Raw genomic sequence first — 54,892 nt, forward strand, 5'->3', positions numbered from 1 at the left:
CTGGGTCAGCGACACCACGGCGAACAGGTGCCGGTAGCCACCGGCCGCCGGCTGGCTCAGCGGGGTGTAGTCGGAAATGCGGTAGCCGTCGTAGGCCTCGCTCAGGTATTCCTTGCCCCAGGCGTGGTCGTCCTGGGGGATGTAGGAGCCTTGCAGCACGGTGGAGGTGGTGGTGTCCTCCACCCGGTAGCCGCCGTAGAGCACCTTGCGCAGGGCGTCCATGCGCGAGGTGGCCAGGTAGTTGAGGAAGTCGCCGCTCCAGTGCCCCGGGCACTTCTTGTTGGTGGTGGCGCTGACCGGGCTGAAGCGGCCGTCGCTATAGTCGTAGCAGGCGAACGAGTTGAAGTAGCCGTAGTAGTCGATGCCGCCGTGGTCCTTGTCCAGGTGCCCCTTGTAGCCCACGTCGAGAATGCCGTCGCCATTGAGGTCGGAGGCGTCGTTGTAGGCCTCGTAATACAGCTTGTGGTCACGGCCCATGACCAGCATGTTCAGCGGTGGCACCGAGTCGTTGACGAAGACCGGGGTGCGCGAGATGTCGATGTCTGCCCAGGCGCTGGCGCACGGAAGCAGGAGGGCGCAGAGCAGGCTGGCGCTGGCGTTGATCGCGGTTTGGCGGAGAGTCTTCATGTCAGTGCCTGGGGGTCAGTTGTTGTATACCCGGGCCACCACGGAGCGCAGTGGGGCCTCGCGGTTGTTGCTGGAGGCGCGGCTGTTCACTTCATAGAAGAAGGTGCCGTTGCCCAGCATCATCGAGCCGTACTCGGGGTTGATCGACTGGCCGCCGACATTGCCGCTGGGAGCGGCGATCATGTAGCGACTGACACTGGTGGTCTGCGAGGAGGGGGTAACGCCGTTGCCGGTGTAGCCCATGGCGTCGGAGAAGTCCTGGGCATAATCGTTGGCGGTCTTGTTCCAGATGCAGGGCAGGTCATCGGTTGTGGCGTCCGCCGGGCAACGATCGGGCGGCAGCAGCGACTCGCTGAGGGTCTCCTCGGTGTTGCGTAGCGCCGATTCGGCGCTGTTGAACAGGCGCTTCTCCTCGGCCACGCTGCCGGTGATGCGGGCCTCCAGGGCCGACTGGCGGACGCTGGAGATGGCCAGCACGGAGATGACCAGCAGGATGATCAGCGAGACGAACAGGATCGCGCCCTGCTGCGAATGGCGGGATGCATTCATGGCATGAGGTTCCTGAGGGTGATCGAGCCTTGGGCGATCTGGTAGAGCTGCCCGTTGTCGGTGCCGATGCCGGAGTCGGGGTAGCGGGTCTTCCATTGCGTCAGGGTGGCGCTGTCCATGCCCTGGCGGGCATTGACCGAACTCACCATCAGGGCGGCATAGCGCACGGCCCGGATCGGCAGGGTGCCCGGGGAGGTCGTGTAGGTGTTGACCTGGCGTTCATCGGTCTGCGGGCCGACTCCGTATTCGAACTGAATGTCGGCGACGCCTCTTAGGATGGCTTCTGGCTCATCTTCACCCGCTGCACACTTGAGTTCGTTGTCTTCGATGAAGAACTTTTCCATCACAGTCAGCGTGCTGGTGGTGTAGGGCTCGTCGGGAACGGTTGCGTCGGCGGGCTTCGCCCCCAGGCAATTGCGCTCGTCGGGGTCGCGGGGTTCATAGCGGATGCAGATGCCGCTGTCGCTGGCCAGCGTGACAGTCTGGCCCTTGGCGAATGCGCATCCATCCGGGGCTCCGCTGCTTGAGTCTGCCGCCGGGAAACTGGTATCGAACCCGCGGTCGGGCTGGCGCCGGTAGCCGGTCTTGCTCAGTTCCTGGTCGAGCAGCAGGAAGGTGTAGCGGCTGTTTCCCTGATTCTCCGTCTGGGCCTGCTGGAAGACGAAGGTGTTCTTGTTGTCGATGAATATCTGCACTATCCCGATGATCAGGAAACTGCTGACGGTCAGGGCGACCATCAGCTCGATCAGGGACAGGCCTTGCTGGCGCTTCTGCATGCTGGTCCGCCTCAGATTTCCGCTCTTACCCGATAGCGGCAAATGGTCTTGTCGTCGCCGCTGTCCGCCGCATCCATGCACTCGCCGTTCTTCACCCGCCAGGCCACCTGGATTTCGATGGCGCGGCCCGCGCTGCCACAAGTGCCGGCGCTGCTCCCCGCGCGGCAGACGTGCACCTCGGCTGCCAGACCGCTGGCGCCGGGCAGTGTCTCCTGCACGCGGGTCAGCCAGCAGTTGAGCTGCTCGGCGGGGTTGGCGTTGGCGGGGAGCGGCTGGCAGCTTCCCTCCTCGGGAGCCTCCGGGTAGCCGTCGCTACCGGTGAAATACGCCGAGTTCGGGTTGAGGTTGCCGCTGGCGGTATAGACCTGGTCGCGGTTGCTGCGCATGGTCTCCAACATCTCGTTGGCCAGCATGGCGGCGGTGCTGCGCTGCACGGAGTCCTGGGTGTACTGCACTGTGCGTCCTTGCATGGCGACCATGCCCAGCACGCCGATGCAGATCAGCAGCAGGGCGACCAGCACCTCGATCAGGCTGAAGCCGGAGGATTGCCTGCGAACGTCATTCATGATCCGCAACTCCCGAGTGCTTCACCTGCGTCCGACGTGCCGCGAGGCCACAGTCTCACCTGTCCGGCCACGCTGACGGTCAATTGATAGCCGGTGGCGGCATCACCGTCGTTGCAGATGTAGATGTTGGTATTGGCGGAGGCGGTGCCGTTCGGATAGAAGGTCACCGAGGCAGTGGCCGGCAGGATGCTGAGGGTGCTTTGCTGGCTATCCAGTTGGCGAAGGACGGTATTGCCCTGGCTGACTGTCCAGGCTCCGTTGCTGGCTGCTGCGGTGATATCGACATTGCGCGTCACCGCTTCGGCGCGGGCGTATTGCAGCAGGGAGGCGAGTTCGCTGGCGGCGCTCTGAGTCCGGTTGGTCTTGATCAGGTAGCTGAAACTGGGTAGCGCGATGCTGACGAATATCACCAGCAGCGCTACGACGATCATCAACTCGATCAACGTGAACCCCGCCATTTCCTTGGGGCGCGACATGGCGCATTCCTCCAGTTTGTCTTGAAGGAAATGCTGCCAATTTGTGTGGGAAATGTCCCTTTTTGTTGGATGGCCGATACAAATCGCGCGATGTCCGGTCATGTCCGCTGGTCTTCTGTGACCTCGGTCGCAGAGCGGTTGTGCGCTGCTCAGCGTGGGCAGAGGCTGGCGCTGGGGGCGCTTTCGTTGCGGATGCGGCCGCTGCGGTTGATCACGATCCGGTGGGCTGTGGCGTGCTGGGTACAGATCCTGAAATGGCCGGCGTGGAAGGCTCCGTTGGGGCGGATGGCCTGGCCCTGGGGGCGGTAGTGGATGTAGCTGCGGGAGGTTTCGTCCGGGTATATCTGCACGCCTTCCAGGGGTGGGTGGAGGCGCAGCCGGGGTTCGCCGGATTGCTGCTGGCCGTCGTTGTTGTCGTCGTGGAACAGCGCCCAGCCTTTGGCCCAATCGCCTTCGTGGGCCACGACGCTGACCGGGCGGCCGGTCAGTACCGCGGTTTGCCGGGCATGGCTCAGGGCGCCATGCAGGCTGTGCAGGGCGACAAGGGCGCGATTTGACTGGAGCAGGTTGTTGAAGGCCGGTATGGCCAGGCTGGCGAGCAGCGAGAGCAGGAGAATCGAGAGCAATGCTTCCAGCAGGCTGAATCCGCGATTCTTGGGCATGAGGAGCCGTCCCTGGCTTTGCCTTGCTGCCGCAGTATCTTTCTTCTGGTCCGTTATCTGGGCCTTGGGTGTTGTGCGTCGATTCTGTCGAGAGTGTAGGGCGATTCGCTTCGGTGGGGTTGGTATAGTGGCGCGCCGGATGACCGTCCGGTTTCCTGTCGGTTCGAGGTGCAGCGGTATGTCGGATGTTCTGCTTGTCGGTGGTGGCGTTGTTGGGCTGTTGAGCGCCTGGACCCTGGGGCGCGAGGGGCTGCGGGTGACTCTGGTCGAACGTGGCGAGACCGGGCGCGAGGCCTCCTGGGCCGGCGGCGGCATCGTTTCCCCGCTCTACCCCTGGCGCTATAGCCGGGCGGTGGCGAACCTGGCGCACTGGTCGCAGGACTTCTATCCGGCGCTGGGCCAGCAACTGCTGGAGGACACCGGCGTAGACCCCGAGGTGCACGTCACCGGTCTCTACTGGCTGGACCTGGACGACCAGGCCGAGGCGCTGGCCTGGGCCCGCGCCAACGGCCGCCCGCTACAGGAAGTAGACATTTCGGCGGCCCATGATGCCGTCCCCGCGCTGGGGGCCGGTTTCCAGAAAGCGGTCCACATGCCGGGCGTGGCCAATGTGCGCAACCCGCGCCTGGCGCGTTCGCTGCGCGAGGCGCTGCGGCGTATGCCGAACGTCGAGGTGCTTGAGGGTTGCGAGGTCAGCGGTTTCATCCAGGAGCAGGGCTCCATTCGCGGCGTGCGCTGCGCCGCCGGCGAGCTGCGGGCCGATGCGACCGTGCTGGCGGCCGGCGCCTGGAGCGGCGAGTTGCTGGCCAGCCTGGGCCTGGAGCTGCCGGTCGCGCCGGTGAAGGGGCAGATGATTCTCTACAAGTGCGCGGTGGATTTCCTGTCCAGCATGGTGCTGGCCAAGGGGCGCTACGCCATTCCGCGGCGCGACGGCCATATCCTGGTAGGCAGCACCCTGGAGCATGCCGGCTTCGACAAGACGCCCACGGACGAGGCCCTGGCCAGCCTGCGCGCATCCGCCGAGGAATTGCTGCCGGCGCTCGCCGGGCAGGCGCCGGTGGGGCATTGGGCAGGGCTGCGGCCGGGTTCGCCCGAGGGTATTCCCTTCATCGGCCAGGTGTTGGGCTACGAAGGGCTTTGGCTGAACACCGGGCACTACCGCAACGGCCTGGTGTTGGCGCCGGCGTCCTGCCGGTTGCTGGCGGACCTGATGTTGAAGCGCGAGCCGATCATCGAGGCGCAACCCTATGCGCCGGAAGGGCGGTTGGTGGCGACGCCGTTGGCGTAGAGCGTGTGGGGCTGGTTGTTTAAGTGAGGTGTGTTGGTTTGGTCGCGGAGTATCGGCGAAGTCCGTTGCCCTCACCCCAGCCCTCTCCCGGAGGGAGAGGGGGCTGTTTGGAGTGGGTGGGGAGTCCGGAGTCATCCTGAAATGCCTAACCCCACCCCGTCATTTCCGCGAACGCGGGAACCCAGTGACTGCGGGGTTCGCGAGCAAGCTCGCTCCTACGAAGAGCAAAAGCAAAAGCGCGTTTGCTCTTGGACTTCCAGAGAGACGTCCGAGCGCACCGAAACGCCCCTTCAGAAGGCCGAGCGAAACCCGCGCTCAGGAGGTCATGCGACATGGATGTCGCGAGAGCCCCGCGGGCTACAGGGATGTACCCTCGGGGCGGGCCTCCGTGGCGGGGGAGTTCGCGAGGGTAGCCCGGCTTCATCGGGCCCGTATGTTGGGGCAAGCCTTCTTGGTTACTTCTTTGGCGTTTGAAAGAAGTGACTCGCCCGAGGGGGCGAAACAAGAGACATCCGAACACTCGGAGCGGCGCGTCACACCAAGCCCCTAAGCCTCTGGGTTCCCGCGTTCGCGGGAATGACGGGGTTAAGGGTGGAGCGGAGGACAGGATTCGCGCGCGAAGCCCTAGCCCCACCCCATATGAAAAATGCCGTTTCTCTCATGGAGAGAAACGGCATTCGCTCTTCATTAATTAAATAGCATTACGACCATGCCACGGGGCTCAAGCCCCCATGATCAATCGATACCCAGCTTCTTCAAGCGATAGCGCATCGAACGGAACGTCAGACCCAATCGCTGGGCCGCGGCCGTGCGGTTCCAGCGGGTTTCCTCCAGCGCCTGCATGATCAGCTTGCGCTCGATCTCTTCGAGGTAATCCTCGAGATTGTCGATCTGCGCCAGGCTGGCCTCGCCGCTTTCGCCGCCGCCGGTGGCCTCGGCGAAACGCAGGTCCTGGGGCTGGATGACATCGTCCTCGCACAGGGTGTAGGCGCGCTCGAGCATGTTCTCCAGCTCGCGCACGTTGCCCGGGAAACGGTAGCTCTTGAGCTTCTCCAGGGCTTCGGGGCTGACCTGTGCCGCGGCCAGGCCGCTGTCGCTGGCCAGGCGCTTGAGCACGCGCTCGGTGAGCAACGGGATGTCCTCGCGGCGCTCGCGCAGCGGCGGCACGCGCAGTTCGATGACGTTCAGGCGGTAGTAGAGGTCCTGGCGGAAGCGGCCGGCGGCGACTTCCGCGGCCAGGTCCTTGTGGGTGGCGCAGAGCACGCGCACGTCCACCGCCACTTCCTGCTGGCCGCCCACTGCGCGCACGGCCTTTTCCTGGATGGCGCGCAGCAGTTTCACCTGCATCGGCAACGGTAGGTCGGCCACCTCGTCGAGGAACAGAGTGCCGCCGTTGGCGGCCTGGAACAGGCCCTGCTTGTCTTCCACGGCGCCGGTGAAGCTGCCTTTCTTGTGCCCGAAGAATTCGCTTTCCATCAGCTCGGACGGAATGGCGCCGCAGTTCACCGGGACGAAGGCCACTTCGCTGCGCGGGCCCTGTTCGTGGATCAGCCGGGCCACCAGCTCCTTGCCGCTGCCGGATTCGCCGCTGATGTAGACCGGCGCCTGGCTGCGCGCCAGCTTGGCGATCTGGTTGCGCATCTGCCGCATGGGCGGCGAGTCGCCCAGCAGGCGGTTGTCCACCGGCGCGTCTTCCGCACCCGGCGAGCGCAGGCGCAGGGCCGTGGCCACCAGTTCGCGCAGGCGGCCGAGGTCCACCGGCTTGGTGAGGAAGTCGAAGGCGCCAGCCTTGAGCGCGTTGACCGCGGTGTCCAGGCTGCCGAAGGCGGTGATCATGGCCACCGGCACCTGCGGGTGGCGCTGCTGGATGTGCTGCACCAGGTCCATGCCGGTGCCGTCGGGCAGGCGCATGTCGGTCAGGCACAGGTCGAAGGGCTCGCGGGCCAGGTATTCCTTGGCCTCCTTGACGTTGCGGGCGCTGCGGGTGTCCAGCTTCATGCGGCCGAGGGTGATCTCCAGCAGCTCGCGGATATCCGGTTCGTCGTCGACGATCAGGGCTTTTTGCCGGCTCATGCTCTTTTCTGTCAGCTCTGCTTGCGCGGGTGGGCGAAGGTGATGCGGAAGCTGCCACCGCCTTCGTCGCGGTTCTTGAAGTCGATGCGGGCCTGGTTGCTTTCGCACAGCTCGCGGGAAATGTACAGGCCCAGCCCGGTGCCCTTGCTCTCGGTGGTGAAGAAGGGTTCGAACAGCTTGCCCAGCTGCTCCGGGGCGATGCCGGGGCCGTCGTCGAGCACCTCCAGCACCGGCAGGTCGCTGTCCCGGTCGCGGAACAGGTTCAACCACACCTGGCCGCTGCCGTTCTGCCGGGCACTGTACCGTAACCCATTCTGCACCAGGTTACCCAGCACCTGGGTGAGTTGGCTGGGGTCCATGCGCGTCTGGATCTCGCCGCTGCCCAGTTGCAGGTGGATCTGCTGGTCGCCGCGCAGGCCTTCGCGCTGCTCGTCGGTGAAGCGCTGCAGCCACTCCTTGAGGTCCAGCTGTTGCGGCTCGGCCTGGCGCCGCCGCGACAATTGCAGGACGTTCTCGATCACCAGGTTCATGCGCCGCGACTGGTCCTGGATGATCTGCGTCAGGCGCCGGTCGGGGGCGTCGAGCGCTTCGGACTCCTGCAGCAGCTGCGCGGCGTGGCTGATGGCGCCCAGCGGGTTGCGGATCTCGTGGGCGATGCCGGCGGTCAGCCGGCCCAGGGCCGCCAGCTTGAGCTGCTGGGCCTGCTGGGCGATCTGTGAGATGTCCTCGAGGAATACCAGGGTGTGCTGTTCCTCGCCGCGGCGCAGCGGGATGAAGCTCGGCTGCAGCATGGGGCCGCCTTCGGGCGCCTGCAGGCTGGGCGGGCGCAGCGAGGGGTTGCGTTCCCACTGCTGCAGGCTGTCGAGCAGCTCCGGGCAATGCTCGGTGGCGAGCTTGCCCGCCAGTTCCGGCTGGGCCAGCAGGCCCAGGGCGCTCTGGTTGGCCAGCAGCACTCGGTGCCGGCTGTCCAGCACCAGGATGCCGGTGCGCATGCGCTGCAGGATGAGGGCGTTGAGTTCTTCGAGGTTGGCCACGGTGGTGGCGCGTTCCTCGGCCAGGTGCTCGGTGAGTTGCTGGCGCCGCGCCAGGCCCTGCAGCAGCAGCGCGGCGGCGAAGCTCAGGGCGCCGAGGCTGCCGGCCTGGACGTAGTGGTTGATCGCCGTGGGCTGGCTGAGGCTGAGGTAGAAGGTCAGGTAGATCATGCCGATCGCGGCGACGGCGGCGATCAGCAGGCCGATGCGCCCGCGCAGCAGGATGTTGGCGATGCCCACCGCCACCACCAGCAGGTTGCCGATGCCGCTGGGCACGCCGCCGGCGGCGTAGAACAGGCCGCACAGCGCGAGGATGTCGAACAGCGCCAGGAGGAAGATCGGCAGCAACTGGCGCGGCGTCGGCATCAGCACGGCGATCAGGATGTTGACGATCAGGTAGCTCCAGCAACTGGCATGGAACAGCGCCGACTGGCCGACGTTGAGCACCCGGTCGTCGAGGTCGCTGGAAATCAGCAGCACCAGCAGCAGGCCGATGCTCAGGCGGTACAGGTGGTACAGGCGGAGGATGCGCTGCCCCTGCTGGCCGCTGATGGGGATGGCCTTAGCCATGCCGCTGGCTGTCCTGCTGCAGATGGGCCTGGCTGCAGTACCAGCGCTGCTCGTGCTGCAGCGCGTTGGCGCGCGGCACGTGCACGCCGCACTGGGCGCAGCGGACCATGGGCTCGGCCGGGTCGTCCGGCGGCGCCTGGGGCGGGCGTTGCGGGCGGGTAGCCTTGCGCCACAGCCACCAGATCAGGGCGATGAGGAGGATCCAGAACAGCAGGCGGACCATGGCGTTCCCTTTTTTCTCGAAGAGCCGCAGTTTATCCGAGCCACCACGGCGTACAAGTCGCGCTGTCCGCTACTGTGCGGAAGATTCGCGCGGGCATGAAAAAGGGAGGCCGGAGCCTCCCTCTGCATGGCGGGTCGATCAGTCGACCAGGCCGAAGGTCAGGTAGTGCCACCAGGAGTGGCTCTTCTTGCCGCTGGTGTCGGGCTTCTCGGTTTCCTCGTCCTGGTGCTCCGGCTGCAGCTCGCGCGGGATCTGCTGGCGCGCGTCCTCGTACTGGCGCATCACGTCCTTGCTCGCCTGGGTTTCCATCTGCGGCGGCGCGGTGTTGGAGTCGATCAAGCCGAGGGTGGCCTTGGCCAGCCAGGAGCGGCTGCTGTCGTCGTCCTCGCGGGGTACGAACTGGCCGTCCTTCAGGCTGGGGTTGTCCGGGTAGTTGAGCTTGAGGGTCTGCAGGCTGCTGTCGGCCAGGTCGTTCAGGCCCAGGCGCTGGTAGGCCTCGGTCATGATCGCCAGGCCATCGCCGACGGCCGGGGTCTCCTGGAAGTTCTCCACCACGTAGCGGCCACGGTTGGCGGCGGCCACGTAGGCCTTGCGCTTGAGGTAGTAGTGGCCGACGTGCACTTCGTAGGCCGCCAGCAGGTTGCGCAGGTAGACCATGCGCGCCTTGGCGTCCGGGGCGTAGCGGCTGTTGGGGAAGCGGCTGGTGAGCTGGGCGAACTCGTTGAAGGAGTCGCGCGCCGCGCCCGGGTCGCGCTTGGTCAGGTCCAGCGGCAGGAAGCGCGCCATCAGGCCGCGGTCCTGGTCGAAGGAGGCCAGACCCTTCATGTAGTAGGCGTAGTCGACGTTCGGGTGCTGCGGGTGCAGGCGGATGAAGCGCTCTGCCGCCGAACGCGCGGCTTCCGGCTCGGCGTTCTTGTAGTTGGCGTAGATCAGCTCCAGCTGCGCCTGCTCGGCGTAGCGGCCGAACGGGTAGCGGGACTCCAGCGCCTTCAGCTTGTTGATGGCGTTGGTGTAGCTGTTGTTGCCGAGGTCTTCCTGCGCCTGCTGGTACAGCTGGCTCTCGCTCAGGTTCTCGTCGACCTTGTCGCCCTTGGACGAGCAGGCGGAGACCAAGACGAGGGTGGCGATCAGCAGCAGGTGTTTCACTTGCATGGCGGCTTGCGTCCCTGGACGGTCGGCTGTCGCGGCCGCATCCGTCTGTTATGATTGGCGCCCCAGGCGAACCCCTGGGACAAAGGCCCCGTATTTAACCACAGCGTGCCGCCCACCAAAAGGTGGCGCGCCCACTGCGTCCCATCATGTCCGATCTCATCCAACTGGCGGCAGAAGTGCCGTTCGACCTGGGAGGCCAACGCCTCGACCAGGTCGCCGCACAACTCTTCCCCGAACACTCCCGCTCGCGCCTGGCCGGCTGGATCAAGGACGGCCACCTGACCGTCGACGGCGCCGTGCTGCGCCCGAAGGACGTCGTCCACGCCGGCTCGCGCCTGGCGCTGGAGGTGCAACTGGAGGCCCAGGGCGAGTGGAAGGCCCAGGACATCGAGCTGGACATCGTCTACGAAGACGAGCACATCCTGGTGATCGACAAGCCCGCGGGGCTGGTGGTCCACCCGGCCGCCGGGCACCAGGACGGCACCCTGCTCAACGCCCTGCTGCACCACGTGCCGCACCTGGCCAACGTGCCGCGTGCCGGCATCGTGCACCGCCTGGACAAGGACACCACCGGCCTGATGGTGGTGGCCAAGACCCTCGAAGCTCACACCAATCTGGTTGCCCAACTGCAGGCGCGCTCGGTGAGCCGTATCTACGAGGCCATCGTGGTCGGAGTGATAGTCGCCGGCGGCAAGGTCGATGCGCCCATCAGCCGCCACGGCGTGATGCGCCAGAAGATGGCGGTGGTGCCCACCGGCAAGCAGGCGATCAGCCATTACCGGGTGCTGGAGCGTTTCCGCTCGCACACCCACACCCGGGTGAAGCTGGAGACCGGCCGCACCCACCAGATCCGCGTACATATGTCGCACATCGGCTTCCCGCTGGTGGGCGACCCGGTCTACGGCGGGCGCTTCCGCATTCCGCCGGGAGCCAGCCCGACCCTGGTCGAGTCGCTACGCGACTTCCCGCGCCAGGCGCTGCACGCGCGCTTCCTCGAACTGGACCACCCGGCCACCGGCGTGCGCATGAAGTGGGAGTCGCCGCTGCCTGACGACTTCACCTGGCTGCTCAGCCTGCTGCGCCAGGACAACGAGTCCTTCGTATGACCTCGCCCTGGCTCATCCCCGACTGGCCGGCGCCGGCCAACGTGCGCGCCTGCGTCAGCACCCGCGCCGGCGGGGTGAGCCAGGCGCCGTTCGACAGCTTCAACCTCGGCGACCACGTCGGCGACGATCCGGCCGCGGTGGCCGAGAACCGCCGCCGCCTGGAGCAGGCGCAGGGCTGTCGGCCGGCCTGGCTGAGCCAGGTGCACGGCATCGAGGTGGTGGAAGCCGACCCGTCCCGCGTCGCTACTGCCGACGCCAACTGGAGCGCCACGCCGGGCATCGCCTGCGCGGTGCTCACCGCCGATTGCCTGCCGGCGCTGTTCTGCGACCGCGCCGGCACCCGCGTTGCGGCGGCCCACGCCGGCTGGCGCGGGCTGGCCGGCGGCGTGCTGGAAGCCACGTTGGACAAGCTGGCGGTGCCAGCCGATGAAGTGCTGGTCTGGCTCGGCCCGGCCATCGGCCCGCAGGCCTTCGAGGTCGGCCCGGAAGTCCGTGAAGCCTTCCTCGCCGACCACGCCGAGGCCGAGGCGGCCTTCGTGCCCAGCATGAATGCCGGCCGCTACATGGCCGACATCTACCAGCTCGCACGTATCCGCCTGGCCGCGCGGGGTGTGACCGCCGTCTACGGTGGGGGGCTGTGCACCTTCAGCGACACCGAGCGTTTCTATTCCTACCGCCGCAACCCGCGCACCGGGCGCCAGGCCAGCCTGGTCTGGTTGGCCTGACTCTGTAGCTCCCGATCTTCGTAGGAGCGAGCTTGCTCGCGAACAGGTTCCGCAGCCCCGTAGGATGGGTTGAGCCTGCGAAACCCATGCGGTCGTGGTGATGGGTATCGCTTCGCTCAACCCATCCTACGAAGAGCGCCTCGGCGCAGTCGGCAATACCCTTCCCCTGCATTCGGATGCCTATGCCGTGGTGGCCTTGCGCCGGCACGAACTGACCGGTGTCATGGCGAATTGGCTTGAAGCGGCCAAAATCGTCCCTATCTAACTGGCATCCCGGCGGGTTGTTTCTTCATCAGGGGCAGGTATCGCCCCGACCCGCTATCTAGAAGGAAGGACGAACTCCATGCGAATCGACCGTTTGACCAGCAAGCTGCAACTGGCGCTGTCCGATGCCCAGTCCCTGGCCGTTGGCCACGATCACCCGGCCATCGAGCCGGTGCACCTGCTTTGCGCCCTGATCGACCAGCAGGGCGGCTCCATCAAGCCCCTGTTGATGCAGGTCGGCTTCGATATCCCGGCCCTGCGCACTGCCCTGAATAAAGAGCTGGACGCGCTGCCGAAGATCCAGAATCCCACCGGCGACGTGAACCTCTCGCAGGACCTGGCGCGCCTGCTCAACCAGGCCGACCGCCTGGCCCAGCAGAAGGGCGACCAGTTCATTTCCAGCGAACTGGTGCTGCTCGCCGCCCTGGACGACAACGCCAAGCTCGGCAAGCTGCTGCTCGGCCAGGGCGTGAGCAAGAAGGCCCTGGAGAACGCGGTGAACAACCTGCGCGGCGGCGAGGCGGTCAACGACCCCAATGCCGAGGAGTCGCGCCAGGCCCTGGACAAGTACACCGTGGACATGACCAAGCGCGCCGAGGACGGCAAGCTCGACCCGGTGATTGGCCGTGACGACGAGATCCGCCGCACCATCCAGGTCCTGCAGCGGCGCACCAAGAACAACCCGGTGCTGATCGGCGAGCCTGGTGTGGGCAAGACTGCCATCGTCGAAGGCCTGGCCCAGCGCATCGTCAACGGCGAAGTACCCGACGGCCTCAAGGACAAGCGCCTGCTGGCCCTGGACATGGGCGCGCTGATCGCCGGCGCCAAGTTCCGCGGCGAGTTCGAGGAGCGCCTGAAGGCGGTGCTCAACGAGCTGTCCAAGCAGGAAGGGCGGATCATCCTGTTCATCGACGAACTGCACACCATGGTCGGCGCCGGCAAGGCCGAGGGCGCGATGGACGCCGGCAACATGCTCAAGCCGGCCCTGGCCCGCGGCGAGCTGCACTGCGTCGGCGCCACCACCCTGGACGAATACCGCCAGTACATCGAGAAGGACGCGGCCCTGGAGCGGCGCTTCCAGAAGGTGCTGGTGGACGAGCCCAGCGAGGAAGACACCATCGCCATCCTGCGTGGCCTCAAGGAGCGCTACGAGGTGCACCACGGGGTGACCATCACCGACGGCGCCATCATCGCCGCGGCCAAGTTGTCGCACCGCTACATCACCGACCGCCAGTTGCCGGACAAGGCCATCGACCTGATCGACGAGGCCGCCAGCCGCATCCGCATGGAGATCGACTCCAAGCCGGAGGAGCTGGACCGCCTGGACCGCCGGCTGATCCAGTTGAAGATCGAGCGCGAGGCGCTGAAGAAGGAAGACGACGAGGCCACCAAGAAGCGCCTGGCCAAGCTGGAAGAAGACATCGCCAAGCTCGAACGCGAATACGCCGACCTGGAAGAGATCTGGAAGTCGGAGAAGGCCGAGGTGCAAGGCTCGGCGCAGATCCAGCAGAAGATCGAGCAGGCCAGGACCGAGCTGGAACTGGCCCGCCGCAAGGGCGATCTGAACCGCATGGCCGAGCTGCAGTACGGGGTTATCCCGGACCTTGAGCGCAGCCTGCAGATGGTCGACCAGCACGGCAAGGCGGAGAACCAGCTGCTGCGCAACAAGGTGACCGACGAGGAGATCGCCGAGGTCGTGTCCAAGTGGACCGGCATCCCGGTGTCGAAGATGCTCGAAGGCGAGCGCGAGAAGCTGCTGCGCATGGAAGACGAGCTGCACAAGCGCGTCATCGGCCAGCACGAAGCGGTGGTGGCCGTGGCCAACGCCGTGCGCCGCTCCCGCGCCGGCCTGGCCGATCCGAACCGGCCCAGCGGTTCCTTCCTGTTCCTCGGCCCGACCGGGGTGGGCAAGACCGAGCTGTGCAAGGCCCTGGCCGAATTCCTCTTCGACACCGAAGAGGCGCTGGTGCGCATCGACATGTCGGAGTTCATGGAAAAACACTCGGTGGCCCGCCTGATCGGCGCCCCGCCGGGCTACGTCGGCTATGAGGAAGGCGGCTACCTGACCGAAGCCGTGCGCCGCAAGCCGTACTCGGTGGTGCTGCTGGACGAGGTGGAGAAAGCCCACCCGGACGTCTTCAACATCCTCCTGCAGGTGCTCGAAGACGGTCGCCTGACCGACAGCCATGGCCGCACCGTGGACTTCCGCAACACTGTGGTGGTGATGACCTCCAACCTCGGTTCGGCGCAGATCCAGGAACTGGTCGGCGACCAGGAGGCCCAGCGCGCGGCGGTGATGGACGCGGTGAACGCGCACTTCCGTCCGGAGTTCATCAACCGTATCGACGAGGTGGTGGTGTTCGAACCGCTGGCCCGCGAGCAGATCGCCGGCATCGCCGAGATCCAGATGGGCCGCCTGCGCAAGCGCCTGGCCGAACGCGAGCTGAGCCTGGAACTGAGCACGGAGGCGATGGACAAGCTGATCGCCGTCGGCTTCGACCCGGTGTACGGCGCGCGGCCGCTGAAGCGGGCGATCCAGCGCTGGATCGAGAACCCGCTGGCGCAGCTGATCCTGGCCGGCAAGTTCCTTCCCGGGGCGAAGATCCATGCCAAGGTGGAGGGCGACGAGATCGTGTTTGCCTGATCTTGGTGCCTATAGAAAAGCCCCGCGTTGCGGGGCTTTTTCTTTTTTGCTTTTGTTTTTTGCTTTTGTAGGAGCGAGCTTGCTCGCGAACAGCGTTCTGCTGGTCAGGTTCGGTGCATATCCTGAAGAACGCCCTCTCCCTAACCCTCTCCCTGAAGGGAGAGGGGACCGTTGGGCAGGGTTCGGTGCTGTGGCGTTAGCCGGCTATCACGGCAATACCCGACTGAAACCATTCCTTCTCTCGGCACGGACAAGCCCCCTCTCCCTTTAGGGAGAGGGCTGGGGAGAGGGAGCGGGGCCACTCCAAGGCACCTGTGCTGCCGGTAAGCACCATTCGCGAGCAAGCTCGCTCCTACGAGGAACGCGGCAAATGATGGGATATCGGAGGATGGTTCGCGTAGCGCGAAGCCCCCTCAAAGATGCGCAATCAACTCCTCCAGCGCCTTCGCCTGGTCGTCCGCCAGGTCGATGATGTGGAAGCCCGCCCAGCCCAGCTGACCCTCGCCGCCACTGCGGCTCCACAGGCAGTCGGCGCCCAGGGTGATCTCGCCCACCTCGTGCAGCGGCGGCAGGGGCACCAGGCGGCATTCCAGCACCGAATCCGCTGCCGGCACGTCGACGCCGCAGAGCATGAAGCCTTCGACGGAGAGGTCGGCCAGGCGGCCGAGGCTGCGTCCGGTGTGGCGGTCGAAGACCTCGACCTTCAGGTCCGTGCTGTGCCGGTTGTGCTGGCGGCGTTCGTCCATCGCTTACTCCTCGGATGGGCTGTTGGGGCGCCCGGCAAAGCGCTGCAGCATGCGGTAGATGGCGCCGAGCGCGCGGTCGACCAGGGGCTGGGCCCCGGCTCCGGCCAGGCGCACCTTGCCCTGTTCCATCTCCAGCGCCAACTGGCCGATGGGTTTGACGGCGACGCGCTGCCCCAGGTGATCGACGAACATATAGTTGCGCGTGGTGGGGCTGAACCAGGACAGCTTCAGGCGCCGTGGCGGCGTGCTGTCGGTGAACTCGAACCAGGTGCCGAATTCGATGCGGCGCAGTTCCTCCATGATCGCCCGGGCGCGGATGGACAGGCTTTCCTCGGTCTGCCGCTCGGCCACGCTTTCGCCGTCGAGCATCGCCCCCAGCGGGCTTTCCGGCAGTTCGGGGTGCAGCCTGGCGGCGATTTCCGGCTGCTGCGCCTGGATCGCGTGCTGGCAGGCGACCAGGTCCTGCAGCAGGCGGCGGATGCCTTCCTCGTGGTAGCCGCCGAGCACTTCCAGGCCCTTGCGCAGGTCTTCCAGCAGCGCCGGGCGCATGGCTTGCAGGCGCTCGCGGCCGGCGCTGTCCTGCGGCGTGACGCTCCAGGCCAGTTGCTCGGCGATCTCGCAGGCGCGGCGCCATTCATCGCTGTCCTCGCCGTTGCGCAGGATGATGAAGGTCAGGGCATCGGCCCAGCTGAGGTCGAGAAAATTGCGCACCAGTTGCGGTAGTTCGCGTTCGGCGCAGGCGTTGCGGATGACCTCGATCGCCTGTTCGCGCGCGCCCAGCAGCCGGTCGCGGCCGCGGGCCGCCTCGGTGGCGCGGCGTTCGCGCAGTTCGGCCTTCTGGCGGATGTTGCCGATGTATTCGTTGAAGTCGCCGAGCAGCTCGTCGAACAGGCGCAGGTCGCCGGCGAAGTCCTGGATCACCCGCTCGACCACCCAGTGCATCTTCGCCAGCAGCCCGCGCTCCTCGCCGTCGCCGCCGTACAGCGAGCCGGCCTGGGCCATGGCGTTGAGCAGGCGGCGGGCCGGGTGGTGGTGCTGGGTGAACAGCGCCTTGTCCTGCAGGGCCACCTTGAGGAAGGGCGTGTGCAGGTGGGAGAGGGTGGTCTTGCAGCTGTCCGGCAGGCTTTCGTCGTCGAGGATGAAGTCGAAGACCATGCCGACCAGGTCGATGACGTCGGCTTCCTGGTCGGTCAGCTTGTTCTGCCCGGGGCGGTCGCTGCCGGCTTCCAGTTGCTGGTGCAGGTCCTCCTTGAACTGCTGGACCGCCTGGGGCTGGCGGATGCGCCGGGCGAGGTCCTGGGCGGAGATACGCTGCAGGCGATTGAGCGCGTCGAGCAGTTCCCCGGCGCTGTAGGTGCGGGTCGCCCCGCGTGGCGTCAGGCGGGCGATGCTGTCGCTATGGCCGAAGTTCTCCAGGCCGCGCCGCCGGTGTTCGGCGAGCAGGGCGTTGAGGCCGCCGTAGAGCGCCTGCTGGTCGCTGGGCGGGTAGGGCGGCAGCTCGCTGAAGTCCAGCGGCGGCGCTTCGGTGCTGGCGGATGCGCCCGGGGCGCCGGGAGGCACCGCGGCGTTGCTGCCTCCGCTGCCAGTATCGGCCGGCGCCGCTGGCGTGGCTTGCCCGGGGGCCGCTGCACTCGGGCGTGGTGCCGGGCGAGAGCCCTGCTGGGCGCGGTAGCGCAGGTTGGGCAGGATGCCGGCTTCGGTCAGGCGTCGGTTCAGTTGTTCATATAGAGGTGGCAGGTTGCGCATCACCTGCTGGTCGAACAAGACATAGAGCACGGTCTTGATGCGCAGGGCGAAGCGGCTTTCCGCGAGCATCTCGCGGAAGCACTGGGCGATCGCCTGGGGGCCGAAGGGGTTGCTGTCCTCGGCCAGCTTGCTGCCGTTGTTGAGCAGGGCCAGGCGCTGGTCCAGGGCGAACAGGGATTGCGCGCACTGCGCCTTGACCTGGTTCACCATGTTGGTGATGAGCAGGGTTTCCTCGTATTCCTCGTTGCCGACCAGGGACAACTGCTCGACGTCCAGCTCCTCCAGGTGCGCCCGGGAGGGCAGGGTGCCCTGCATGAAGTCGCCAAGGCCCTTGGCGAAGCGCTGGTGATAAAGGCGCTCAAGGGTGGGGCGCTGGCGGCGGATCTCGCGCATGCTGTCGAAGAACAGCGCCTGCACCTGGTTGTTCTCGGCCTTCTCTGCGCATTCGAAGAGGGTGTCGTCGACCTGGGCGAAGACCGCTCCCAGGAGTTCCGCCAGGTGGTTCATCGCCAACTGCCGGCAGCCCTGTACCAGCTCGCCGAAGCGTGGCTGGATGGCCCGGCTGGCGACGTTGGAAGACGGCGGGGTGTCCTTCGAACTCATGGGCGATCCTGTCCGTGATCTCAGTGCCTGCAGGCGAGGGCAACTTTGTTTTATGCAGATATAGCAATCTGCCTGCCGGCCTGCAAAGAAAAAGAAGAAAAACTTTTTGGATCAGAGGGTTGACAGTCCGTTCGAGACCCGTAAAATGGCGCGCCTCTGATACGGGAAACGGCAACGCCGAAACGTAGAAGGGATTGGAAGGCTCGTCGTTCCGCGATAGCTCAGTCGGTAGAGCAAGTGACTGTTAATCACTGGGTCCCTGGTTCGAGTCCAGGTCGCGGAGCCAACTTCCAAGCGGGGTATAGCGCAGTCCGGTAGCGCGCCTGCTTTGGGAGCAGGATGTCGGGAGTTCGAATCTCTCTACCCCGACCATATCGAGGGTCGTTAGCTCAGTCGGTAGAGCAGTTGGCTTTTAACCAATTGGTCGTAGGTTCGAATCCTACACGACCCACCATCTTCCAGCCGGTCGCCCAGGTGAGCGGCAATCGAAAAGCCCGCGGTCTCGTTGAGATTGCGGGCTTTTTCGTTTTTCGGCATGGGGTTTGCCGGTGCTGGGATTTGTAGGAGCGAGCTTGCTCGCGAACCGGCCGGTGACTTCTGCGCTCGGGTTCAACTCCGTCCCCTCTCCCTGAAGGGAGAGGGGACTGTTCGGAGTGCGTGGGTATTCCTGAGTTAGCCGGCAGCGCCGAAGGTTTCCAGCTGAAACCATTCCTCCTCTCGACACGGACAAGCCCCCTCTCCCTTCAGGGAGAGGGCTGGGGAGAGGGGCTCTTGAGGATGTACACCAAGTCATCCGGCATCCTCCATTCGCGAGCAAGCTCGCTCCTACGAAGAGCCGAACCATCCCTTTAGCGTCAGCTGGTACGACTGAAACCTCGCTGAAATACAAACCCAATCACGCTGTCATTTCGCCGAGCTAATGTTTTTCACCGTTTGTACCCTTCGCGAAATCAGTCATATCCGGCCGGGTTTTGCCCAGTCAAAAACGGCCAGCCAGTCAGAATCTGAAACGCTTTTCCCACCCGAATCGCTTACTGCGGCGATGTGTCGCACTCTGCGCAGGGCGTTTGCGACGGCGTTTCCAGCTCTCTTGATCGAGATCATTTTCAACCTCGCGGCGCTGTTATAAAGCGCCTCGCCAAGGCGCCTTCCGATGCGGCTGGATGCCGCGCCAGCCGTAGTATCCAGGCCTTTCAGCGATGACTGCAGGAAGGCTCCGAAAGGCACTTTTCCAACCTTGCATTTCCTGTGGGAATTGCTCGTTTTTCGAGCAGTGGCGGCGGTCACTCTTAACCCTGGCGAGATAATGTCTTGTTAAAAATGAGACCATCAGGCCTTGCCAGTGGTTTCTGAAATGTCTTGTAATATCGCCCGCCCATTCCTGACCCCATAGCGCCTCGGTTCCAGCGTCGCAGAACCTTGGCAGGCACCCGCCGCAGGCGGTGCTGGAATAACAACGAGGGGCTGACTGTGGTGGGTTTCTGCTCAACAACGAGTAGGGCAATCCGCTCGTGAACAGGTGTCGGCCAGGCAGGCTTCCGAGGAAGCGGCAGGGCAGGCGCCAACACGCTGAATAACACGGAACGAATCAGCACACGGATCGGTTTCGCTACGCGAAAGCCGGGCTGGGTTCCTTTTGCCTTGTTTTCTTGCAGCGCCGATTCGCTACCCCATGGATCCACTAAGACGTCTCGCCTTGGAAGGCGCGGCGGGCAGTTCGTCGAGCATGAACCCTGCGTGGGTAAATCTCATGGGCGGTGTAGCTATGTTCATCCATTAAGGCCGCAAGATGAAAATAGACCAGTACTCTGGATACCTGAAGAGATTGTCCGTGCTGCTCCCCCTGCTCTCGCTGGGTGGTTGCAACATGGTCCTGTTCGACCCCAAGGGGCAGATCGGCGTCGACGAGAAGTCGCTGATCATCACCTGCACCCTGCTGATGCTGCTCGTGGTGGTGCCGGTCATCGTCATGACCCTGGCATTCGCCTGGAAATACCGCGCTTCCAACACCAAGGCCACCTACATGCCCGACTGGGCGCACTCCACCCGCATTGAGGTGGTGGTGTGGCTGGTGCCTTGCATCATCATCGCCATCCTCGGCTGGCTGACCTGGGAATCCACCCACAAGCTGGACCCCTATCGCCCGCTGGATTCCGACGTCAAGCCGATCACCATCCAGGCCGTCTCGCTGGACTGGAAATGGCTGTTCATCTATCCGGAACAGGGCATCGCGACCGTCAACGAGATCGCTTTCCCGAAAGACACCCCGGTGAACTTCCAGATCACCTCGGACACCGTGATGAACTCCTTCTTCATCCCGCAACTGGGTAGCCAGATCTACTCGATGACCGGGATGCTGACCAAGCTGCACCTGATCGCCAACGAAGAAGGCGTGTTCGACGGCATCTCCGCGAACTACAGCGGCAGCGGCTTCTCCGGCATGAAGTTCAAGGCCATCGCCACTTCCGAGCAGGGCTTCCAGGACTGGGTCGCCAAGGTCAAGTCCGCCCAGGCCGGCCTCACCGAGGAAGGTTTCCCCGAGCTGGCCAAGCCGAGCGAGAACGTTCCGGCTACCTACTTCTCCTCGGTCACCCCGGACCTGTTCCAGCACATCCTGACCAAGCACGAGCGTGCTGGCCTGGCGATGGGCAAGGGCAAGGCTGAACACGCCGAAGGCGAAGCAGAATCGCAATCCAATCCGAGTATCCAGGAGTAACCGCGCAGATGTTCGGGAAACTGACTCTGTCGGCCGTGCCCTACCACGAGCCGATCATCATGATCACGCTGGCGGTCGTTGCCCTGTTGGGCATCGGCGTCTTCGGCGCGATCACCTACTACCGCAAATGGACCTACCTGTGGACCGAATGGCTGACCTCCATCGACCACAAGAAGATCGGCGTGATGTACATCATCGTCGCCCTGATCATGCTGCTGCGCGGCTTCGCCGACGCCATCATGATGCGCGGCCAGCTGGCCCTGGCCGAAGGCGCCAACCACGGCTTCCTGCCGCCTGAGCACTACGACCAGATCTTCACCGCGCACGGCATGATCATGATCATCTTCATGGCCATGCCCTTCATGACCGGCCTGATGAACCTGGCCGTGCCGCTGCAGATCGGCGCCCGCGACGTGGCCTTCCCGTTCCTGAACTCCCTCAGCTTCTGGCTGCTGGTGGTCAGTGCGATGCTGGTCAACGTGTCCCTGGGCCTGGGCGAATTCGCCCGTACCGGCTGGGTGGCCTACCCGCCGCTGTCCGAGCTGGCCTACAGCCCGGGCGTGGGTGTGGACTATTACATCTGGGCCTTGCAGATATCCGGCATGGGTACGCTGCTGACCGGTATCAACTTCCTGGTCACCGTGTTCAAGATGCGCACCCCGGGCATGAAGCTGATGCAGATGCCGATCTTCACCTGGACCTGCACCTTCGCCAACATCCTGATCGTCGCGTCCTTCCCGATCCTGACCGCGGCCCTGGGCCTGCTGTCGCTGGACCGCTACCTGGACATGCACTTCTTCACCAACGAGCTCGGCGGCAACGCCATGATGTACATCAACCTCTTCTGGGCCTGGGGCCATCCTGAGGTGTACATCCTGATCCTGCCGGCCTTCGGTATCTTCTCCGAAGTCACCGCCACCTTCGCCGGCAAGCGCATGTTCGGCTACACCTCGATGGTGTGGGCGAGCGCCGCGATCACCTTCCTCGGCTTCACCGTGTGGCTGCACCACTTCTTCACCATGGGTTCGGGCGGCGACGTCAACGGCTTCTTCGGCGTTGCGACCATGCTGATCTCCATCCCCACCGGGGTGAAGCTGTTCAACTGGCTGTTCACCATCTACCGTGGCCGCCTGCGCTTCGACACCCCGATCCTGTGGACCCTGGGCTTCATGATCACCTTCACCATCGGTGGCATGACCGGCGTTCTGCTGGCTATTCCGGGTGCTGACTTCCTGCTGCACAACAGCCTGTTCCTGATCGCTCACTTCCACAACACCATCATCGGTGGTGCGGTGTTCGGCTACCTGGCCGGCTTCGTCTTCTGGTTCCCGAAAGCCTTCGGCTTCAAGCTGGACGAGAAGTGGGGCAAGCGTTCCTTCTGGTGCTGGCTGGTCGGCTTCTACATGGCCTTCATGCCGCTGTACATCCTCGGCTTCATGGGCATGACCCGTCGCCTGAACCACTACGACAACCCGCTGTGGAAGCCGTACCTGGTGGTGGCGTTCTTCGGCGCCGTGCTGATCCTGTTCGGCATCCTCAGCCAGCTGATCCAGCTGTTCGTCTCCATCAAGAACCGCAAGCAACTGGCCGACGTGACCGGCGACCCGTGGGGCGGCCGTACCCTGGAATGGTCCACTTCCTCGCCGCCGCCGTACTACAACTTCGCCGAGCTGCCGGTGGTGCGTGATGTCGACGCCTTCCACGAAATGAAGCAGAACGGTCGCGCCTACCAGGCCCCGGCCTCGTACAAGCCGATCCACATGCCGAAGAACACCGCCGCTGGCTTCTCCATCGCGCTGTTCGCCTTCATCTTCGGCTTCGCTGCGATCTGGCACATCTGGTGGCTCGCGGGCATCGGCTTCGTCGGCATGATCGCCTCCGTCATCGTGCGCAGCTACGTCACCGACCTGGACTACTACGTCCAGCCGGACGAGATCGAGCGCATCGAGAACCGCCACTTCCAGCAACTCGCCAAACAGGTCTGATCCATGTCTACGGCAGTATTGAGCAAACACTCGGTCGCCCACGAAGCGGGGCATGACCACGATCACGAACACCACGACGCGGGTGGCATGACGGTCTTCGGCTTCTGGCTGTACCTGATGACCGACTGCATCCTGTTCGCCAGTGTCTTCGCCACCTACGCTGTGCTCGTCGGCCATACGGCCGGCGGCCCCAGCGGCAAGGACATCTTCGAACTGCCCTACGTGGCCGTCGAAACCGCGATCCTGCTGATCTCCAGTTGCACCTACGGCCTGGCCATGCTGGCCGCGCACAAGGGCGCCAAGGCCAAGGCCATCGCCTGGCTGGGCGTGACCTTCCTCTGCGGCGCCGCGTTCATCGCGATGGAAGTCAACGAGTTCCATCACCTGATCGTCGAAGGCTTCGGCCCGAGCCGCAGCGCGTTCCTGTCGTCCTTCTTCACCCTGGTCGGCATGCACGGCCTGCACGTGACCGCCGGCCTGCTGTGGATGCTGGTGCTGATGGCGCAGATCGGCAGCCGTGGCCTGACCGCGCAGACCAACACCCGCATGATGTGCCTGAGCCTGTTCTGGCACTTCCTGGACATCGTCTGGATCTGCGTATTCACAGTCGTCTACCTGATGGGGGCCGTGTAATGAGCGCCGCTGCACACGACAACCACGGCGCCGGCCACGGCAGCCTGGGTTCCTACGCAATCGGTTTCGTGCTGTCGATCATCCTCACCGCGATTCCGTTCTACATGGTCATGGACGGTGGTTTCACCCGCCACGCGACCATCCTCACCATGGTCATCCTTGGCCTGGTGCAGGTGGTGGTGCACCTGGTGTGCTTCCTGCACATGAACATGTCCTCGGAAGGCCGCTGGAACGTGATGGCGTTCATCTTCACGGTGATCGTCATCCTGCTGGTGGTGGGCCTGTCGCTGTGGATCATCTTCAGCGCCGATGGCCTGATGATGCCGATGGTGAACTGAGGCTGACGACGTGAAGCTGAAGCGTTATCTCCTGGTGACCAAGCCGGGCATCATCTTCGGCAACCTGATCGCCGTGGCGGGGGGCTTCTTCCTCGCCGCGCGCGGCAGTGTCGACCCGATGCTGCTGCTGGCGACGGTGATCGGGCTGTCGCTGGTGGTGGCCAGCGGGTGCGTGCTGAACAACTGCATCGACCGCGACATCGACCGCCACATGGAGCGGACCCGCGGCCGCGTGACCGTGACCGGGCAGATCTCGCTGAAGGCCGCCCTGGCCCACGGTGTGGTGCTCGGCCTGGCCGGCTTCGGCCTGCTGCTGTGGAAGACCAACCTGCAGGCGACCCTGATGGCGGCGTTCGGCTTCGTGGTCTACGTCGGCTTCTACAGCCTGTGGCTCAAGCGCACCTCGATCTACGGCACCCTGGTGGGCAGCCTCTCCGGGGCCATGCCGCCGGTAGTGGGCTACTGCGCCGCGGCCGGTCACTTCGACATGGGCGCCGCGGTGCTGCTGCTGATCTTCTGCCTGTGGCAGATGCCGCACTCCTACGCCATCGCCATCTTCCGCCTGAACGACTACAAGGCGGCGGGTATCCCGGTGTGGCCGGTGGCGCGTGGCATCGAAGCGACCAAGCGGCAGATCCTCTACTACGTGCTGGCCTTCGGCGCCGCCACCCTGCTGCTGACCGTGACCGGCTTCGCCGGCTACGGTTACCTGGTGGTGGCCCTGGCGGTCAGCGCCTGGTGGCTGTTCATCGCCGTGTCGGGCTTCCGCGCCGAAGACGATCGCCTGTGGGCACGCAAGCTGTTCGCGTTCTCCATCATCGCCATCAGCGTGCTGAGCCTGATGATGTCGATCGACTTCCAGGGCCTCCCGGCCCCGGCGCTGGTCGCCGCGCTCTAAGGCAAACCAGTGGTACGAAAAAGCCGCCCCGAGGGGCGGCTTTTTCATGCCTGGAAAAACATCGCGGACGATACGGTGCGGACGGGCACGGCTTTTCGTAGGAGCGAGCTTGCTCGCGAACAATAGACCCACCGCCGAACCCTCCTGTAGGAGCGCGCCCTGCGCGCGAATCGCGGGCAGGGCCCGCTCCTACAGGGAGCACGGGGCGGATCGCGGATGAATCCGCTCCTACAGGCGTACGGGCCCCCTGGCGTAGGATGGGTTGAGCGAAGCGATACCCATCACTGCGACCGCATGGGTTTCGTAAACTCAACCCATCCTACGAAAGGCGCCTCGGCGTAGGGCGCATAACCGTTCGCGGTTATCCGCCGTTTCCCGGCGCGTCAATGCAACTTCAACCGCGGCTCGGTGCTGCGCCCGATGCGGTCGCCGATCATCATCAGCGCCGTGCGCGTCACGCCGTACAGCGCCATCTGGTGCATGCGGTACAGCGAGATGTAGAACATCCGCGCCAGCCAGCCTTCCAGCTTCACGCTGCCCATCAGGTTGCCCATGAGGTTGCCCACGGCGCTGAAACGCGACAGCGAGATCAGCGAGCCGTAGTCGGTGTAGTGGTACTCCAGCAGCGGCTTGCCGTCCAGGCGCGCCACCAGCGACTTGGCCAGCAGCGAGGCCTGCTGGTGCGCGGCCTGGGCGCGGGGCGGCACGTTGCGTTCGCTGCCGTCGCCGAGCGGGCAAGCCGCGCAGTCGCCGAAGGCGAAGATGTTCTCGTCGCGGGTGGTCTGCAGGGTCGAACGCACCACCAACTGGTTGATGCGGTTGCTCTCCAGGCCATCCAGGTCCTTCAGTAGGCTGGAGGCACGGATACCGGCGGCCCAGACCTTGAGGCTGGCGGGGATGAACTCGCCGCTGGCGGTCTTCAGGCCCTCGGCGGTCACCTCGCTGACCGGCGAGCCGACCATCACCCGCACGCCGAGCTTCTCCAGGGTGCTGTGCACCGGCTGGCTGATGCGCTCGGGCAGCGCCGGCAGCACCCGCGGGCCGGCCTCGATCAGGGTGATGCGCATGTTCTCCGGCTGGATGCCGGTCAGCCCGTAGGCGGCCAGTTCCTGCGCGGCATGGTGCAGCTCGGCCGACAGCTCGACGCCGGTGGCGCCGGCGCCGACGATGGCCACGCTGATCTGGTCGTCCTCGCCCTGGCGCGCATGGGCGCGCAGGTAGTGGGTGAGCAGCTGTTTGTGGAAGCGCTCGGCCTGCTCGCGGGTGTCCAGGAAGATGCAGTGCTGCGCGGCCCCGGCGGTGCCGAAGTCGTTGGTGGTACTGCCGATGGCCAGGACCAGGGTGTCGTAGTTCAGGGTGCGCGCCGGCAGCAGCTCGCGGCCGTCCTCATCGAGGGTGGCGGCCAGCTGGATGCGTTTGGTCGCGCGGTCCAGCCCGCTCATCCGGCCGAGCTGGAACTGGAAGTGGTTCCATTTCGCCTGGGCGACGTAGTTCAGCTCATCCTCCGAGGAGTTGAGCGAGCCGGCGGCCACTTCGTGCAGCAGGGGTTTCCAGATGTGGGTGAGGTTGGCGTCGACCAGGGTGACCTGGGCGCGGCCCTTCTTACCCAGGGTGCGGCCGAGACGGGTCGCGAGCTCCAGCCCGCCGGCGCCGCCGCCGACGATCACGATACGATGGGACATGGGACGTACTCATAGCTAGGGAATCCTGTGCGGGCCGGCGGCGCTGCTAATGCGCGAGGTAGGCCAGGAGGCGGCTGAGCAGTCCCAGGACGATGACCACGAGGGTGAGCCCGGCCATCATCAGCCAGGGCTTGAAAGGTGCACGCTCGACTTGGTGAACGGGCGAGCTGAGGTACTGCTCGACCTTCTGCTGGTCTTCGGGGCTCAAGCGACTGGGCATGGGCGGCCTCCGTTTCTAATGCCGAGCATTCTAGTCGGCTGTTGGCTCGCGCTCAATCCGACCCGGCGGTCAGAGCCCGACACCGTTGTCCAGCAGCACCACGCGGCCGAGCTGGTCGCGCAGGAAGTCCGGGGCGTCGTCGTGGGCGAAGATCACCCGGGCGAAGTTCGGCCCCACCAGCGACAGCGAACGCCAGCCCTGGCGCAGGAACTCGGTGGGCGGCGGAAAAGGGGTGTTGAAGTCCGGCGTTTCGCGCTTGAGGCTGACGAAGGCGAGCAGGTCCAGCTCGCCCGGGTCGATGCCGCGCTCGCTGTAGTTGTGCGCCTTCTTGCGCAGGGTCGGCGCCAGGCGCCGCTGCAGTTCGGCGCAGTTGATCCGCCTGGGCTTCTGTTCGCGGCGGATCAACTGGCGCAGGCTCTGAGCCAGGCGCCGGCGCTGCAGCTCGTCGCGCCATTCCTCGTTGAGCCGGCGGCCCTCGTCGAGGACGAAGAACACCTCGACACAGGCATCGCGGAACAGCACGTCCGGCGGCTGCTGTTCCGGCGCGATGAACTCGTCCTGGCGAAAGGGCACCTTGAGCGTCTGCAGCAGGCGCTCGCAGGCCCAGCACTCCCGGTCCCACTTGCGCGCGTTGGAGAGGAACTCATTGGCCAGTTCCGCCTGGCGCCGGAGCAGGTGCAGGTAATCGGTTTCATTCATATCAACAGCTTAGCCGCTGCTGGCGCTTCGGTCCCGCTGCGACATGACGCCTCACCCCACGGCTGGGCAAAAGCGGTGGAATCGGCGGCGCCCTGTGTACACTGTGGCGATCCTTCCCCGGAGCCCTTCAGCATGTTCCTGCGCAGCGCCTCGACCGCCGATCACCCGCGGCTCATCGCCCTCTGGGAACGCACGCCGGGCATCCAACTACGCAGCGATGACGAATTCGAACCCTTCGCCGCCTACCTCGCGCGCAACCCCGACCTCAGCCTGGTGCTGGAGGCCGAGGGTGCGCTGATCGGCAGCCTGCTGGTCGGCCATGACGGCCGCCGCGGCTACCTGCAGCACCTGGTGGTGGACGCGCCCTACCGCGGCCGTGGGCTGGCCCGGCGGATGCTCGACGAGGCCCTGGCACGCCTGGCGCGGCTGGGCATCGGCAAGTCCCATGTCTTCGTCCTGCGCGACGCCCCCGAAGCGCTGGCCTTCTGGGAGGGCCAGGCCGACTGGGGGCGGCGCGACGACATCCTGATCTATTCCGCCGGAGTCTGAGTAATGAGAAGAGTCTGCGTCGCACTGTTGCTGTCCCTGGTCCCGCTGTTGGCCGTGGCCGCCGGCGAGGCGGGTGCCCCGGCGGGCTGGACGCTGCTCGACCAGTACGACAAGTCCTACACCCAGAACGATGACCTGAAGGTCCTGCTGGTGGCGCGCGACATGGCCGGCGGCAAGCTGGTGAAGGCCGCATTGGAGGGCCGCCCGCAGGGTTACCTGGAGCAACGCCACGCGGTCTTCGTCGCCGACATCAGCCGCATGCCCTCGCTGATCTCCAAGATGTTCGCCGTGCCGGCCATGCGCGACTACAACTACCGCGTGCTGCTCGACCGCGAACCGCGGGTGGCCAGCCACTTCCAGGTGCCGGAAGACAGCGTGCTGTGGATAAGCCTGCAGCAGGGCAGGGTGGTCGCCAGCCAGGCCTATACCTCGGCGCCCGCGTTGCGTGAGGCGCTGGAGCAGGCCGGCCCGTGATAGCTGCACAGTTGCTCTCGGAAGAGAGCCTGGCCCTGGGCTGGGCGATCTACCTGCCCGCTCTGGCGCTCGCTGCGTGGCGCGCACCCTGGGTGGAAATGGTCAGCGACTTCCGCCGCCAACACCTGGTGTTCGGCACCATGCTGGCGTTGTTCCTGCTGTGGCTGGTGCGCCGGGACTTCGCCTCGGGCCTGTCCTTCCACTTCATCGGCATGACTGCGGTGACCCTGCTGCTGGACTGGCCGCTGGCGCTGCTCGTTGGCCTGGTGGCGCAGCTCGGCCTGTGCCTGCTGGGGCGCCAGGACTGGGTGGCGATCGGCGTCAACGGCGTGCTTCTGGTGCTGGTGCCGGTGTTCATCACCGAAATGGCCGCGCTGTTCGTCGAGCGCCGCCAGCCACGCAACCTGTTCGTCTACATCTTCTGCTCGGGCTTCTTCCCCGCGGCGCTGGCGGCCCTGTGCTGCATGCTGCTGGGCCTGGGCCTGCTGTGGGCCGACGGCATCTTCCCGATGCCGCCCTGGCTGGACGACTTCATCGGTTACCTGTGGCTGATCATGTTCCCCGAGGCCTTCATCAACGGCACCGTGGTTACCGGCCTGGTGGTGTTCTACCCGGACTGGCTGGAAACCTTCAACCGCACCCGCTACCTGCAGGCGCCCTGGAAGGAAGAGAAGAAGGAAGAGGGCAAGAACGACGAGGATGACCCGCATTGATGACAGCCAATTCGCCGCTGTCATCCCTTTCCTCGGATTGATCCAGGTCAGTTCGCCACAACCGCTACGCCGGGACACTCTGCTGCCCCACAGCAATGGAGAACGGCATGAGTATTCACAGTTGGGCCGAACAACGTCTTCACGAACTGCTGCTGGAAGCCGAAGCGGCAGGCATGGACACGCACCTGGTACTGCGCGCCCTGCTCAGCTCGGTGGTGCGGGCCAACGCCCAGGTCCGCACGCAAGAAGACCTGGCGCACGAACTGCACTTCCTCGCCGACAACCTCGACGAGGATCGGGACTACGCGTTCATGCGGCCGTGAAGACGATCAGGGATATTCCTGGCGCGAATGCAGGACGCTGATGACCTCGATGCATTCAGCGTCGATCCGGTAGACCAGGATGTAGTTGGGATGGACCACGACTTCTCGTGTGCCGGGTACTCGTCCATGACGGTAAAGGTAGGGATGCTGGGCCAATGGCAGCACGGCAGACTCCACTCGTTCCTTGAGGCGCCTCGCTGCTTGGGGATCTTCGTTGGCTATATAGACGAGAATGGTCGCGAGGTCATCACTGGCGCTCCTGCGCCAGATGATCGATAGCACTAGTCGTTGCCCTGGTGCCTGGCTTCGGCCTGGGCAATGATGCTGTCCATGTCGGCCATTACCTCATCATGGGGGCGCCCCGGTTGGTTGTCCGTGAGGGACTTCTGCACCTTCTGGCGGACCCAGCGATCATGGCTGGCTGCCTGCTCCGGGGTTTCGAACTCGGAGACGATGGGGGAAAGTCGGGCGCTCATGATCCGGGCCTCTGCTGCGATTCTTGTCAGTTTACACCCCGGTGTGGACCAGGGCGCAACCGTGAAATCTCTGGTTGGTTCGTAGGAGCAACAGTTTTACCGACTGCGCCGAGATGCTCTTTGTAGGATGGGTTGAGCTTGCGAAACCCATGCGGCCGGGGTGATGGGTGTCGCTTCGCTCAACACCATCCTACGGGGTGTTTTGCCGGAAGGTGTAGGAGCGGATTCATCCGCGATGCCGGCCAACAGGCCGGCCCATCCCACCTCGCGAACCCTCAATGCCCCCGCAGTGGTGGGGCATCCAACTCCCCGGAGAACACATCGTCCTCCAGGTCATTGCCGGGAATCGCATGCTCCTCGGCGGCCCAGGCGCCCAGGTCGATGAGCTTGCAGCGCTCGGAACAGAAGGGGCGGTAGAGGCTCTTGGCACTCCACTCCACCGGGGCGCCGCAGGTCGGGCATTCAACGGTCAGGGGCTGGCTCATGGGCGTCCTCCGCGCAGGCTGAGATAAAAGTCGTGCAGGCGCTCCACTTCGCGCTGCAGGTGGCCGAGATCGCGGTCGTTCAGCAGTATGTCATCGGCATGCTTGAGGCGGTCGTCGCGCTGCGCCTGCGCCTGCAGAATGGCGCGCACCTGTTCCTCGGAAACGTTGTCCCGGCGCACGGTGCGCTCCAGCTGCAGGTGTTCGGGCGTATCCACCACCAGTACCCGCTGGGACATGCGGTGCTGCCCGGATTCCACCAGCAACGGCGAAACCAGGATGGCATAGGGCGACTCGGCCTGCGCCAGGTTGCTGGCGATCTCCTGGCCGATCAGCGGGTGCAGCAACTGCTCCAGCCAACGGCGCTCCTCCGCGGACTGGAAGATGCGCTCGCGCAGGGCGGCGCGGTTCAAGGTGCCGTCGGGCTGCAGCATGGCTTCGCCGAAGCGCTCCACGATGCTCGCCAGCGCCGGCCGGCCGGGCTCGACGACCCAGCGCGCGGCATGGTCGGCATCCACCATGTGCACGCCGAGGTTGGCGAAGTGGGCGGCGGCGGCGCTCTTGCCGCTGCCGATGCCGCCGGTGAGGCCAAGAATCCAGGATTTCATCGTACTCCTCGCGCCAGGCTCCCCGTCGCCCCGCGAACGTAGGGGCACAGGCGAGCCAGCGTTCGAGCAGGAGCTACCGGAAACCGGCGAACTGCAGATAGGTAGTGGTTATTTGATCACCCCAGAGCAGCGCAATCCAGCCGGCGATGGCCAGATAGGGCCCGAAGGGGATCGGCGTGCTGGTCTCGGCATTGCGCAGGCGCAGCAGAATGACGCCCAGCACGGCCCCGACCAGGGACGAGAACAGAATGGTCAGCGGCAACACCTGCCAGCCACCCCAGGCACCGAGCATGGCCAGCAGCTTGAAGTCGCCATAACCCATGCCTTCCTTGCCGGTCAGCAGCTTGAACAACCAGTACACCGACCACAGGCTCAGGTAACCGAACACCGCGCCCCAGAGCGCATCGCCCAGGCTGGCAAAAAGCCCGAAGTAATTGACGATCAACCCCAGCCAGAGCAGCGGCAGCACCAGCGCATCCGGCAACAACTGGTGGTCGACGTCGATCATGCTCATGGCCAACAGCCCCCAGGTCAGCAACAGCATGGCCCCGGCCTGCCAGGTAAAGCCGAAGTGCCAGGCAACGAAACCGGAGAGCAGGGCGGTGGCCAGCTCGACCAGCGGATAACGCGCACTGATCGGCGCCTTGCAGGCCGAGCACTTGCCGCGTAGGGCCAGGTAGCTGACTACGGGGATGTTCTCCCAGGCATGGATCTCATGGCCGCAATGAGGGCACTGGGAGTTGGGCAGGACCAGGTTGTAGGTGGCCTTTTGCTCAGGCTGGGGCAGGGAAAGCGCATCACGCGCCTGCTGTTGCCATTCCAGCTCCATCATCTTCGGCAGGCGGTGAATGACCACGTTGAGGAAGCTGCCGATCAACAGACCGAGCAGGGCAGCGCATAAAACAAAGGCCAGCGCGTGGCTGGCCAGGAAGTCGAGTACAGGCATGCTTAGACGACGTTGCCGAGTTGGAAGATGGGAAGGTACATGGCAATCACCAAGCCGCCGACCAACACACCAAGAACGGCCATGATCATAGGCTCCATCAGGGTGGTGAGGTTATCAACGGCATTGTCGACTTCTTCTTCGTAGTAGTTGGCTACTTTGTCCAGCATGGCGTCCAGCGAGCCCGATTCTTCGCCGATAGCAGCCATCTGTACCGCCATCGAAGGAAAGACTCCGGTGGTACGCATGGAGAAGTTGAGCTGGGTGCCTGAAGAAACGTCTTGCTTGATCTTGTTTACCGCATTGCGGAAGACGACGTTGCCAGTGGCGCCGGACACCGAGTCTAGGGCTTCCACCAGAGGAACACCGGCGGCAAAGGTAGTAGATAGTGTGCGTGCGTAGCGTGCGACAGCGGATTTGTAAATGATTCCACCAACGATCGGTAGTTTTAGAATGCCGCGATCAACGGAGTCACGAAAACTCTCTGATCGCTTATGGGCTTCTTTGAGTGCGAATGCAACTACAAATAGCCCAATCAGAACGATAAACCACCACTCTTGCAATACTTCGGATAGACCGATAACCATTCGAGTGAAAGCTGGTAGTTCTGCACCAAAGCTGGAAAAAACGGTTTGGAATTGAGGGACAACTTTAATCAGCAGGATTGCAGAGACAACGATTGCGACAACTATTACTGCGATGGGGTAGGTCATCGCCTTTTTGATTTTGGCTTTGAGGGATTCGGTCTTTTCCTTGTACGTCGCTACTCGGTCCAGCAGTGTTTCCAATGCACCGGACTGCTCGCCCGCGTCCACCAGATTGCAGTAAAGGTCGTCGAAGTACTGAGGCTTCTTACGCAACGAGTTAGCTAGGCTGTTGCCGGAGGCCACTTCTTGTTTGATGTCCTCGACCAGTTTCCTCATGTTGGGGTTGTCGAAGCCCTCGGCAATGATGTCGAAGGATTGCAGGAGCGGAACCCCCGAACCCATCATGGTTGCCATCTGCCGAGTAAAGAGGGCGATGTCCATGGGCTTGATTCGCTTGCCCTTGCCTAGCAGCGAAATGCCTTTCTTGCGCACCTTGGTAGGGTTGATGCCCTGCTTGCGCAGTTGCGCCTTGACTAGCGCGGTGTTGGTGCCGGAAAGCTCCCCTTTTACCTTCCCACCCTTGCGATCCGTACCCTCCCAGGTAAAGACGCTCATTTTCAGTGCTTTTTCCGCCATGGATTAATCCTTGGTCACGCGGTTGACTTCCTCGAGGCTGGTAATGCCTTGCATGGCCTTGAGCAGGCCCGAGGTGCGCAGGTCATTGAAGCCTTCTTTGCGGGCTTGCTCCGCGATCTGAATGGAGTTGCCTTCCTCCATGATAATCCGCTGCAGCGCCGGCGTGATTTTAACCACTTCATAAATACCCACGCGGCCCTTGTAGCCGTTCTTGCAATTTTCACACCCCACGGGGGAGTACAGCTTGAAGCTGCCGATCTTGTCCTCGGGGAAGCCTTCGTGGAGCAGGGTTTCACGGGGAATGTCGTGTTCCTTCTTGCAATGTGCGCAGAGCTTGCGTGCTAGACGCTGGGCGATGATCAGGTTGGTGGACGTGGCCAGGTTGAAGGAGGCCACCCCCATGTTCAGCAGACGCGTCAGGGTTTCCGCAGCACTGTTGGTGTGCAAAGTGGACATCACCATGTGGCCGGTCTGTGCGGCCTTGATGGCGATCTCGGCAGTCTCCAAGTCACGGATCTCACCGACCATGATTACGTCCGGGTCCTGGCGCAGGAAGGCGCGCAACGCCTGGGCGAAGTCCATGCCCTGGCGAGGATTGACGTTGACCTGATTGATGCCTTCCAAGTTGATCTCCACCGGGTCTTCGGCGGTGGAAATATTGATATCCGGGGTATTGAGGATATTCAGGCCGGTATACAGGGATACGGTCTTGCCGGAGCCAGTTGGGCCGGTCACCAGGATCATGCCCTGAGGTTGCTTGAGCGCTTCCAGGTAGAGTTCTTTCTGATCCTCGTCGTAACCGAGCGAATCGATACCCATCTGCGCGCTGGCGGAGTCGAGGATCCGCATCACGATCTTTTCGCCCCACAGGGTAGGCAGGGTGTTGACGCGGAAGTCGATGGACTTGCTCTTGGATACACGCATCTTGATGCGGCCGTCCTGAGGCTTACGCCTTTCGGAAATATCCAGGCCGGCCATTACTTTCAGGCGCGCTGAAATACGGCTAGCCAGCTGGATAGGAGGCTTGGCCACCTCGTGCAGCATGCCATCGGTACGGAAGCGTACGCGGTAGATCTTCTCGTAGGGCTCGAAATGCAGGTCCGATGAGCCTCCCTTGATGGCGTCCAGTAGCATCTTGTTGACGAAGCGAACTACCGGAGCGTCGTCAGCATCGCCTCCAATGCTTTCTTCCTTGCGATCTGCGTCACCACTTTCAATATCCAGCCCATCCAGATCGACGTCGGCCAGATCATCCAGGCCGCCGGTGGCGCTCTCGAAGAGTTTTTCGATGGTGTCGCCGAGCTTGTCGTCCTCGACCAGAATCGCCTCGGTGGTCAGGCCGGTACTGAACTGAACATCGGTGATGGCTTGATGATTCGTGGGATCAGATATACCTACGAATAGCTTGTTGCCGCGCCGCCAGAGCGGAATGACGCGATGCTGACGCACCAGCTTCTCGCTGATCAATTCCTTTGGAATGCCATCTTTATCGATGGCTGCCAGGTCGCAAAAGGCGACACCGAACTGATCGGCGGCCAGTTCCGTCAGGGGGCGGCTCTTCACCAGTCTGTTCTGCACCAGATAAGTCACCAGCGAGAGCTTGTTGCGTTGAGCTTGCTGCTGGGCCTGCTGGGCGCTTCTTTCGTCCAGTAACTCGGCGATGACCAACTGGCGGGCGAGGCCGGATAGCACGACTTGATCGTTCATGGGGAGGCATTGTTCGAACTGAGGTGGAAGGTCTTATAACGCACCGTCTCGACCCTGCCAAATGCGGCACCAGTGAAGTGTCATTTTTTGTCAGATCTTGCCCGCCAGTGTTTCCTTTGTCTGTAGGTTTTGGCCTAATCCGTAGGATTTTGGCTGTGGGAATTTGGCACGGCGTGTGCTTGGCTTCTGACAGGTCGATAGACCTCTACCCATCTCAAGGAGAGTTTCATGAAGGCTCAAAAAGGTTTCACCCTGATCGAGTTGATGATCGTAGTAGCGATCATCGGTATCCTGGCTGCGATTGCGCTGCCTGCGTATCAGGACTACACCGTCCGCTCCCAAGCCGCTGCCGCCCTTGCTGAAATCACCCCCGGTAAAACTGCTTTTGAAGCGGCGGTGAACGAAGGGAAAACTCCTTCCGTTACTACTACTGCCGATGGTTACATCGGTGTTCCGGCGTCTACCACTTATTGCACCGTGGCTGTTACTGGAACTACTAAAATCCAGTGCACCACCAAGGGTGGTAATGCTGATAAGTTCAACGGTAAGACCATCTCTTGGGATCGTAGCACTGAGGGCGTTTGGACCTGCTCCACCAACCTCGACGCTAAATATCGTCCGGGTAGCTGTGGTGCTGCAACCGGTAGCTGATTTCGGTTGACTCGGAATATAAAAGCCCTGCATGTGCGGGGCTTTTTTTTGGGAGCTGAAATGTTTGATCTGTTGCCAAAGATTCTTGGTGGAGCGATATGCCTTGTGCTCTTTGTCTTGCCTTTGGTTAGTGTTTCTCCTGATTTGTCATGGCATGACCAGCAACGAATTGGGCAAGTCGTTATTTTCTTGTTTTCAGTAATTTTATTTTGGGTGTTTCGGTGCAGGCGTGGGGATTTTTATTCTAGAGCTTTTCTCTTGAGTATATTCTTTCTCTCGATTGTTTCATGCTTGCATTCTAGTCAGGTATTCTGGTCTTTTGTCGAGTTGTCTGTTTTCTTTTGTTGCTATATTGTCGTGTGTTGTGTTTGTGAGTGGAGGATTCGTTGTGGGGAAATTGTTGACAATGCTGTATGGTGGTTGTTGACTTTTGTTATAGTTGGATTGCTTTCTAAGTTCTTTTTTTCTTATTTTTTCGCTGTGGTGGCTCGCGAGAAAATAATCGTGTGGTTTCTCTTCGATGGCTTCAGTTGGCCACGTTTTCTTGGGCAGTTTCAGACTTTGTCACTGCCGCTTCTAACTGTCCCAATGTTGGCAAATTGGCGGCGGCGGTATTGGTTCTTTCTTCTGTGTTCTCTATGGTGGTTCTCGACTATAAGCGTAGGCACCCGTGCCAGTTGGCTGGGTATGGCCTGTGCGATCCTGTTGCTGCCGATATTTATCAAACGTGGGTGGTTGTTTTCCCTATATCAAGGGGGAACGCTAGTAGCTGGTTTGGGGTTCTACGTTGTTTTCTTCAAGTTAATACCAGGATTTTGTGGGTTACAAGTTTCAGGGCTCGCCGAGGAGCGCCTGAATATGTCACTTTCTGGTCGAGAGTACCTGTGGGAGCAGGCATGGAAAATGACGATGGAGCATCCATGGTTGGGCGCTGGGCCGATGCAGTATGCTGCGTTGGCCAATTTATATGGGGCTCATCCGCATCAGGCAATACTCCAGTGGACGTCGGAGTGGGGGAGTATTTCAGCAGTTCTAGTGGCACTTCTTCTACTTCGGTTGCTCTGGTTGTTGTATTTGAGGTCAACGGGTTGGCTTGAAGAGCGAGGCTCAACGGGAGCTATCAAGATCTGCCTGCTGGCAAGCTTCATTGCTTCACTTGCTCATGCAATGTTTGATGGGTCTTTGGTCATGCCCTACACACAGGTCTGGTTGTCTGTTCTGGTTGGTTGGGCCTGGGGGTTAGTGGCGAAGAAGGACGCCATATTACCAATTTCTCGGGCAGCTCTGAGTGCTAGGAGGTTTTTCTCGATGGCCTTCTGCTCTGTCTTGGTCTTCGTAATTTTCAGGGATGTCCCTGGGATTATCGAGCGCAATAAAAGTGGTGTGGTTTCGCAGACTTGCTGGGTTGAGCGCCCCAGGTTCTGGTCGGCCGGCATTATCAAGAAGCTTCCTGAGTCGGAATGCGCGTCCAGCTCTGGGAGGCGTTCTGATTAGATAGTAGATTTGGGGGGTTGAAGTTCTTTTTACCGAAATGCTAGATTCGCCTCCCGCCCGCCGGTGTAGCTCAGTCGGTAGAGCAGCTCATTCGTAAGTAGAGGGTCATCCCACGGGAACCCCAGCGGATAGTGGCTCTTCTGGGTGACTCAGAACGGCTAAGAAGGTTATAGTAAGGTTTCGCCGGCATAGCTCAGTTGGTAGAGCAGCGCATTCGTAATGCGAAGGTCGGGGGTTCGACTCCTCTTGCCGGCACCAGTAAGCACAAGGCCCTCCACTCGGAGGGCCTTTTTGCTTCTAGGAAGGTTTCCGCCTTCTTAGCCGCAACCACTCAGCCGCTCCCGCTTGTACTTCCCGCCCCGTCCATAGTGCCCGCCTGATCCTGGCATGGAGGTGCACGCGCGCCCTGATTTTAACCCTTACACCACAGTGTGAGGCCCTTCTTGCAGGGGGCTTTGGGTTGTGTCACAATCGACCTTACACCACAGTGTAAGGTAAACTCTAATGACGGCCAACCCTCAGCTCTTCTGCCCTATCCGCGGCGCTCTCAAGGCAAAGCTCAAAGCCAGTGATGGTTTGACCTTTACCGAGGAGAAGCGTCGAATCGACTGCATCAACTTCTTGTTGAGCAAGGGCTACCCCAAGGATCGGATTGAAGCAGAGACGGTTGTGCTTAGGTTCGGACACAAAGGGAAGAACTCCCTGCGTGCCGATATTGTGGTGTACGACCGGCCTGTAGCAGACGTAAAGCTCCAGCCGGAGGAAAAGCGGCGCGAGTTCATGAAACTGGTAGCGGAAATTAAGCGCGACTCGGCAGATGCTGAATCTGCCAAAGACAACCAGCTCAAGCCTGCTCTTGAGCTGGCCTCGCCCAAGGATGCCCTCGGTGTCTACTGGGATGATGTCGAGCAGTCCATCCTCTTCAAGGAGGACAAGGGAACTCACCAAGAAATTAAGGATGCCTCCATCGCGATGCTGCCAGCGTTTGGCTCGGCATTCGGTTCCAAAGACATCCATTACAACGACCTTAAGCCTGCATTTGATCTTGTCACGCGGTTTGCGCGTCTCGATGACGTATTGCATCAGGCGGGACACTCTAAAGACGACCGTTATCAGGTTCTCTTCCAAATTTTGCTTGTTAAGATTTTCGATGAGCAGAGCCAAAGAGCATCAAATGGACGCATGCTTCTGCAGGACTTCAGTGTACAGAAGCACTCTGACGCAGATGTAGTGGGTATCTTCGAAGGCGGTCTGTCGCAGTCGCTCGGCATTTATGGGCCGCTGTTGCCTAAGAAGCCCTCAAAGAAGATCGCCTGCACGGGTGCGACGCTGAAGGATGTGGCAAAAATTCTGTGCCCAATTAATATCCTCGGCTCATCGCCACAAGTTCTGCAAGATTTCTTCATGTACTTTGGCCGCTTTCTCTACAAAGTGGATCTTGGGCAGTACTTCACCCCATACGAGGTTATTGATCTCGTTGTGCGCATCGTTAATCCTAAGTTCGGGGACCGAATCAAAGACCCCGCATGCGGCACCTCTGATTTTTTGGTGGGTGCAAAGAGGGTTGCTTCAGAGCGGCACATGGCAGATGTATCCGCTCAGCTCTTCGGCGTTGATATCGCGGATATGGCCGTCAACCTTTCCGTTTTCAACATGATTCTTAACGGCGATGGCCGCTCGAACATTACGAGTGGCGATAGCCTAAAAGAAATCAAAAAGCATGAAGAGCAGTATTCGGTGGCGCTTTGTAATCCGCCCTTCGGTACACGCATTGTTGAAAAGCGAAAGGATGTTCTTGCCGCTTATGAGCTAGGTACCGAAGAAAAAGGTGGCAAGCGCGTTCCGCTGGCGTCCCAGGAAACTGGGGTGCTGTTCGTCGAGGTTTGCTTGCGGTCGGTTGTGCCCGGTGGGCGTGTCGGTATCATTCTTCCAAACGGATACCTGGGGAATCGCAGCCCCCGCTACACCGAGTTCAGAAAATGGCTGCTGCGGCAGGCACGAGTAGCTGCGGTAATCGGTTTCCCTCGGTTCACCTTCAAGAAATCGGGGGCTGATGTCTCGGCATCTGTGGTCGTGCTCGAAAAACGAGAGGAACCGCTTGCTGATGTGAAAGACAGCGCTGACTTCCCAATTCACTTTAACCTCGTGGAGAAGGTGGGCTGGGATTTGCAAAGTAAGCGTTCTGGCCGTATTTACAAGCGTGACCCAAAAGATGGATCGTTGGTCTTGGACGCGGAAAACCAGCCTGTACTTGATGCTGATTTCAGTCGGGTTCTTGGAGACCTGTATTCATCCACGGTTGTGGATGCGTTTCCCTGGTTGAGCGCAGGTGTGCCCGAGGCGAACTCCTCCGGCGGCTGGGTTGTTCAGGCGGCAGACGTTCTTGCACGTGATGACCTCAGCTTGGACCCAAAATTCTGGAGTCCAAAACACATGAACGTGTGCAAGGCAGTAAGTAGTGGCGCACACTTCAAGATCGGTGATGTCCTTCGGTCGGTGAATCGCAGGACGAAGCGATCCTCCGGCTCAATTTATCGTTACGTAGAAATCGAGAAAATCTACGAGAATTTCGGTGCCTACATCGCTGAAGATTATTATGGTTGGGCTCTGCCGGATCGGGCGAAACTTGTAGCCAATCCTGGTGACATTTTCATCGCCAATATCTGGTCAAGCGCGGGCAAGTGGATGATCGCTGGCGACGAGGCGGCAGATGGCAAATTGCTCGTTACGACAGGGTGCACTCAATTTGAGGTTATTCCTGAACAGCAGGCTCTGTTGCCCGATCTTGTTTTTGGTCTTTGCTCCGAAGCCTTCAAGGTTCAAATGCGCGCCCGTGCTACTGGCTCTGATGGGTTGTCCTCAGTAGCGGCAGAGGATATCTGTTCCATCGTATTGCCAAAAATCACCTCTGATGCTGTTCGCACTTCTATCGAGGAGCGTATTCAAGAAGTGAAGGCGGGGCAGATGGTGCTGTCGCGAGTGGTTCGCCAAGAGCTGGAGGCACATCACCCCGAGGCGAATATTCCTCCGCGCTCTGCCCATGTGGTTCAGGTCTAACAGTACGGCCCGTCATACGGAAGGCGAAGCCTCTTTCAAGTGGCTGAGGCTTCGGCTTCTGTTATTGCTTGCTGCGACAGCGCCAGCGACAGGTTCGTGATGCCGTCCGCCTTGCCGCGGACAAACTCGCGGTCTGCCGCAACGGCGGACTTGTAGGCGAGCTGGACACCTTCGAGCTTCGCCGTCATGCGCTTCCAGACCTCGCCCACGACACGCTCCGCGAAGGCCTGCACGGCGAACGGGCGGCGATCTTTCGGGCGGCGGTCGATCACGGTGGCGATGGCAGCGCCCAGCACGAGGTCGCCGGTCATGATCGCGGTCCGGGCGGCGGTTTCCATTTCAACCGGCCCAGCCCCTTCGAGCTGGAGCTGATATTGGGTGCGCTTCGGATCGCCCAAGCCGACACGGCCCAGCATCGTCGCGGGCGAGGTGTACACGGCTTGGATGGCGGCGGCTTCGTCCGCGTAGGCTTGCAGGCCCTTGAGCATGGCGGCGCGGTCCGCTTCGGAACTGGCGATGAGCTGGCGGTGAAGGTTCGCGGCCTTGTTGGCGGCGTTCTTCTTGGCGAAGGCGCGAGCGGTGGCGCGATCCTCCGGCGAGGCGGAGGTGATGAAGTCTTCGGCTTCCCGGCTGTAGTTGTTCCGGGCGTCCATGACTGTGTTTTGCAGCTTCTCAACCTTGCGGGAGAAGGCGGTGGCCGTTTCGGCGGCACGGTCGCTGAGGTATTGCGCGCGCTCCTCGTTGAGCGTCACGCCCTTGGGAACGGTGTTGAAGTCGATGGTTGCCATGTCGGGCTCCTGTCTCAGTTGTCACAACCGGGAGAGGCCCAAAGCACGTAACCAGCGGGGCTCATCCCACTATCAAGGCGGGCGCATCAATGCCCACACTTTCAGTAAGGATAAGACCCGTTTCCAGCACTCGGCAAGAAATATATCTTGTAGATCAATGACTTAACTTTACTTTTTCGGGTTCGACTGGAGTGCAGATGATTGCCCGTTCCAGCGGTCGGCTGGGGTCGTGGCGGCACTCCATGCGCTCGAACTGACGCGCGCCGCCCCGGGGCGTCTCCTGAACCCGGACAGGAGGCGCGAGGCGTGGCGAGAATGTGCCGACCTGCGCCCGCCGGAGCGAGTCCTGGGCAGAGTACAGGGGGCGGTCTTCCGCTGCCGCTACGGTGGCGAGAATCAGCAGCGCGACGGTTACAAGGCTACGCATAGCGGGACCTCCTCAGACGTACATGATGCGGTTGCCGGTATCGGGCAGCCGCGGCGGCGGTCCGGCGAAGTCGCCCACGCTCACGAGGCCCTGCGACGCCCCGGCGATCAGGTAGCTGGTCGCATCCAAGGCGTGATCGTTCGCGGAGCTGTCCACGTCTTCCGGGTTGCGCGGATCGCGGGGCAGCGCCGGGACCGTCGCCAGCCAGAAGCGGCAGCGCGAGGCAACGAAGAATTCACCGTTGGCCATGAGCTGCTTCAACAACTCGAAGCGAGGCACACGCGCCCCCTTCCGGGCGGGCGATACCCTCACCCCGGCCTCGCGGAACAGGTCGCCAATCGACGCCTCCGCGCGGCCTGCGGTCCGGGCTTCGGCGGCGGAGTCGATCACGCCCCGGGCGCGCACGCCGTTACGTGCGGCCATCGCGTGGAGGGCTGGCGCAATCTGCCCGGGCGTCCGGCCCGTCCCGCGGCTGATGTTCTTCGGGTCGCACTCGAAATGCTCGTCATAGATCACCCAAGCGCCGCGCGGCATCACCCGGTCATCGCTAAGGCGCACGTCATAGGCGAGCTGTCCGCCCAAGACAGACGCGCACGGCGCGGCGCTGCCCCAGTCAATCGACAGCTTCAGCGAGCCGAAGAAGTGCGGCGGGACCTCGTGATGATCGAACACGGCGCGGGCGTGCTGCCAGACGCCCCCGAAGTAATCGCCAACGATGGCCGACCAGTCGCCGTGACGGTGCGCCTTGTACAGCGCCGGGTCGGTGTGGGCGAGGACGGAGAAGTTGCGCTTGTAGGCGTCCGGCAGGTGCGGGTTGTCGTCCACGGTCGAAGGCGCATAGACCCACTTCTGGTCCGCGAACTCGAACGGTGCCCAAGGCTCGCGGCCCGTGACGTACCGCTCCGCGAGGGCGGAATGGTTCGCACCGCCCGGGTTCCCCGCCAAGACCATGCGCAGCGGGACGCCCGGAGCGCGGAGGGTCAGCGCGAGCGCGTCAATCACCGGCAGCTCGGGACCTTCGCCCGCCTCATCGACCACGATCAGCGAGAAGGTCATGCCCTGCACGGTGTCTTGTAGGGCAGCGCTGGACTCGCAGTGCGTCAGCGCGACCGTTGCCCCGTTCGGGAGGCGGAACACGTTGTCATTCTGGTTGTAAGTGAAGCCGGAGCCGTAGGCGGAGCGCATGAGCCCGCGCAGCTCCTCCGCGAACTGAAGCAGCGACTTCAACCGGCGGCGCGTCACGAGGACGCGGGCGCGGTTCTTGTACTGGTCGCAGTGCCGCAGGATGAGCAGTTGCAGGCCGAAGGACTTGCCGCCCCCGCGGCCCCCGCCCAAGAAGATGAAATGATCCTCGGGGATGCTCAGGACGGTCGCCTGAAACGGAGTCGGGCGGATGGTGTTAGGCACGTTCGACATTGATGATCCTCCCGTAGTCCTCCGGCGACAGCGCCGCGTTGATCTGGATGAGCACGCGCGGGGCGTCCTCGTTGTTGCCGTCGCCCTTGTTGATCTTGTAGATGCGATCCGCGAGCCATTCCGCGGCCCTGATGTCGCCCTCGTTTTTCATCTTGTCTTTCATGAAGGCCACGATCTCACCGGCCCCTTCGGCGCGGCCTTCTTCGAGGGCGAGCGCGAGCGGCGACAGCTCGCCTTCCTCGCTGTCCTCCTTGAGGCGCTTCCATTGGGCTGGGGTAAGGCCCAAGGCCCGCCGGATCGTGTGCTCACGGTTGCCTTCCTGCGCCAGCTCGCGGGCGACTTCGAGCTGATGGGGCGAGAGGCACGGCAGCGCCGGGGCGGGCGCGGTCTGCTTCTTGGTCAATTGCTTGTCGGACATGCTTCCAACTCCTTCTTGATTCGGTACACGGTCGAGGCCCCTACACGGGTCAGGCGCATGATCTTGTTCACGGGGACGCTGGCGCGGAGCATGTCGGCAATGCGGTGCTCGGTTCCGGCGGATACCTTCGGACGGCCCAGCGTCTTGCCCTGCTTGCGGGCGCGCTCAAGGCCCAGCATCGTCCGCTCGCGGATCAGCTCCCGCTCGAACTGCGCGAGGGAGCCCATCACGTTGAACATGAGCTGCCCGGCGGGCGTGGAGGTGTCGAGCGCCAGGTTGCGGACGAACAGCCCGACCTTCAGGGCTTCGAGTTCCGCCACCAGCCCGACCAGATGCGGCAGGCTCCGGCCCAGCCGGTCCAGCGCGGTTACTCCGACCATGTCGAACTTGCCGAGTGTGGCGGCCTTCATCAGGGCGTCCAGCCCGGGGCGCTTGTCGCGGCCCTTCGTCCCGCTGATGCCCTCATCCACAAACTCGGCCACCACTTCATGACCACGGCCCGCGGCCCACTCGCGCAGGGCAAGTAACTGGGTCTCAACCGTCTGGTCTTTGTTGGTGCTCACGCGAGCGTATAGGGCGACTCTCATGGACTGATTCTCATTACTGTATATACGTACAGTAACTATAGCTGCGAACCATTCCGAAATCGAGCGTTAATGGAATACCGAAAACCGCGGAGACAGGGGCGTGGATTCGCTGGCGCTCCGGCGGTGTGGTTCCGCGGACGTTTTCGGAATTGTTGAATCAGGGCGCAGGGCGGCGGTGCGGGGGTGCCTCATGCCCAAGGAGGGGACGGCTACCGACTTCGGCGGCAGGTCGGTAAGTCGGTTGAAGGTCGGTAATGCGGAAACCCCAACCGCTATTGGCTTTTTCCTACTTAACCGACTTAACCGACTAAGAGAGAGTCAGGAGAGAAAAGCAGAAGCCGGAGCCGGACTGCGCCGCCCCTCTGGGCGGGGGATCACCGCCGAAACCTCCGCGGCCCTAGCGAAGAAAAACGGCGGCTAAGTGGGATAAGTCGGTACAGAAAGCACGAAAGCCCAGCGGGGCTGGGCTTCCGGCACTACCGACCTTGAAAAAAGTATCGGCCTAAGTCGGTTCATGAACCGACCTTCAGAACGGCCCCTTGCTCCGCGCTGCCGCCGGGTATTCATCGGCTCCCAGCTCCGCCCAGTCCGTGAGGTCGTCCCAGCGCATCGGCATCCGTGCGCGATCCCATGCCGCCCGTGCATCCGGCAGCGACGGGATCACGAAGCCCCGCGGACGGCTCCTGTCGTGGTACTCGAAGCCCAGATCACGCATGAGCTTGTTGACCGCGTTGAGGGTCACGTCATCGCGGCGCAGGCGCGTTTGCGCGTAGTCGCGGAGGTCGGCAGTTGCCAAGAACGGCTGATTGAAGCCGACCCAGCGGCGCGCGGGTATCTCGCCGGTGCGCAGCAGGTCAAGGAACACCGCATCAATGCCGCCGACCGTCGCCGCCTTCTGCGCGTGCAGAGCCTCGGTTTGGGGGACGCTGCGGCGCGGGTGCCAGTCGCCAAGGTCCATCGTCAGAAGGTCATGCAGCATCGCCGCCAAGCCACCGCCACGGAGTTGTTCAGCGATGGCGCGGAAGTAGTCGCTGTCCTGTGCGTGCTGGCTGGATACCTCGAAGACGGCGAACCGGCGTTCATCAATCCCGGCGGGCACAACCCATTCTTCGTTCGAGGCCATGACAACGTGCAGCCGGTTCCGGGCCTGCACGAGGTTCACGCCCTTGCCCTCAATCGTCAGCTCGGGCTCGGTGATGAGGCCCTTCAGCACGCTTTCCGCGGCCTTGTCGCCCGGGACAATCGCCTCATCCGCGAACAGCAGGCAGCAGTCGCGCAGGTGCGCATTGAAGCGGCCCGTGAGCTGGGCGGGGGAGTTCACCTGCAAGCCGTGTTGACCGAACAGGCGCTTGAGCGAGCGGGCGAAGATGCCCTTGCCAGTGCCGCGACCGCCCCGCAGGACCAGCGCCACCTCGGCAGGCTCGCCCGGATTCTGGACGGCCCACGCGGCCCAGCGCAGGATGTAGTCGGTGCAGGCTTCGTCTCCGTTGGCGAGGATGCGCCGAACATGCTCACGCATCAGCGACCAGTCGCCCGCCTTGGGCATCACCGACCAGCCGCGCCACATGTTCAGGTAGCCGTCCACCTCCTCGGGCTTGCCGGGGAAGAAGCGCAGGGCGAGGTATTCGCGGCGCTGGCCGTGTTCAAGCCACCACTTGCCCAGCGGCTTGTAACCCACGCCCTTGTCGGTCGGGTACTCCACGAAGCGGTGCATGTAGCGGTTGCGGAAGTCCTCGAACGATTGCAGCACCGGCACAAGGCGGTCTTCGTCCAGCTCCGTCCGCTCCCAAGACAGCACGCGCGTCTTGCCGCCCTCCTGAAGCAGCACAGCGTGTTTCTTGTTCATTTCCTCAAGGGTCGGATCGGCGCAGGCGGCGCGGGCGTTCTCGATCTGGCGCTGTGCGTAGCCTTGCCAGTTGCGTTGCTCGCGGACGCTGGCGCTGATGCCGTTGTTCGGGTCGGTGATCGCCCCGAAGATCAATTCATCCGGCAGGCCCGCCCGGACAAGATCGCAGACGGCGCGGAACAGGGCCTCACTGCGCGACGGGTAGCGTTGCGGGTCTATAGGGTCAGCGCCGGTCGCTACCAGTGCAAGCGTGTGATCCTGGATCGTCGCCCGGTTCGCTTCCGCCCACGCGCGCAGCTCATCGACTCCCACGGCTGTACCGTCGCCCATCGACACGGACGCGGATGCCTTCCCGGTGGCAGCGCGGGGCTTCGTGCTGGCGGCGGAGTTGATCGGCGGCGCGGCGGTGAAGGCTGACAGGGGGTAGCTGGTGTCATTCCAGCAATACACCTCGGCTTCCGCGGCCTCGCGGCCCTTCGCCCGCTTCTTCGCGTTCGGGATGTTGAGCGAGCCCGGGAGCCTGAGAAGCCTGTCCACGTTGTGGCAGGAGTCAGCCTTGAAGATGCGTTCCAGCTCGCGGTTGTAGCGTTCGGCCTCCGCCGGGTCGGTAATGGTCAGCGGCTCCGACAGCTTCCACAGGGCTTGGAATCCGCCCCCGCTGTCAACGATCACGGACGGCTCGGGCTTGGCGTCCCTCAACATGTCGAGGATGCGCGCACGTTCGGCCTGTAGGTCCTCGCCCGCGAACGGGTCCACGTCCACCCACAGATATTCGAGCGTGGCAATGTCGGCCTTCGTTGGCTTCTTGCCGGTCGGCTTCGCTACCGTGCCCACGGTGTAGTACAGGTTGCGCTTGCCGTTGTGCTGGGCAATCCACGCTTCCGCGTCATTGGCGTTCTTGAAGGTGCGCGTCTCGGTTGCGCCACCCTCCGGCGGGATCGCGGTCAGGCACCAAGGGCCACCCGGGCGCAGGCGGTTCAGAAATTCAATCGGCGTCATTGCGCACCCTCCGCCGTGTGGTTTTGTTCGTTGGCGGCCAGCCACTCATCGAGCGCGGCGCGGCGATAGCGGACGGAGCGGCCCAGCTTCGCGTAGCGCGGCCCGCCACCTTGAAGGCGGAGGAGTTCGAGCGTTTGGCGGGACAGGCGCAGGTAGTGCGCGGCCTCCTCGGTGGTGAACACGTTTTGTTGAAGTTCAGCGAGGAGCTGGGCGACCTGCTCACGGGTCAGGAGTTCACGCGTTTCCATGATCGCGGTCCTCCTCAAGCAGGTAGTCCATCAGCGTCCGCCGAAGACACAGGCGGTGCGCCTCGTCCAGGTCGAGGACGGCGCGGCGGAAGTCGTCGCGGTCCTTTAGCTTCGAGTCCTCGCTGAGTTGCTGGGCCAGTTGACGCTGACGGCGGAGGACCTGAGCCGCGGCTTGTACGAAAAGCGCGGTCAGCTCCTCATCGGTGATTTCGTCGGACTTCTCTGCCAGTTGCCGGACGCGCTCCGCCGGTAGGCCGGACTCAATCGCCAGCATCTCAAGCGAGCCCCCGCCAGCCATCAGGAAGGCGGTGATGAAGGGGTGCGGGGCCTCGTCCGGCTGGGCGATGGCTTCCAGCCCGGCATCGACGCAATGCCAAGCGAGCGCGAGGAGGTTCTGACGGGTCGCCCGGTTCGCGCCGTGGGTGGCTTGCCACAGGTCCAGCTCATCCTGAAACCAGACGGTGACGCGCTGGCCGGGGAGGCGGTGCGGCTGGGGGAAGTGTTCGAGGGTCTTGGCCCAGCGCCAGAGGGTGGCGGTAGAGCAGCCCAGATAGGTGGCGGCTTGCGCAGGGCGGAGCGCAACGCGGTTGTTCTTCTCGGTCATGGTCGGGAACTCCGATCAACTCGGCCCGCGCCACCAAGAAGAAAGGGGCAGCGCAAGCCAGTGTTTGGCTCACGACTGCCCCCTTGCATCACGCTCGGATTTGAGACGGCTCCAGTAAGGGCTAACCGCTGAAAGCGGACCGCATCACGCGTATCACCACAGACTCTTGCCGACCTAGCAATCACTCAGGTCGCCCCGGATTACCCGGGGAACATTGAGAGGGATTCTAAGACTTACGGCTGAGGCCGTAAAGCCTTTTTAAGACCTAAGTGATTGATTCATAAAGAAGTATATTTACTTTTTCGGGTCCTTTTCAGGCTCAAGTGGTTGTCCCTTCTGGCTTTTCTTCGAGTCATCACACAGGAGGCGGAGGCGGTCGGAAATTTCCTGCATTGGAGCCCGGAGGCGGTCGAGTTCGGGGCTGATGTAGCCCGCGGTCACGTCGCCCTTGTCGGGTAGGCTGTGATTGACCAGCATCTTGATGGCGTAGGGCGACACGTCCAGCGACTCCGCGACCGTGATGAAGGTATTGCGCAGGCCGTGGACGGTGAACTTCACGCCCAACTTCTCCTTCGGCTCGGCAATGTGGCCGCTCTTGCTTTCAGCCGGGAACACCCAAGGGGAGTCGGGGAAGAAGGTCTTGGCCTGCTCGCACTGCTGGCGCTCCTTGAGTAGCTCAATCAGGAAGTCCGACAGCGGCAGCTTGAACGCGCGAGCCTCGCCCCCTTTGGGCCTCGGGATCAGCAGGGCCTTGTTCGTCCAGTCGATATGCTCCCAGCGGACCGCGGCGGCGCTTTCGCGGCGCAGGCCGGTGAACAGGACAAAGCGGAGGTAATCGCGGCGGATGGGGTTGGTCATCGCCGTGACCTCGGTGTACCACGCGGTCAGGTCCGTGCTTGGGATCGCCGCCTTGCGGCGCTCCTCCGGGAACCAGTCCACGGCGATGGTCGGATTCACGCCCAGCTCATCGTGAATCTTCAGCGCGTGGTTGTAGGCGGCGCGGAAGACGCGGAAGGCACTGTTGGCGACATACGGGCCGTTCTTCTCCCCGATCTTGTGGTGACGCTCGCGGCAGTCCTTCCGGGTGATCTCAGTCAGCGGCTTCTTGAGCCAGTCGCTCAGGTACTGGTCGGACAAATAGCGGTAGTCCTTCAGGGTCCGTTCGGATCGCTTCTTGTTCGACTTCAGGTGCAGGTCGAGGGCATCCCCGAAGGTGACAGAGGCGGCGGGCTTATCCTCCCTGTTTGGGTTGATTCCCTTGCCCATCTTCATCAGGAGTTCGCGCGCCTCCTCCCGGGCCTGCTCAACGGTGTACACGCCATACCGCCCGATGGAGGTGCGGACGGTCTTGCCGTTGATGTCACGTTGTACAAAGAAGGTCTTGGACTTCGCGCCCACGCAGACGCCCAGTCCCTTCAGGTCGGTGTCGAAGTACAGGTGCTGGCGCTTCTTGTCGTCGGCTTGGACGAAGGGGAGCCCCTTGACGGCGCTCTGGGTGAGCTTGATCGAGGTGGACATGCTGGGCCTTTCTAGTAACGGGATAGTAAGGTTGATCCTTAAAAGCCGGTAGTGTCACCTTCTAACTTAAACCGGCCAATTCCCCGTAACCATAGTGCCTTTCTGACCTTATTAAAAGTCCTTAGCGTCCCCTTAGTAGCTGGCTCATATAATTCGTAATGAGAAGGTCGGGGGTTCGATTCCTCTTACCGGCACCATCTCTGGCAAAGGCCCCGCTTCGGCGGGGCTTTTTGCTTTCCGGCTCCGAAACCGCCGTACTTGCCGCTCGGGCGCTATCGAACTGCCATCATTTGCCGGACTATACTCCCGCTGCCCAGGGAAGCTTTCGGTGAGGAAGGGAGCGGTCTGTGAAGCAGTCGAGTGAGTCCGCCAGGTTCAGCCGTTCCTATGCCCAGCGCGTGCTTTTGCCGCGCGCGGTGGGTTTGGCCGTGGGGTTCTTCTGTGTCGCCGGCGTGCTCTGGGGGAAGGGGCATTCGCCTTGGCTGTGGGGGCTGCTGCTGTGGTTCTGCTATCTGTGGCCGCTGATGGCCTACCAGATCACTTCGCGTTCGCCGCGGCCCAAGGAGCTGGAGCGGCGTTTCGTGCTCTTCGATTCGCTGATGGGCGGGTTCTGGATCGCCACCATCCAGTTCAACGTGCTGCCCTCGGTGATGATGCTTTCCATGCTGGCGATGAACAACACCGCCGCAGGCGGCATGCGGTTCGTGGCTCAGGGTTTCGTGCTGCAGGCGCTCGGCATGTTGCTGTCCGGCTTGGTGCTGGGCTTCGGTTTCTCGCCTGATACGTCCCAGGCCGAGCTGTATGCCTGTATTCCCATGCTGGTCATCCACCCCATGACCATCGGCCTGGTGCTCTATCGCCTGGCCATCCAGCTGTCGCGGCACAAGAAGGCGCTGCGCGACCTGAGCCGTACCGACAGCCTGACCCAGCTGTTCAACCGCGGCTACTGGAAGGAGCGCCTGCAGCAGGCCTTCGAGCACTGCCGGCAGGCGCAGCAGCCCGCTTCGCTGGCGCTGATCGACGTCGACCACTTCAAGACCACCAACGACCGCCACGGGCACGTGATCGGCGACCTGGTGTTGCGTCGGCTCAGCGAGTTCATGCGCAGCCACCTGCGCGCCGAGGACCTGGCCGGGCGCTATGGCGGCGATGAGTTCTGCGTGCTGCTGCCGGGGCTGCAGCCGGAGGCGGCGCGGGAGGTTCTGGCGCGGCTGTCCCGCGAGTTGGCCGGGGAGGCCTGGGAGCGGGTGCCGGAATTGCGCGTCAGCCTCAGCATCGGTGTCGCCGGCTTCGATCCGGCCATGCCCGACGCCACCGAGTGGCTGCGCCGGGCCGACCAGGCGCTGTACGAGGCCAAAGGGCAGGGGCGCGACCGCATCGTCCTGGCTTCCGAGCTGGACGCCGCGGCGCGCCGGGCCTAGCCGAAGGCCCTGGCGCAGGGCGCGGACTGTATTGGCTATTGGTCGCAGGCTGGTATCCCCTGATTGCCGAGCAGCCCCATGCTGGCCCAGGGTAGAAACCGATGGCCATAGCGGATGATATAGTTGGACGTCGTTACCCTTTCAGCTGAGACAGAGCCATGGCGGATGAGTCGAGGATTACCCTGGAGCCCGGCAAGCGTGGCGGGAAGCCCTGTGTGCGTGGGCTGCGGATAACCGTGGAGGATATCCTGAGCTGGCTGGCCGCCGGAATGAGCCCGGAAGAAATCATCGCTGACTACCCGGAGCTCGAGCGTGAAGACATTCTCGCTTGCCTGGCCTTCGCAGCGGCTCGCATGAAGCATTCGGCCTGGATCAAGGCGGCATGAAGCTGCTGCTGGACGAGAATCTTTCCCGGCGCATGTTGCCCTCCCTGGAAATGGACTTTCCCGGCTCTTCCCAGGTTGCCTTGCTCGGGCTCGAGCAGGTAAGCGACCGGCGGATATGGGAATACGCGAAGCAGCACGACTACGTGATCGTCACCAAGGACGAGGACTTTCATGATTTGCAGGCAGCTTGGGGATATCCACCCAAGGTGATCCTGCTGGCGATGGGCAACAGTTCGAACCAGGCGATCGTCCAGGCTCTTTGCAATTCGGCAGAGCAATTGAAAAGGAGCCTGGAAGACGAGCGTATCGGCCTGGTGGAGCTGATCTGACCCGCCGCGCCGTTACAGGCTCAACCGCATCGACAAGTCCAGCGCCTTGACGTCCTTGGTCAGGGTGCCGATGGAGATGTAGTCCACGCCGGTCTCGGCGATGCCGCGCAGGGTGCTCTCGTTGATCCCGCCGGAGGCTTCCAGCTTGGCGCGGCCGGCGGTCAGCCGCACGGCGGTGCGCATGTCTTCCAGGCTCAGTTCGTCGAGCATGATGATGTCGGCGCCGGCGGCCAGGGCCTGGTTCAGTTCGTCCAGGTCTTCCACCTCGATTTCCACCGGCTTGCCCGGGGCGATGCGCCGGGCCTCGGCGATGGCCTGGGCGATGCCGCCGCAGGCGGCGATGTGGTTTTCCTTGATCAGGAAGGCGTCGTACAGGCCGATGCGGTGGTTGTGGCAGCCGCCGCAGGTGATCGCGTACTTCTGCGCCAGGCGCAGGCCGGGCAGGGTCTTGCGGGTGTCCAGCAGCTTGACGCCGGTGCCTTCCACCAGGTCGGCGTAGTGGCGCGCGCGGGTGGCGGTGCCGGACAGCAGCTGGAAGAAGTTCAGCGCGCTGCGCTCGCCGCTGAGCAGGGCGCGGGCCGGGCCCTGCAGGCTGAACAGCGTCTGGTCGGCGCTGACCCGCTCGCCGTCGCGCACCTGCCATTGCACCTGCACGCGCGTGTCGATCTGCCGGAATACCTCGTCGACCCAGGCTGTGCCTGCGACGGTGGCGTCCTCGCGGGTGATGACGCGGGCCTGGGCCTCGCGCTCGGCGGGGATCAGCTGCGCGGTGATGTCGCCGCTGCCGATGTCTTCGGCCAGGGCGGCGCGGACGTTGGCCTGGATTTCCCCGGAAAGGTCGGCAAGGGTGAGGTTCGGCATGGCGGACTCCTGATTCGCGGTGGCGGGATTATACGGGGCGCGGCGGCCGCCGTGTGCATCCGCGGCGGCCGGCGGGAGTCGGACGAACGGTGGCTGTTCTTGTGTGAATTTCATCAAGAATGCCTTCTAAGGACCCTGGTTGTGATTGATGCTTGTCTATAAGATAAGTCTGAATATTTCTATTTTGACGTCAGTCGATTGACGTTACGGACGACGCTCCCCTGATTGGTGCCATCGGGCCTTGGCAGGCCCGGCGGCAGGAGACTAGCAATGCAGAACGACGCGAACGTAGTGCCGCTGAACAAGGCGGCCCAGGGCCAGTCGCCGACTGCTATCCCCGGGCGCCTGCCCGCGGCGCTGGTCAACGTCCGTGACAAGGCTTCGGTGCAGCTGCGCCAGGCCCTGCAGGTGTTGTTCGACAATGCCGACGACACCCTCTTCGAGATGGCCGACCGTGCCACCAGCAACGCCGAGCAGAGCGCCTTCTTCGAGGCCATGCGCGACCTGCGCCTGAAGCGCAAGGGCATCGAGCGCGGCTTCGTGCAGAAATTCTTCGAAGGTTTCGCCAACCTCAACCAGTACCAGATCGGCAAGGCGCCGCAGCTGGACGCCGTCTCATTCGACAACCTGTCGCTGGTGCAGAACGACGAACTGGAAGAGACCGTGGCGATGGATGCCATGGTCGGCAAGGTGCTCAGCCGCGACGGCCTGGCCCTGGGCCACCTGACCACGCGCCTGAACACCCTGGTCAGCAACAAGGTCGAGGACAAGACCAACCCGCTCGGCCCGCGCCCGCTGTGCGAGGCCTTCCTCGAGGCCTGCCAGGGCCTGGGCGTGGAGATCAAGGTCAAGCTGATCGTCCTCAAGCTGTTCGAGAAGTACGTGCTTGCCGAGCTCGAGCAACTGTATGCCGAGGCCAACGAGATTCTCGTCACCCATGGCGTGCTGCCGGAGCTGAAGTCCGCCCCCGTGCGCCGCCCGCCGCGTCCCGCCGCCGAGGCCCCGGCCAGCGCCGGCTACGCCGGTGCCGCCGCCCAGGCCGCCGCTTCCGGCGCCTACCTGGATGCCGAGAGCCAGGAAGCCTTCGGCGCGCTGCAGGAGCTGATGTCCCAGGTCCGCGGCAGCCTGGCCGCGCGCCGCCAGGTGCCCGCCGACGCGGTGCCGATTTCCAGCAACGACCTGATGCGCCTGCTCTCGCACCTGCAGGACCACCTGCCGGCCCAAGGCATGGACGAGGTGGACGTGCGCCACCACCTGGACCACCTGCTCACCCGCGTCAGCCACAAGAGCGGGCGCTCGCGGGTGGTGGGGCAGGTCGACGAGGACGTGATCAACCTGGTGTCCATGCTCTTCGAGTTCATCCTCGACGACCGCAACCTGCCGGATTCGCTCAAGGCCCTGATCGGCCGCATGCAGATCCCCATGCTCAAGGTCGCGGTGCTGGACAAGACCTTCTTCAGCCGCGGCAACCACCCCGCCCGGCGCCTGCTCAACGAGATCGCCTCGGCGGCGCTCGGCTGGGCGGAACAGACCGACCTGCAGCGCGACAGCCTGTACCAGAAGATCGAGCAGGTGGTGATGCGTCTGCTGAACGACTTCGTCGACGACACGGCGATCTTCGGCGTGCTGCTGGAAGATTTCATCGCCTTCACCGGTGATGAACGCCGCCGCAGCGAACTGCTCGAACAACGCACCCGCGACGCCGAGGAAGGCCGAGCCCGCGCCGACGCGGCCCGGCACGAGGTGGCGCAGGTGCTCAACCAGCGGCTGTTCGGCCGCACCCTGCCCGAAGTGGTGGTGCGCCTGCTGCGCGAGGCCTGGAGCAAGGTGCTGCTGCTGACCTGCCTGAAGCACGGCAGCGACTCGCAACCCTGGCGCGACGCCGTGGCGACCATGGATGACCTGATCTGGAGCGTCGAGCCCCACGAGGATCCGGAGTCCCGCACGCGCCTGCTGGAAATGGTGCCGCAACTGCTCAAGTCGCTGCGCGAGGGCCTGACCAGCGCGGCCTTCGATCCGTTCTCCACCGGCGAATTCTTCAGCCGCCTGGAGAGCCTGCACGTGCAGGCCTTCCAGCGCTTCAAGCAGGCGCAGGAAGCGGCGGTCGACGACGACCTGCTCGATGGCATTCCGCTGCTCGACGAGGCTGTCGAGGCGCCTGCGGCCCAGGCTAGCAGCCAGCCGGAAATGGTCGCCGTGGTGGAGGAAATCGTCCTGGCGACGCCCGGTGAGGAGCGCGTGCCTGAGCCGGAAGAACTGCTGGCGGACGACGACGAGTCGCTGCGCAAGGTCGACGAGTTGCGCGTCGGCAGTTGGGTGGAAATCCTCGAGGATTCCGAGCACAAGCTGCGTTGCAAGCTGGCCGCGGTGATCAAGCCGACCGGCCGCTACATCTTCGTCAACCGCACCGGCATGAAGGTGCTGGAAAAGACCCGCATGGGCCTGGCCGTGGAATTCCGCCGCAACGCCGTGCGGCTGCTGGATGACGCGCTGCTGTTCGACCGGGCGTTGGAGTCGGTGATCGGCAACCTGCGGCGGTTGAAGAACGGCTGAGCCAGCCGCCTCCTGGGGACTGTGTAGGAGCGCGCCCTGCGCGCGAATCGCGGGCAGGGCCCGCTCCTACAGGGGATGCCGTATCTCACGTCGAACCCGTAGGACTGCGGCGTATAACCGCGAACGGTTATACGCCCTACGACTTGGAATCGAGCTAGCAGGCCTGCGGCCCCCCTAACCCTCTCCCGGAGGGAGAGGGGACTGTTCGGCAGACGCTGGTGTTCCTGAGTCAGCCGGCTAGCACGGTGACTACCGGCTGAGACCAGGTCTTCTCTCGGCACGGACAAGCCCCCTCTCCCTCTGGGAGAGGGCTGGGGTGAGGGAGCGGAGTCAACCCAACGCACCCGCGCCCCCGGGAAACACGGTTCGCGAGCAAGCTCGCTCCTACGAAAAGCGCTTCGGCGCAGTCGGCAAGACTGTCGCTCCCGCACCGAAGCGGCCGTTCTCTTCCGCCGCAAGCTGCTTTAGAGTGGGCCCAATCAAGGAGCCCCTATGCAGTTTGATCCCCGCAGCGGCTGGTGCCAGGGCGTCAGCCACTGTCCTTCGCCCAATTTCAATGCCCGCCCGGAGGGGGAGGTGGTCTCCCTGCTGGTGATCCACAACATCAGCCTGCCGCCCGGGCAGTTCGGCACCGGCAAGGTGCAGTGCTTCTTCCAGAACCGCCTGGATGCCGACGAGCACCCCTATTTCGCCGACATCGCGCAGATGACGGTGTCCGCGCACTTCCTCATCGAGCGCGATGGCAGCGTGTTCCAGTTCGTCTCCTGCAACGACCGCGCCTGGCATGCCGGCG

Annotated in this window: 53 protein-coding genes and 4 tRNA genes (2 of these 57 running past the window's edge); 26 read left to right on the top strand and 31 right to left on the bottom strand. The window is 63.3% G+C overall.

Annotated elements, in window-relative coordinates:
• The 6 genes from ACTWJ5_RS05080 to ACTWJ5_RS05105 all read right to left on the bottom strand — a co-directional run.
• Window positions 1-627, bottom strand: the 5' end (the start) of a protein-coding gene (locus ACTWJ5_RS05080; RefSeq protein WP_444437614.1) for a PilC/PilY family type IV pilus protein. 4,344 nt of this gene lie to the left of the window's left edge; 627 of the gene's 4,971 nt are visible here — the first part of the coding sequence; the start codon lies at window positions 625-627; its stop codon lies off the left edge, out of view.
• A gap of 15 nt (window positions 628-642) precedes the next feature.
• Window positions 643-1,176, bottom strand: coding sequence for a pilus assembly PilX family protein (locus ACTWJ5_RS05085; protein WP_181925953.1), 534 nt, complete (start codon window positions 1,174-1,176; stop codon window positions 643-645).
• A complete protein-coding gene (locus ACTWJ5_RS05090; protein ID WP_116422683.1) occupies window positions 1,173-1,952 on the bottom strand; it encodes a PilW family protein in 780 nt (259 codons plus the stop codon). Before ACTWJ5_RS05090 ends, ACTWJ5_RS05085 begins: the two co-directional genes overlap by 4 nt.
• Before the next feature lie 11 nt (window positions 1,953-1,963).
• Window positions 1,964-2,518, bottom strand: coding sequence for a type IV pilus modification protein PilV (pilV, locus tag ACTWJ5_RS05095; RefSeq protein ID WP_061560710.1), 555 nt, complete (start codon window positions 2,516-2,518; stop codon window positions 1,964-1,966).
• The gene (locus tag ACTWJ5_RS05100; RefSeq protein ID WP_253390057.1) at window positions 2,515-2,994 is read right to left on the bottom strand and encodes a GspH/FimT family pseudopilin; all 480 of its coding nucleotides are present in this window, start codon (window positions 2,992-2,994) and stop codon (window positions 2,515-2,517) included. Before ACTWJ5_RS05100 ends, pilV begins: the two co-directional genes overlap by 4 nt.
• Window positions 2,995-3,143: 149 nt before the next feature.
• Entirely contained in the window at window positions 3,144-3,656 is a 513-nt protein-coding gene (locus ACTWJ5_RS05105; protein ID WP_253390058.1) for a GspH/FimT family protein, read from the bottom strand.
• Window positions 3,657-3,834: 178 nt separating this feature from the next.
• Here ACTWJ5_RS05105 and thiO point away from each other — a divergent pair, with 178 nt between their 5' ends.
• Complete coding sequence (gene thiO, locus ACTWJ5_RS05110; protein ID WP_444437617.1) at window positions 3,835-4,944, top strand: glycine oxidase ThiO; 1,110 nt, start codon at window positions 3,835-3,837, stop codon at window positions 4,942-4,944.
• 735 nt (window positions 4,945-5,679) lie between these two features.
• Here the strand turns inward: thiO and ACTWJ5_RS05115 are convergent.
• The 4 genes from ACTWJ5_RS05115 to ACTWJ5_RS05130 form a co-directional block, all read right to left on the bottom strand.
• Window positions 5,680-7,017 (bottom strand): sigma-54-dependent transcriptional regulator, encoded by a 1,338-nt coding sequence (locus tag ACTWJ5_RS05115; RefSeq protein WP_256514291.1) that lies wholly within the window; start codon window positions 7,015-7,017, stop codon window positions 5,680-5,682.
• Between the two features lie 11 nt (window positions 7,018-7,028).
• Window positions 7,029-8,618, bottom strand: a complete 1,590-nt coding sequence (locus tag ACTWJ5_RS05120) for a sensor histidine kinase (RefSeq protein ID WP_444437619.1) — start codon at window positions 8,616-8,618, stop codon at window positions 7,029-7,031.
• Entirely contained in the window at window positions 8,611-8,841 is a 231-nt protein-coding gene (locus ACTWJ5_RS05125) for a PP0621 family protein (protein ID WP_009617584.1), read from the bottom strand. Before ACTWJ5_RS05125 ends, ACTWJ5_RS05120 begins: the two co-directional genes overlap by 8 nt.
• Before the next feature lie 138 nt (window positions 8,842-8,979).
• Window positions 8,980-9,993 carry an outer membrane protein assembly factor BamD gene (locus ACTWJ5_RS05130; RefSeq protein ID WP_074977475.1) on the bottom strand — a complete coding sequence of 338 codons (1,014 nt, stop codon included), beginning with the start codon at window positions 9,991-9,993 and terminating at the stop codon, window positions 8,980-8,982.
• Window positions 9,994-10,139: 146 nt separating this feature from the next.
• Between ACTWJ5_RS05130 and rluD the strand changes: the two genes are divergently transcribed.
• From rluD to clpB, 4 genes are all read left to right on the top strand, one after another.
• On the top strand, window positions 10,140-11,099 hold the full coding sequence (rluD, locus tag ACTWJ5_RS05135) for a 23S rRNA pseudouridine(1911/1915/1917) synthase RluD (RefSeq protein ID WP_116422678.1): 960 nt from the start codon (window positions 10,140-10,142) through the stop codon (window positions 11,097-11,099).
• Entirely contained in the window at window positions 11,096-11,824 is a 729-nt protein-coding gene (pgeF, locus tag ACTWJ5_RS05140) for a peptidoglycan editing factor PgeF (RefSeq protein WP_444437622.1), read from the top strand. The genes rluD and pgeF overlap by 4 nt, the downstream gene beginning before the upstream one ends.
• A 100-nt stretch (window positions 11,825-11,924) precedes the next feature.
• Window positions 11,925-12,089 carry a hypothetical protein gene (locus ACTWJ5_RS05145; RefSeq protein ID WP_444437624.1) on the top strand — a complete coding sequence of 55 codons (165 nt, stop codon included), beginning with the start codon at window positions 11,925-11,927 and terminating at the stop codon, window positions 12,087-12,089.
• Between the two features lie 78 nt (window positions 12,090-12,167).
• Window positions 12,168-14,732 carry an ATP-dependent chaperone ClpB gene (clpB, locus tag ACTWJ5_RS05150; RefSeq protein WP_253390065.1) on the top strand — a complete coding sequence of 855 codons (2,565 nt, stop codon included), beginning with the start codon at window positions 12,168-12,170 and terminating at the stop codon, window positions 14,730-14,732.
• Window positions 14,733-15,145: 413 nt separating this feature from the next.
• On the opposite strand, the gene ACTWJ5_RS05155 is transcribed toward clpB, so the two are convergent.
• Window positions 15,146-15,478 carry a PilZ domain-containing protein gene (locus tag ACTWJ5_RS05155; protein WP_043274046.1) on the bottom strand — a complete coding sequence of 111 codons (333 nt, stop codon included), beginning with the start codon at window positions 15,476-15,478 and terminating at the stop codon, window positions 15,146-15,148.
• 3 nt (window positions 15,479-15,481) lie between these two features.
• The gene (locus ACTWJ5_RS05160; protein ID WP_116422675.1) at window positions 15,482-17,827 is read right to left on the bottom strand and encodes a DUF1631 domain-containing protein; all 2,346 of its coding nucleotides are present in this window, start codon (window positions 17,825-17,827) and stop codon (window positions 15,482-15,484) included.
• A 210-nt stretch (window positions 17,828-18,037) separates the two neighbouring features.
• Between ACTWJ5_RS05160 and ACTWJ5_RS05165 the strand changes: the two genes are divergently transcribed.
• The 8 genes from ACTWJ5_RS05165 (at window position 18,038) to cyoE (ending at window position 24,397) form a co-directional block, all read left to right on the top strand.
• Window positions 18,038-18,113 (top strand) — tRNA-Asn (locus ACTWJ5_RS05165).
• A gap of 9 nt (window positions 18,114-18,122) precedes the next feature.
• A tRNA-Pro gene (locus tag ACTWJ5_RS05170) sits at window positions 18,123-18,199 on the top strand.
• Between the two features lie 6 nt (window positions 18,200-18,205).
• Window positions 18,206-18,281 (top strand) — tRNA-Lys (locus ACTWJ5_RS05175).
• 1,335 nt (window positions 18,282-19,616) lie between these two features.
• Window positions 19,617-20,543: a ubiquinol oxidase subunit II gene (gene cyoA / locus ACTWJ5_RS05180; protein WP_009617601.1), complete on the top strand. Its 927-nt coding sequence runs from the start codon at window positions 19,617-19,619 to the stop codon at window positions 20,541-20,543.
• Between the two features lie 8 nt (window positions 20,544-20,551).
• A complete protein-coding gene (gene cyoB / locus ACTWJ5_RS05185) occupies window positions 20,552-22,528 on the top strand; it encodes a cytochrome o ubiquinol oxidase subunit I (RefSeq protein WP_444437628.1) in 1,977 nt (658 codons plus the stop codon).
• 3 nt (window positions 22,529-22,531) lie between these two features.
• On the top strand, window positions 22,532-23,161 hold the full coding sequence (gene cyoC / locus ACTWJ5_RS05190; protein WP_009617605.1) for a cytochrome o ubiquinol oxidase subunit III: 630 nt from the start codon (window positions 22,532-22,534) through the stop codon (window positions 23,159-23,161).
• A complete protein-coding gene (gene cyoD / locus ACTWJ5_RS05195; protein ID WP_009617607.1) occupies window positions 23,161-23,499 on the top strand; it encodes a cytochrome o ubiquinol oxidase subunit IV in 339 nt (112 codons plus the stop codon). Before cyoC ends, cyoD begins: the two co-directional genes overlap by 1 nt.
• A gap of 10 nt (window positions 23,500-23,509) precedes the next feature.
• A complete protein-coding gene (gene cyoE / locus ACTWJ5_RS05200) occupies window positions 23,510-24,397 on the top strand; it encodes a heme o synthase (RefSeq protein WP_043272262.1) in 888 nt (295 codons plus the stop codon).
• 383 nt (window positions 24,398-24,780) lie between these two features.
• On the opposite strand, the gene ACTWJ5_RS05205 is transcribed toward cyoE, so the two are convergent.
• From ACTWJ5_RS05205 to ACTWJ5_RS05215, 3 genes are all read right to left on the bottom strand, one after another.
• A complete protein-coding gene (locus ACTWJ5_RS05205) occupies window positions 24,781-26,079 on the bottom strand; it encodes an NAD(P)/FAD-dependent oxidoreductase (RefSeq protein ID WP_444437630.1) in 1,299 nt (432 codons plus the stop codon).
• A gap of 46 nt (window positions 26,080-26,125) precedes the next feature.
• Window positions 26,126-26,299 (bottom strand): DUF3094 family protein, encoded by a 174-nt coding sequence (locus tag ACTWJ5_RS05210; protein WP_009617611.1) that lies wholly within the window; start codon window positions 26,297-26,299, stop codon window positions 26,126-26,128.
• A 69-nt stretch (window positions 26,300-26,368) separates the two neighbouring features.
• Window positions 26,369-26,998 carry a DUF1780 domain-containing protein gene (locus ACTWJ5_RS05215; protein ID WP_444437632.1) on the bottom strand — a complete coding sequence of 210 codons (630 nt, stop codon included), beginning with the start codon at window positions 26,996-26,998 and terminating at the stop codon, window positions 26,369-26,371.
• A 132-nt stretch (window positions 26,999-27,130) separates the two neighbouring features.
• Between ACTWJ5_RS05215 and ACTWJ5_RS05220 the strand changes: the two genes are divergently transcribed.
• The 4 genes from ACTWJ5_RS05220 (at window position 27,131) to ACTWJ5_RS05235 (ending at window position 29,057) form a co-directional block, all read left to right on the top strand.
• On the top strand, window positions 27,131-27,547 hold the full coding sequence (locus tag ACTWJ5_RS05220) for a GNAT family N-acetyltransferase (protein WP_074977488.1): 417 nt from the start codon (window positions 27,131-27,133) through the stop codon (window positions 27,545-27,547).
• A gap of 3 nt (window positions 27,548-27,550) precedes the next feature.
• Entirely contained in the window at window positions 27,551-28,021 is a 471-nt protein-coding gene (locus ACTWJ5_RS05225) for an FAD/FMN-containing dehydrogenase (protein WP_444437634.1), read from the top strand.
• Window positions 28,018-28,734: an energy-coupling factor ABC transporter permease gene (locus ACTWJ5_RS05230; RefSeq protein ID WP_444437636.1), complete on the top strand. Its 717-nt coding sequence runs from the start codon at window positions 28,018-28,020 to the stop codon at window positions 28,732-28,734. Before ACTWJ5_RS05225 ends, ACTWJ5_RS05230 begins: the two co-directional genes overlap by 4 nt.
• A gap of 107 nt (window positions 28,735-28,841) precedes the next feature.
• Window positions 28,842-29,057, top strand: coding sequence for a hypothetical protein (locus ACTWJ5_RS05235; protein ID WP_444437638.1), 216 nt, complete (start codon window positions 28,842-28,844; stop codon window positions 29,055-29,057).
• A gap of 6 nt (window positions 29,058-29,063) precedes the next feature.
• Here ACTWJ5_RS05235 and ACTWJ5_RS05240 read toward each other — a convergent pair whose 3' ends face one another.
• From ACTWJ5_RS05240 to pilB, 7 genes are all read right to left on the bottom strand, one after another.
• On the bottom strand, window positions 29,064-29,339 hold the full coding sequence (locus ACTWJ5_RS05240; RefSeq protein WP_116422667.1) for a type II toxin-antitoxin system RelE/ParE family toxin: 276 nt from the start codon (window positions 29,337-29,339) through the stop codon (window positions 29,064-29,066).
• Window positions 29,339-29,533, bottom strand: coding sequence for a type II toxin-antitoxin system RelB family antitoxin (relB, locus tag ACTWJ5_RS05245; RefSeq protein WP_444437641.1), 195 nt, complete (start codon window positions 29,531-29,533; stop codon window positions 29,339-29,341). Before relB ends, ACTWJ5_RS05240 begins: the two co-directional genes overlap by 1 nt.
• A 275-nt stretch (window positions 29,534-29,808) precedes the next feature.
• The gene (yacG, locus tag ACTWJ5_RS05250) at window positions 29,809-30,018 is read right to left on the bottom strand and encodes a DNA gyrase inhibitor YacG (RefSeq protein ID WP_043272268.1); all 210 of its coding nucleotides are present in this window, start codon (window positions 30,016-30,018) and stop codon (window positions 29,809-29,811) included.
• Window positions 30,015-30,623: a dephospho-CoA kinase gene (gene coaE / locus ACTWJ5_RS05255; protein WP_444437642.1), complete on the bottom strand. Its 609-nt coding sequence runs from the start codon at window positions 30,621-30,623 to the stop codon at window positions 30,015-30,017. The genes yacG and coaE overlap by 4 nt, the downstream gene beginning before the upstream one ends.
• Before the next feature lie 73 nt (window positions 30,624-30,696).
• Window positions 30,697-31,569, bottom strand: coding sequence for a prepilin peptidase (locus ACTWJ5_RS05260; RefSeq protein WP_444437644.1), 873 nt, complete (start codon window positions 31,567-31,569; stop codon window positions 30,697-30,699).
• Window positions 31,570-31,571: 2 nt separating this feature from the next.
• On the bottom strand, window positions 31,572-32,789 hold the full coding sequence (locus tag ACTWJ5_RS05265; protein ID WP_253390072.1) for a type II secretion system F family protein: 1,218 nt from the start codon (window positions 32,787-32,789) through the stop codon (window positions 31,572-31,574).
• Window positions 32,790-32,792: 3 nt separating this feature from the next.
• Window positions 32,793-34,496: a type IV-A pilus assembly ATPase PilB gene (gene pilB, locus ACTWJ5_RS05270; RefSeq protein WP_444437647.1), complete on the bottom strand. Its 1,704-nt coding sequence runs from the start codon at window positions 34,494-34,496 to the stop codon at window positions 32,793-32,795.
• Between the two features lie 228 nt (window positions 34,497-34,724).
• Here pilB and ACTWJ5_RS05275 point away from each other — a divergent pair, with 228 nt between their 5' ends.
• From ACTWJ5_RS05275 to ACTWJ5_RS05290, 4 genes are all read left to right on the top strand, one after another.
• On the top strand, window positions 34,725-35,147 hold the full coding sequence (locus ACTWJ5_RS05275; RefSeq protein ID WP_253390073.1) for a pilin: 423 nt from the start codon (window positions 34,725-34,727) through the stop codon (window positions 35,145-35,147).
• Between the two features lie 60 nt (window positions 35,148-35,207).
• Complete coding sequence (locus ACTWJ5_RS05280) at window positions 35,208-36,641, top strand: O-antigen ligase family protein (protein ID WP_444437649.1); 1,434 nt, start codon at window positions 35,208-35,210, stop codon at window positions 36,639-36,641.
• 182 nt (window positions 36,642-36,823) lie between these two features.
• Window positions 36,824-36,899: transfer RNA gene (locus ACTWJ5_RS05285), tRNA-Thr, on the top strand.
• Between the two features lie 246 nt (window positions 36,900-37,145).
• Window positions 37,146-39,698 carry a restriction endonuclease subunit M gene (locus ACTWJ5_RS05290; RefSeq protein WP_121358282.1) on the top strand — a complete coding sequence of 851 codons (2,553 nt, stop codon included), beginning with the start codon at window positions 37,146-37,148 and terminating at the stop codon, window positions 39,696-39,698.
• Window positions 39,699-39,733: 35 nt separating this feature from the next.
• Here ACTWJ5_RS05290 and ACTWJ5_RS05295 read toward each other — a convergent pair whose 3' ends face one another.
• From ACTWJ5_RS05295 to ACTWJ5_RS05330, 8 genes are all read right to left on the bottom strand, one after another.
• A complete protein-coding gene (locus ACTWJ5_RS05295) occupies window positions 39,734-40,486 on the bottom strand; it encodes a hypothetical protein (protein ID WP_444437651.1) in 753 nt (250 codons plus the stop codon).
• 439 nt (window positions 40,487-40,925) lie between these two features.
• Window positions 40,926-42,329 carry a PBSX family phage terminase large subunit gene (locus ACTWJ5_RS05300; RefSeq protein WP_058012005.1) on the bottom strand — a complete coding sequence of 468 codons (1,404 nt, stop codon included), beginning with the start codon at window positions 42,327-42,329 and terminating at the stop codon, window positions 40,926-40,928.
• Window positions 42,313-42,747, bottom strand: coding sequence for a hypothetical protein (locus ACTWJ5_RS05305; protein WP_053817755.1), 435 nt, complete (start codon window positions 42,745-42,747; stop codon window positions 42,313-42,315). The genes ACTWJ5_RS05300 and ACTWJ5_RS05305 overlap by 17 nt, the downstream gene beginning before the upstream one ends.
• Entirely contained in the window at window positions 42,729-43,334 is a 606-nt protein-coding gene (locus tag ACTWJ5_RS05310; RefSeq protein WP_017938995.1) for a recombinase family protein, read from the bottom strand. Before ACTWJ5_RS05310 ends, ACTWJ5_RS05305 begins: the two co-directional genes overlap by 19 nt.
• Window positions 43,335-43,860: 526 nt before the next feature.
• Window positions 43,861-46,179 (bottom strand): DUF5906 domain-containing protein, encoded by a 2,319-nt coding sequence (locus ACTWJ5_RS05315; protein ID WP_444437654.1) that lies wholly within the window; start codon window positions 46,177-46,179, stop codon window positions 43,861-43,863.
• On the bottom strand, window positions 46,176-46,427 hold the full coding sequence (locus ACTWJ5_RS05320) for a helix-turn-helix transcriptional regulator (protein ID WP_155680743.1): 252 nt from the start codon (window positions 46,425-46,427) through the stop codon (window positions 46,176-46,178). The genes ACTWJ5_RS05315 and ACTWJ5_RS05320 overlap by 4 nt, the downstream gene beginning before the upstream one ends.
• On the bottom strand, window positions 46,414-47,031 hold the full coding sequence (locus ACTWJ5_RS05325) for a helix-turn-helix transcriptional regulator (protein WP_444437656.1): 618 nt from the start codon (window positions 47,029-47,031) through the stop codon (window positions 46,414-46,416). The genes ACTWJ5_RS05320 and ACTWJ5_RS05325 overlap by 14 nt, the downstream gene beginning before the upstream one ends.
• A 294-nt stretch (window positions 47,032-47,325) precedes the next feature.
• Window positions 47,326-48,549: a tyrosine-type recombinase/integrase gene (locus tag ACTWJ5_RS05330; RefSeq protein WP_444437658.1), complete on the bottom strand. Its 1,224-nt coding sequence runs from the start codon at window positions 48,547-48,549 to the stop codon at window positions 47,326-47,328.
• A gap of 347 nt (window positions 48,550-48,896) precedes the next feature.
• Here ACTWJ5_RS05330 and ACTWJ5_RS05335 point away from each other — a divergent pair, with 347 nt between their 5' ends.
• From ACTWJ5_RS05335 to ACTWJ5_RS05345, 3 genes are all read left to right on the top strand, one after another.
• On the top strand, window positions 48,897-49,970 hold the full coding sequence (locus ACTWJ5_RS05335; RefSeq protein WP_444437660.1) for a diguanylate cyclase: 1,074 nt from the start codon (window positions 48,897-48,899) through the stop codon (window positions 49,968-49,970).
• A 158-nt stretch (window positions 49,971-50,128) separates the two neighbouring features.
• Window positions 50,129-50,356 (top strand): DUF433 domain-containing protein, encoded by a 228-nt coding sequence (locus tag ACTWJ5_RS05340; RefSeq protein WP_444437662.1) that lies wholly within the window; start codon window positions 50,129-50,131, stop codon window positions 50,354-50,356.
• Window positions 50,353-50,685: a DUF5615 family PIN-like protein gene (locus ACTWJ5_RS05345; RefSeq protein WP_074977521.1), complete on the top strand. Its 333-nt coding sequence runs from the start codon at window positions 50,353-50,355 to the stop codon at window positions 50,683-50,685. Before ACTWJ5_RS05340 ends, ACTWJ5_RS05345 begins: the two co-directional genes overlap by 4 nt.
• Window positions 50,686-50,697: 12 nt before the next feature.
• Here the strand turns inward: ACTWJ5_RS05345 and nadC are convergent, their stop codons facing one another.
• Entirely contained in the window at window positions 50,698-51,546 is an 849-nt protein-coding gene (gene nadC, locus ACTWJ5_RS05350) for a carboxylating nicotinate-nucleotide diphosphorylase (protein ID WP_444437664.1), read from the bottom strand.
• Between the two features lie 270 nt (window positions 51,547-51,816).
• Between nadC and ACTWJ5_RS05355 the strand changes: the two genes are divergently transcribed.
• On the top strand, window positions 51,817-54,099 hold the full coding sequence (locus ACTWJ5_RS05355; protein WP_301499932.1) for a DUF1631 domain-containing protein: 2,283 nt from the start codon (window positions 51,817-51,819) through the stop codon (window positions 54,097-54,099).
• A gap of 492 nt (window positions 54,100-54,591) precedes the next feature.
• Window positions 54,592-54,892 carry the 5' portion of a 1,6-anhydro-N-acetylmuramyl-L-alanine amidase AmpD gene (gene ampD / locus ACTWJ5_RS05360; RefSeq protein WP_253411985.1) on the top strand. Its footprint extends 260 nt past the window's final position, so 301 of the gene's 561 nt are visible here — the first part of the coding sequence; the start codon lies at window positions 54,592-54,594; the stop codon falls past the right edge of the window.

Source organism: Pseudomonas sp. A6 (assembly GCF_052367875.1).
Taxonomy (GTDB): domain Bacteria; phylum Pseudomonadota; class Gammaproteobacteria; order Pseudomonadales; family Pseudomonadaceae; genus Pseudomonas; species Pseudomonas citronellolis.

Bases quoted from the DNA above. Each gene is read 5' to 3' on its own strand.
- ACTWJ5_RS05085 (WP_181925953.1), bottom strand. From the start codon at position 1,176: ATGAATGCATCCCGCCATTCGCAGCAGGGCGCGATCCTGTTCGTCTCG.
- ACTWJ5_RS05090 (WP_116422683.1), bottom strand. From the start codon at position 1,952: ATGCAGAAGCGCCAGCAAGGCCTGTCCCTGATCGAGCTGATGGTCGCC.
- pilV (WP_061560710.1), bottom strand. From the start codon at position 2,518: ATGAATGACGTTCGCAGGCAATCCTCCGGCTTCAGCCTGATCGAGGTG.
- ACTWJ5_RS05100 (WP_253390057.1), bottom strand. From the start codon at position 2,994: ATGTCGCGCCCCAAGGAAATGGCGGGGTTCACGTTGATCGAGTTGATG.
- ACTWJ5_RS05105 (WP_253390058.1), bottom strand. From the start codon at position 3,656: ATGCCCAAGAATCGCGGATTCAGCCTGCTGGAAGCATTGCTCTCGATT.
- thiO (WP_444437617.1), top strand. From the start codon at position 3,835: ATGTCGGATGTTCTGCTTGTCGGTGGTGGCGTTGTTGGGCTGTTGAGC.
- ACTWJ5_RS05115 (WP_256514291.1), bottom strand. From the start codon at position 7,017: ATGAGCCGGCAAAAAGCCCTGATCGTCGACGACGAACCGGATATCCGC.
- ACTWJ5_RS05120 (WP_444437619.1), bottom strand. From the start codon at position 8,618: ATGGCTAAGGCCATCCCCATCAGCGGCCAGCAGGGGCAGCGCATCCTC.
- ACTWJ5_RS05125 (WP_009617584.1), bottom strand. From the start codon at position 8,841: ATGGTCCGCCTGCTGTTCTGGATCCTCCTCATCGCCCTGATCTGGTGG.
- ACTWJ5_RS05130 (WP_074977475.1), bottom strand. From the start codon at position 9,993: ATGCAAGTGAAACACCTGCTGCTGATCGCCACCCTCGTCTTGGTCTCC.
- rluD (WP_116422678.1), top strand. From the start codon at position 10,140: ATGTCCGATCTCATCCAACTGGCGGCAGAAGTGCCGTTCGACCTGGGA.
- pgeF (WP_444437622.1), top strand. From the start codon at position 11,096: ATGACCTCGCCCTGGCTCATCCCCGACTGGCCGGCGCCGGCCAACGTG.
- ACTWJ5_RS05145 (WP_444437624.1), top strand. From the start codon at position 11,925: ATGGGTATCGCTTCGCTCAACCCATCCTACGAAGAGCGCCTCGGCGCA.
- clpB (WP_253390065.1), top strand. From the start codon at position 12,168: ATGCGAATCGACCGTTTGACCAGCAAGCTGCAACTGGCGCTGTCCGAT.
- ACTWJ5_RS05155 (WP_043274046.1), bottom strand. From the start codon at position 15,478: ATGGACGAACGCCGCCAGCACAACCGGCACAGCACGGACCTGAAGGTC.
- ACTWJ5_RS05160 (WP_116422675.1), bottom strand. From the start codon at position 17,827: ATGAGTTCGAAGGACACCCCGCCGTCTTCCAACGTCGCCAGCCGGGCC.
- cyoA (WP_009617601.1), top strand. From the start codon at position 19,617: ATGAAAATAGACCAGTACTCTGGATACCTGAAGAGATTGTCCGTGCTG.
- cyoB (WP_444437628.1), top strand. From the start codon at position 20,552: ATGTTCGGGAAACTGACTCTGTCGGCCGTGCCCTACCACGAGCCGATC.
- cyoC (WP_009617605.1), top strand. From the start codon at position 22,532: ATGTCTACGGCAGTATTGAGCAAACACTCGGTCGCCCACGAAGCGGGG.
- cyoD (WP_009617607.1), top strand. From the start codon at position 23,161: ATGAGCGCCGCTGCACACGACAACCACGGCGCCGGCCACGGCAGCCTG.
- ACTWJ5_RS05205 (WP_444437630.1), bottom strand. From the start codon at position 26,079: ATGTCCCATCGTATCGTGATCGTCGGCGGCGGCGCCGGCGGGCTGGAG.
- ACTWJ5_RS05210 (WP_009617611.1), bottom strand. From the start codon at position 26,299: ATGCCCAGTCGCTTGAGCCCCGAAGACCAGCAGAAGGTCGAGCAGTAC.
- ACTWJ5_RS05215 (WP_444437632.1), bottom strand. From the start codon at position 26,998: ATGAATGAAACCGATTACCTGCACCTGCTCCGGCGCCAGGCGGAACTG.
- ACTWJ5_RS05220 (WP_074977488.1), top strand. From the start codon at position 27,131: ATGTTCCTGCGCAGCGCCTCGACCGCCGATCACCCGCGGCTCATCGCC.
- ACTWJ5_RS05225 (WP_444437634.1), top strand. From the start codon at position 27,551: ATGAGAAGAGTCTGCGTCGCACTGTTGCTGTCCCTGGTCCCGCTGTTG.
- ACTWJ5_RS05235 (WP_444437638.1), top strand. From the start codon at position 28,842: ATGAGTATTCACAGTTGGGCCGAACAACGTCTTCACGAACTGCTGCTG.
- relB (WP_444437641.1), bottom strand. From the start codon at position 29,533: ATGAGCGCCCGACTTTCCCCCATCGTCTCCGAGTTCGAAACCCCGGAG.
- yacG (WP_043272268.1), bottom strand. From the start codon at position 30,018: ATGAGCCAGCCCCTGACCGTTGAATGCCCGACCTGCGGCGCCCCGGTG.
- coaE (WP_444437642.1), bottom strand. From the start codon at position 30,623: ATGAAATCCTGGATTCTTGGCCTCACCGGCGGCATCGGCAGCGGCAAG.
- ACTWJ5_RS05260 (WP_444437644.1), bottom strand. From the start codon at position 31,569: ATGCCTGTACTCGACTTCCTGGCCAGCCACGCGCTGGCCTTTGTTTTA.
- ACTWJ5_RS05265 (WP_253390072.1), bottom strand. From the start codon at position 32,789: ATGGCGGAAAAAGCACTGAAAATGAGCGTCTTTACCTGGGAGGGTACG.
- pilB (WP_444437647.1), bottom strand. From the start codon at position 34,496: ATGAACGATCAAGTCGTGCTATCCGGCCTCGCCCGCCAGTTGGTCATC.
- ACTWJ5_RS05275 (WP_253390073.1), top strand. From the start codon at position 34,725: ATGAAGGCTCAAAAAGGTTTCACCCTGATCGAGTTGATGATCGTAGTA.
- ACTWJ5_RS05280 (WP_444437649.1), top strand. From the start codon at position 35,208: ATGTTTGATCTGTTGCCAAAGATTCTTGGTGGAGCGATATGCCTTGTG.
- ACTWJ5_RS05290 (WP_121358282.1), top strand. From the start codon at position 37,146: ATGACGGCCAACCCTCAGCTCTTCTGCCCTATCCGCGGCGCTCTCAAG.
- ACTWJ5_RS05295 (WP_444437651.1), bottom strand. From the start codon at position 40,486: ATGGCAACCATCGACTTCAACACCGTTCCCAAGGGCGTGACGCTCAAC.
- ACTWJ5_RS05300 (WP_058012005.1), bottom strand. From the start codon at position 42,329: ATGTCGAACGTGCCTAACACCATCCGCCCGACTCCGTTTCAGGCGACC.
- ACTWJ5_RS05305 (WP_053817755.1), bottom strand. From the start codon at position 42,747: ATGTCCGACAAGCAATTGACCAAGAAGCAGACCGCGCCCGCCCCGGCG.
- ACTWJ5_RS05310 (WP_017938995.1), bottom strand. From the start codon at position 43,334: ATGAGAGTCGCCCTATACGCTCGCGTGAGCACCAACAAAGACCAGACG.
- ACTWJ5_RS05315 (WP_444437654.1), bottom strand. From the start codon at position 46,179: ATGACGCCGATTGAATTTCTGAACCGCCTGCGCCCGGGTGGCCCTTGG.
- ACTWJ5_RS05320 (WP_155680743.1), bottom strand. From the start codon at position 46,427: ATGGAAACGCGTGAACTCCTGACCCGTGAGCAGGTCGCCCAGCTCCTC.
- ACTWJ5_RS05325 (WP_444437656.1), bottom strand. From the start codon at position 47,031: ATGACCGAGAAGAACAACCGCGTTGCGCTCCGCCCTGCGCAAGCCGCC.
- ACTWJ5_RS05330 (WP_444437658.1), bottom strand. From the start codon at position 48,549: ATGTCCACCTCGATCAAGCTCACCCAGAGCGCCGTCAAGGGGCTCCCC.
- ACTWJ5_RS05340 (WP_444437662.1), top strand. From the start codon at position 50,129: ATGGCGGATGAGTCGAGGATTACCCTGGAGCCCGGCAAGCGTGGCGGG.
- ACTWJ5_RS05345 (WP_074977521.1), top strand. From the start codon at position 50,353: ATGAAGCTGCTGCTGGACGAGAATCTTTCCCGGCGCATGTTGCCCTCC.
- nadC (WP_444437664.1), bottom strand. From the start codon at position 51,546: ATGCCGAACCTCACCCTTGCCGACCTTTCCGGGGAAATCCAGGCCAAC.
- ACTWJ5_RS05355 (WP_301499932.1), top strand. From the start codon at position 51,817: ATGCAGAACGACGCGAACGTAGTGCCGCTGAACAAGGCGGCCCAGGGC.